Raw genomic sequence first — 57,671 nt, forward strand, 5'->3', positions numbered from 1 at the left:
GAGCGAGTGCTGATTACCACGCTCACCAAACGCATGGCAGAAGATTTGACCAGTTATCTAAAAGAATACAATATCAAAGTCGCTTATTTGCACTCGGATATTGACACGGTGGAGCGCATGAAAATCATCCATGAACTGCGTACAGGCGTGCATGATGTGCTGGTCGGTATCAACCTATTGCGTGAGGGCTTGGATATGCCTGAGGTGAGTTTGGTGGCGATTTTTGATGCGGATAAAGAAGGCTTTTTACGTTCGGAGCGTTCGCTCATTCAGACCATCGGTCGTGCCGCGCGTCATGTGAATGGTAAGGCGATTTTGTACGCTGACAGCATTACCCCAAGTATGCAAAAAGCGATTGAAGAAACCGAGCGTCGCCGTGCCAAACAGATGGCGTATAACGAGGAACATGGCATCACGCCGACGTCCGCTCGCCGTCAGATTACCGATAAAATCGACACCGGCGAGGCAGAAGCCCCGAATGATAACCAAGCGATTGCAGTCACCCATGCGTTCCCCGATGTGGATATTTCGATTTTGCGTTCGCCTGATTTGCTTGCCAAAGAGATTGCACGGCTAGAAAAAGAGATGAAATCCTTGTCGCGTGATTTGAAGTTTGAGGAAGCGGCAAAAGTGCGGGATAAAGTGGTAAGCCTAAGAGAATTTGTGTTGCAATGATGGTGGACGATGGGTGTTAAATGCGCGGTTTTACCCCAAGAAAAGTAACAGCTTTTCTTGGGGCAAGTTTAAGCTGTCATCCAACTTTTTATATTAAACATCATCATTATCCTTGCTAAGTTTTTGTTTTAACGGACTAACAAAATAAAAAATCCCTACCATAAACACACTAATCAATACCGCAATCTCTAGCCGCCCCATCGCCACTGCCACGCCCACACAGCCTGCCGACCAAATCGCAGCCGCTGTCGACGTCCCTTCAATCATGCCATCTTTTTTGAGAATTGCCCCACCGCCGATAAAGCCAATTCCCGTTACCACGCCGCTTACGATGCGCCCCATCGCACTGGGGTCTTCGCCTTGCACTTCAAACGCAAGCAGCGCAAAACTACAGCTTGCCAGGCTTACAAGCGGAAAAGTGCGCAGCCCAATGTTTTGGCGACTGCTCTCACGATTGTAGCCTACAGGTAATACCAATACAAATGCTATCACCATTTGAAACATGTGAACTACCATCAATTTCCAATCTAAATCAAATAAATTACCTACAAAATTATCCATCATGTCACCCACAAACGAGTCAAAAGAGTTAAAATTTTATCCGATAAAAATAAAAAAAATAGCATGAAAATGTAATAACAAAGTCATTATGGTTTATGACCAAAAAACGTCATTAATTATGGCATAATAGCCACATTGAATGAGAATAATTTTTAACAACACATTGCGAGCTAAAGAAATATATGACCAACGTCACCGAAACCAACCAAACCGAAAACCCACATTTATTAAACACCGAAATGCCTGATGTACCCGCTAATATACCCACGCCAGACCCCAGTTTAAATAGTCACCAATTAAGTAGTAATCAACCGCAAAAAATCTATCTAAAAGACTACACGCCGCCGGTCTTTAGCGTCAATCACATTGACCTTAACATTGAGTTGTTTGACGGTCCTGATAAAAAGCATGCAACCGTCACCGCCAATCTTGACATGACAAGAAACACAGCAGGCGATTTGGTACTCTTTGGACGAGAATTACAACTTGAGTCAATTACCTTAAACGGCAAAAATTTAAGCGAAAGCGAATACCAAGTAGACCAAGAAAGCCTAACGATTATTAACGCGCCAGACACTTGTCAGATTACCACCGTTGTCACCATCGTGCCGCAAACCAATACCAGTCTTGAAGGTTTATACCAAGCAGGGGAAGGGGCGGACAAAATGTTCTGTACCCAGTGTGAGCCAGAAGGGTTTCGTAAAATTACCTTTTATCCAGACCGTCCCGATGTGCTTGCTACCTTTACCACACGCATTGAAGCCGATAAAACTTACCCAACGCTATTGGCAAATGGTAATTTAATCGACCAAGGGGAGCTTGCGGGCACTCGTCATTTTGCGGTGTGGCAAGACCCCACCAAAAAACCGAGTTATCTATTCGCTTGCGTGATGGCAGATTTGGACGTATTGACCGATCAGTATGTCACCAGTGAAGGGCGTGAGGTGCTGCTTGAATTATACGCCAAGCATGAGAACATCGAGCAGTGCCATGTCGGCATGCAAGCGTTAAAAGACTCAATGAAATGGGACGAAGACAACTACGGACGGGCATATGACCTTGACCGCTATATGATTGTGGCAGTTAGCCAGTTTAATATGGGCGCGATGGAAAACAAGGGATTAAATATCTTTAACACCGCTTGCGTACTATCTAGCCCAGAGACCACCACCGATCGCCGTAACTTTAATGTTAAATCAGTGATTGCCCATGAATACTTCCATAACTGGACGGGCAACCGTATCACCTGCCGTGACTGGTTTCAGCTGTGCTTAAAAGAAGGCTTTACCGTATTTCGTGACCAGTCTTTTTCTGAAAGTCTGCATTCCCCTGCGGTACAGCGGATTGATGATGTGGCAACATTGCGAGCGGCGCAGTTTCCTGAAGATGCCAGCCCATTGGCGCACCCGCCACGCCCTGACCATTTTGTCGAGATTAATAATTTCTACACCGCCACAGTGTACGAGAAAGGCGCAGAAATCGTACGCATGATTGCCAATACGCTTGGCAAAGAAAAATTCCGCCAAGGCACGGACGAATATTTTCGCCGTTATGACGGGCAAGCGGTCACGGTAGAAGACTTGTTATCTGCACTGAGCGTTGCAGACCCAAGTATTGAAACATTTATTGATTGGTACACCCAACCAGGCACGCCGACGTTATCAGGGTATTTTGAAAAAACAGCTGACAAGCTTATCTTGACGCTAAGCCAACACACGCGCCCAGTGGCTGGCTATCCTGCGCCAAAAGCTTTGCCAATTCCTATCAAAATGGCGATTTTTAACCGTGCCAATGGGCAACTGGTACAGGAAGATTTGGTGTTACTGCGCGATGACCATCAGACGTTTAATTTTGACGGTTTGTTTACCACAGCGGATTTTGACCCTGTGGTGTCATTGCTTCGTGATTTTTCCGCACCTGTTCAGCTCAATTTTGAGTATAGCGATGATGATTTGGCGTTTTTGATGCAGTATGAGACCAATGGCTTTAACCGTTGGCAAGCGGCACAGTTGTTGGTCAATCGTATTTTATTGCAAAATGCCGATACCGATGCCTATATCACGGCATTAAAAGCCAGTCTGCCAGCGCTATCAGAAACCGATCCCATGCTAGCGGCGCGGTTACTAGATATACCAAGCGAGCGAGAGCTGGGCAGTGCGATTCAGACCGACTATGACCCTAGCCAAGTTCGTGCCCGTCATCAAGCGGTCAAAAAAGCCGTAGCGGTAGAGCTTAAAGACATTTGGCAGAGTGCGTATGCCAAACTGCCGATTACCGCATATGAAGATACAGCCGAAGCCATGGGCGTGCGGGCGTGGCGAAATGTGGTGCTGGATATGGCGTTATTGGCAGGCGTAAGTGATGCCAAACACTGGGCGATCACCCAATACCAACAAGCGTCTTGTATGACCGAGCGTTTAGGCGCGTTAAATGCCGCGGTGGAGCATGGTTTGCCCCAAAAAGCCGAATGGCTTGCCGATTTTTACCAACGCTTTCAGCATGATGCATTGGTGATGGATTTATGGTTTGGTGTCCAAGCCAATGACAGCCAGGCGAGCGTTACCGATATTTTTGCGTTAACGTCACATCAAGATTTTGATATCAATACCCCAAATCGTGTGCGGGCAGTGCTAGGTGGATTGCTTGCGCAGCCTACCAAAATTTGGACACAGCAGGGCGTTGAGCAGTATTTGAGCATGATGCAAGATTTGGATAAACGTAACCCACTGTTGGCGTCACGTTTGATTCAAGGTTTATCAAATTGGAATGCCTTGGTAGCAGACAAAAAGTCAATGGTTAACGACGCTTTGATATTAAGCCAAGCTAATATGTCGTCCAAAAATGTGAAGGAAACCTTGCAAAGTATGCTCAATAATCTTTAAAATGCAAGCTTAAACGCTGACAAGCCGTATCAATAAAATCAAGGGGTAATGCAAAATGTCACAATCTGACCGACAACAGATTATATTTTGCTTTATCTTAGCGACTACCTCGCTTGCCGTGGCAATGGGAATCGGGCGATTTGCCTTTACACCGATTTTGCCTTTAATGATACAAGAAGGCACGGTGCATCTTGCGCAAACGGCGTGGTTATCAAGTAGCAACTATATTGGCTATTTGGTCGGTGCGCTGTCATTGCTTAAAAGTAAGCGGCACTCGCTTTTTGTCGTGTTAGGTCTCACCTTGGTGACCCTTACTACTTGGCTGGCTTCGCTAGGCAGTTTTGGTTGGTTACTGGTGTTACGCTTTTTGGCGGGCGTTGCAAGCGCTTGGGTGCTGGTATCTATCAGTGCGTTTGCAATCAATTGGTTAAAATCAAGACAGGTAGCCAGCAGTGGCTTGATTTATACGGGTGTCGGTATCGGTATCACCCTTACAGGATTGATTTGTAGCTATTTTATTTTTCAATCAGCAACGGCGACTATCGCGGCCCAGTCATCATTCAGTCCATTATCGAGTCGATTATGGCAGTATTTAGGCGTGATTGCACTGCTCGCCACCCTGCTTGTCACCTTTCTGCTGGCGAAAATCAACTCACAGCCTGCCACAACAGCCGCTGCCTCAATAGCCGCTGCCAAAACCAACCCTAGCAAAGCTGCACATACCAAAGCCAGCCATACCAATCCTACCTCTTCTAGCATACCCCCACCTGCCAAGCTAAAATTAGCGAACGTATTAACCGCCTACGGCTTATTTGGATTTGGCTATATTTTACCTGCGACTTTTTTGCCACAAATCGCCAAGCAATGGTTATCGGGGCAAAGTTATTTGCTGATTTGGCCATTTTTTGGATTGGCGGCGGCTTTGTCGGTGGTGTTGTCGCAGGGGTTACAACGCCGTTATAACAACTTTTCTTTGCTCGGCGTTTGGCGAGTCTCGCAAATCATCATGGCGGTTGGTACGTTATTGCCTGCGCTTTGGCAGTCGTTAGCAGGTTTGATGTTGTCAGCGCTGATGGTGGGCGGCACTTTTATGGTGGTGACGATGGCAGGGCTGCAAGTGGCAGCAAGCCAAGTCACGCACTACCCTAAATACAACTTAAGTGCACTGATGACCGCAAGTTTTGCATTTGGGCAGCTTATCGGACCGCTAACTGCGCTAGTTGCAACAGGCAAAAATATTTGGCTTGCATTACTGCCCGTCTCTGCCATCGTTTTGCTTATTGGGGTGGCGCTACTTTGGCGACCGTATCAACATCAACAATCATCAAATCATGTTTAAATCACTTCTAACGGGGCAACCATGAATAATCAAACTGTGAGTAATCAAACCATTGAACTTTTACAAAATCATCGGGTGTATCGAGAATTTGACAGTAGCGCCACCGTGCCAGATTCGCAATTAAACGACATCATCAAATGCGCCCAGCAAGCGCCAAGTTGGCAAAACGGACAGCACTACAGCATTATCAACATCAGTGATAAGGCGTTACGTCAAAAAATCGTCGATTTGCAACCTCGCAACCCACAGATTGCCCAATGTAGTGTGTTTTTGGTATTTGTGATGGATGGTTATCGCTCCTATTTGAGCAGTCAAGCATATGACGGCAGCTTTGAGGGTTTTAAGGATAGTGATACATTAATTACCCTGGCTACCGATACGGCATTGGCGGCACAAAATGCCACGGTGGCGGCAGAGAGTTTGGGTTATGCCACTTGTCCGATTGGCGGTTTGCGTATAATTGCCAATGACTTAATCGAACTGCTTCAGCTACCAAAATATACCTATCCAATTTTTGGCTTATGTATCGGTAAACCTAGCGTAAAAATGCGCCTAAAACCGCGTTTACCAAAATCTGCGGTGTATTTTGACAATCAGTATCAAGTTGACGCGTTACCACAAATGCTCGCCGATTATGAGCAAACCATTTTGGACTTTAATGAAGCGCGTGAGCGTAAGCCATACCGTCAAAAATTTGCCGATTACTACAGTCAACCGTATGTCGCTGCTGCAGAAGATTGGCTCAAAGCGCAGGGTTTTTTGACAAAACAAAAATAACGTGTAAAATTCGCGCAGTTGACAGATGAGAGCAAAATTATGGCAAATTCGCAAAGACAACCAACCCATCAAAATACCGGCAATGATAGCGGCTGGTTCCCAAAATGGCAGCCTTACGATGGGCATTTAGATCATCATCCTGTCCGTATTCATGAGTATTTACCTGCTGATAAAAGTCTGTTACTTGGGTTGCAACATGCGTTTGCGATGTTCGGGGCAACTGTGCTTGCGCCGTTATTGATGGGATTTGATGCCAACCTTGCGATTTTGATGGCAGGGCTCAGTACGGTGCTGTTTTTCTTTTTGACGGGTGGGCGAGTACCCAGTTATTTAGGGTCAAGTTTTGCGTTTATCGCGCCAGTGATTACCGCGACGGCTTATACAGGCTCAGGCTTCAACGGTAATTTATCCGTGGCGCTCGGTGGTATTTTTGTCTGTGGTATTTTTTATGCCATGGTCGGATTACTTGTGATGAAAACAGGGGTTGGCTGGATTGAGAAACTCATGCCGCCTGTGGTAACCGGTGCGATTGTGATGATTATCGGGCTAAATTTGGCGCCAGTGACTATCAAAGGCGTGTCGGGGAACCAGTTTGATAGTTGGGTTGCGTTGATGACGGTGCTGTGTATCAGTGCGGTCGCTGTGTTTAGCCGCGGTATGCTACGTCGTTTGTTGCTACTGATTGGATTGGTATTGGCGTATATAGCATATTTTGTGCTCACCAATGTGCTTGGGTATGGCAAGCCGATTGATTTTACCCCAGTTGCCCAAGCAGCTTGGGTTGGATTACCCAATTTTTATCATCCGACGTTTGATATCAACGCAATGATTTTGATTGCCCCAGTTGCGTTTATTTTAATCGCTGAAAATTTAGGACATATCAAAGCGGTAGAAGCCATGACAGGACAAGCGGTATCGCCTTATATGGGACGGGCGTTTTTCGCCGATGGTCTATGTACGGCGATGTCATCGAGCATGGGCGGTACGGGCGTGACAACCTATGCAGAAAATATCGGCGTGATGGCAGTGACCAAAGTATACTCGACCACGGTTTTTGTGGTGGCAGGCTTGATTGCTGTGCTACTGGGGCTGTCACCAAAATTTGGCGCGATTATACATACCATCCCAGCGCCGTTACTGGGCGGTGCCTCTATCGTGGTGTTTGGGCTTATCACGGTAGCAGGGGTCAAAATTTGGCTGGATAATCACATTGATTTTAGCAAAAATGCTAATTTAATCATTGCTGCGGTGACCGTCATAATGGGGGCTGGGGATTTTAGCTTACATATTGGACAATTTAATTTGGGCGGTATCGGTACGGCGACAGTGGTCGCCATCGTGTTAAATTTACTGTTTAGCCGCAGTGAAAAAGCCAAATTGACGGTTTTAAAATAAACTAAAAAACGCCTTACTTTGGGTAGGGCGGCGTTATTTGATAAGCTGTTTGATAAGTTGTTTGCCAAAAAGAATATGTCACCAAAAATGGACGAAAAAGGATGTCGCATGAGCGAAAACAATGTAGCAAAACCCAAGGGATTGAGCGCAACCAGTTATTTGTTTGTACCCGCCATCAATATTGAGCGGGTGGAAAAAGCCTTTGCCCGTGGCGCAGATACGGTGATAATTGACTTAGAAGATGCGGTCAGTGATAGTGTCAAAATGCAATCGCGTGACAATGTGGTCAATTATCTAAGCGGCGCTGATGCCCAGCCTGTTTGGGTGCGTATCAATGCCGCAAGTAGCAACCACCAAGCGGGCGATATTGATTTGCTCAAATCTTTACCAGCGTCCGCAATGAACAACGTGATTGGGGTGGTGCTACCCAAAGTCGAGCACGCCATAGAGATTGACCGCGTCCGTCATGCGCTCGCCAAACCCATGATTGCCTTGATTGAGACGCCCAAAGGCATGGCAAATATACCCGACATCGCCGCTGCCGCAGGATTGACTGCGCTCAGTTTTGGCTTTTTGGATATCTGTGAAAAATTGGGCGTGCGCGCAGACAGCGAGGCAGGTCAGATGGTTGCCAACCAAATCCGTTATCAGCTAAGCTTGCATAGTGCTATCAATGCGCTCACCCCACCGATTGAATGCGTATATCCGCCTTTTAATGACGATGACGGTTTGACTCAGCGGGTAAATGGGTGGCGCGATTTGGGTTTTTCAGGGATGCTATGTATTCATCCAAACCAAGTCGCCATTGTCAATGCACTGGCTAGACCCAGCCAAGCACAGCTTGCCTTTGCCAAAAAAGTGGTTGACCATTATGCACAGACAGGGCTTGCGGCATTTGCCATGGATGGACAGATGGTCGATACCCCGGTGATTGTGCAAGCCCAAAAACTGATTGAAAAATACCACCCCTAAGGCTAATCAAACCCTAAGCCAACTTATAACAACACAAACCATAATAAGGCAAACCATGACAACACATAGTGAGAATAGTGACAGTAAACCCACCTTAGAGACGATACTCAATCATCGCTCAATTCGTAAATTCACCAATCAACCAATAGATGCAGCAACGTTTGAGCAGCTCATCGAAGCGGGGATGGCAGGCTCATCATCGGGATTTTTGCAGTCGGCGAGCATTATTCGGGTGACAGATGCAAAGCGGCGCTATGACATCCGCCGTATTTGTGCCGATGCCCAGCAAGCCAAAGACGGGGAAAAATACGGTCATCCCTACGTGGAGCACTGTGCCGAGCTACTAATTTTTTGTATGGACAACCACCGCCACAAAACCCTTGTACCCAATGCGCAAATTGATTGGACTGAAGTCACCATTGTTGGGGCGGTTGATGCAGCCATTATGGCGCAAAATCTGCTACTAGCAGCTGAGAGCATAGGATTGGGTGGTGTGTATTTGGGCAGTATCCGCAATGATATAAGACGTATGGGCGACATACTCAAACTGCCACAAGGCGTGGTGCCGCTATTTGGCATGGCATTGGGTTACCCTGACCAAAACCCTGCCATGCGTCCACGTTTGCCAAAGGCATTGGTGGTGTCAACCAACCAATATGAACCGGCTGAAAAATCCGAATTAGAGCAGTATAACCAAACCGTTGCAGATTATTATGCGGCGCGTGGTCAAGCAGGGTCAGATTGGGTGCAAACCATTGAAAGTTATTTGGATAAACCCGTACGTCCCGACGTGCTGCCTTATCTTAACCAACAAGGCTATGTCAAAAGATAACCCAAACCTCAATCAATAAATTCATCTAAAAAAATTTATGTAAAAAAATCGATGTAAAAAAAATTCTGTAAAAAAAGGACGCCTAAGCGTCCTTTTTTATTTTTGATGAGCGAACAAGTCTTATTTTAATAAATTTTTCAAGTTTTTGGCTTGCTGTGCTGCATTACCCGTGTAAGTGGCAGGGGTCAAATCAGCCAAACGTTGACGCTCAGCTTCTGGCACCGCTGCCAGCTCATCACCATGGACGAAGTTGACCATCATCTCACGGGTCATGGCTTGACCGCGGGTCAAGGCTTTTAGTTTCTCATAAGGTTTTTCAACATTGTAGCGACGCATCACGGTTTGGATTGGCTCTGCCAACACTTCTTGTGCAAGCTCTAGGTCTTCATTGAGACGATTGGCGTTGAGCTCTAATTTGCCAATACCTTTTAGGCAGGCGTCAAAGGCAATCAGACTTTGGGCAAAACCCACTCCCATATTGCGAAGGACTGTCGAGTCGGTCAAGTCGCGCTGCATACGAGAAATCGGCAATTTTTCACCCAAATGCGCTAACACGGCATTGGCAATACCCAGATTACCTTCTGAGTTTTCAAAGTCGATTGGGTTGACTTTGTGTGGCATGGTGGATGAGCCCACTTCACCATCTTTGAGTTTTTGTTTGAAATAACCCAAGGAGATATACGTCCATACGTCACGGTTAAAATCAATCAAAATGGTATTGTAACGGCGCAGCGCGTCAAACAATTCGGCGATATAGTCGTGTGGCTCAATTTGGGTGGTATACGGATTAAAGGTTAACCCAAGACTGGTGACATAGTTTTCGGCATTTTTTGCCCAGTCGATTTGTGGGTAGGCTGACAGGTGCGCGTTGTAGTTGCCCACTGCACCATTGATTTTACCTAGCAATTCTACATTATTAAACTGCTTGAGCTGGCGATGCAGACGGTATGCCACGTTTGCCATTTCTTTACCCAAAGTCGTTGGGCTCGCGGTTTGCCCATGCGTGCGTGACAGCATGGGTTGGTCGGCATGGGTTTCGGCGAGTGCTGCAATCTCATCAATGATTTTTTGCATCGTTTGCGCCAGTACGTCGCGACCTGATTTTAGCATCAATGCGTGTGATAAGTTATTGATGTCTTCAGAGGTACAGGCAAAATGGATAAATTCACCCGCATCTTTTAGCGCATCGATATCGGCAATTTTTTCTTTTAAAAAGTATTCAACGGCTTTGACATCATGGTTGGTGGTGCGTTCGATGTCTTTGATACGCATCGCGTCTGCTTCGCTAAAATTGGCTACAATCGCATCCAAGCGCTCATTGGTCGCTGCCGAAAAAGGCTGAATTTCATGAATATCTGCATGATTGGCAAGGGTCTGCAACCAGCGCACTTCCACCGTCACACGGGCATGAATCAAGCCAAATTCTGACAGGTAAGGACGTAAACTATCCACTTTACTGGCATAGCGACCATCAATAGGTGAAAGAGCGGTCAAAGTATTCATCAAATAATCCTAATCGGTTAAATAAAGGGTTAACGTAAAAGTGCCTGCATTATAGCAAACTATGACAACGTGGACTACCGCTAGCGTTGCTTGGCAAACAGCACAAGCCCAATAATCACCAACGCAATCCCCACAAAACTTAAGCCTGATGGCATGGGCGTGTGCAGCAGCAACATACCGCCTAACAACGCAAAAATAATTTCACTGCCTTGTGTGGCATCGACGGCGGCCAGTTGTTGTGGCTGTTTGGCAAGACTACGCGCATGTAAAAAAGTGGTGGTACCTAGCACACCTGCCATCAAGGCAACTAAAAAACTAATGGTCATTTGTGAGACACTAGGCGCGGGCGGTTGTACCATAAAACCTAATAGCAACCACATCGGCAATGACCCTAGCGACATCAGCCAGACTTTATGCAAGGGATTTGATAGCAGTGGGGAAGTTACTTGCGGCACTTTTTGCAACAATTTGCTCGTTGTCAATTCGCTCGTTAATTTGCGCGTTTCATTGCCCGCTGCCTTGCTTATTTCATGGGTATGATGGGTAGAGTCCCCTTTGGGTTGTGCTGCTTGCCAAATTAATTGATTACCTAAGGGGAAACAAAAACTGGCAATAAAGGCAGGCAGCGCACCAAATAGCAACAAAGCATGCCAATCAGTGCCTTGGCTCGTGCTATGCCTTAACCCTTCACCCACATTGGCAAGTACCACACCGATAAATACAATCACCGAATAGACAATGACTTTTTTTTGAAATGATTGCCCAAAAAAACTCAGCACCACCAAACTTGCTACGACAGTGAATAAATAGGTCGCGGCAATCACCCATCCTTCTGCATAATCTGCCGCAAACGCCAGCAGTCCATACGTGCCAAGTCCAATGCCACCGGTCACACACCAAAACTGCCAATGACTGGCAAATAGTTTACATAGCGCTAGTAGCTTGGACGGATTGAGTTTGTTTTGCAGTAAAATAAAAACCGATAACAACAGCCACATAAAAAAACAGCGAAAACTTGCTGACCAAAACCAATGTCCGCCTTGTACACTCATCAATTGATACAGTACAAAGGACGTGCTAAAAAAAGCCGACGCAATCAGCCCCCAAACAATCATTTTTCCCATTGGCTTGATATTTCCCTAAGTTGTGTTTTAACGATTTGGCAGTGGCTATTTGCCTTTGGCATCTGCCCAAATGATTTTATGCAGTTGCAGTTGAAAACGCACCGGCAGTGCATCGGCAAGTATCCATTCAGCCAAGTCAGTGGCAAGGGTAGGTACATTTGCTTGACGTTCTTCCACATTAAACATCGGGGAAAACCATACCGTTGCGACTTTTTTATCCAGTTGGTAGTCTGCGAGGATTTGTTTTGACCAGTCATAATCGTCGCGATTCATAATGACAAATTTGATTTGGTCATGGGCAGTTAAGTAGGGGAGGTTTTGCCACAGATTTTTATCGGCTTCTTGAGAGCTTGGGGTTTTGATATCCATGACCTTAGAGACTGCCGTTGGCACCTCTGCCACGGACAGTGCGCCCGAAGTTTCGAGCGAAATCTCGTAGCCATGCGCCAGTAGCAAGTTCATCAGAGCGATTGCATTGGGCTGGGCTAAAGGTTCGCCACCTGTCAAACAAATACGCTGGCACGGAAAACTCTGACACACTGCCAAAATCCCTTCCAAACTCATGCGCTCGCCGCCGACAAAGGCATATTCGGTATCACAATACACGCAGCGCAGCGGGCAGCCCGTCAAGCGAATAAAAATCGTCGGCAATCCTGCGGTCAAGGCTTCACCTTGCAGCGAGTAAAAAATCTCAGTGACTTTAAGTCCTGCTTCGGGGTCAGTGGTGGGAATGTCGATACGTCTTAAAGAATGGTTCACAATTATTACCTAAATCAACCGTAAAAATATCGCACTATTGCATATTTTATACAAATGCATATTTTATACAAAGCTGACCGTTTGGGGAAAATAAAATGTTATATAATAATAAAAAACTGGGTGCTAGCCCCTTGTTCCCCTTGTAAACTTGCTGTTAATTTGCGTCTTATGAAAAAGTAAGGGGCGCAATATATAAATAACACGAAAAATAATAGGAAACCATTATGAAACAATTGATGACCGCTGCATTGATAGCAGGTTTGACCATCACCAGTACTGCAAGCATGGCAGCGGCGGATAAACCTGCTAAAGCCGTGGCAGTAAAATTTAAAGTAGGTGCGTCAGGTGCCACCTACCATGGTAAAATCAAAGGCTATGGCTATGACCAATACAGTTTTTATGCCAAAAAAGGTCAAAGATTAAAAGCGGTCACCACAGGCAATGTTGACAGTTATTTATTTAATAACCGCTTAGCTGATTCGGTAAATTTGGGGGAATATTCAAGTGACTTAGATAGTCATGGTGATTATATCTTGCCTTATACAGGCACTTACCAAGTCAGAGTGATGCAAACTCGTAACGATGCGCGCAAAGGTAAAACACCCAACTATACCCTGCAGTTAACGATTCGCCAATAGCCTAATCAATAGCCTTATTAATAAGAAAGCCTAATAAGGGCGCTTGTGCGATAGGTTACCTAGAGCTGTCTGCGCCCATGATTAAGGTAATTTCCAATCAGCCTCCATTGCTCAGAGCTTAAATGCCGCTCAAAGCTAAAATGGGGGCTTTTTTTATATGGGCTTTTTTGCTAAAAACGTGTAACAGTCAGTCACGAGGCAGGGGTAATTAAGTTAAGCTCGGTGAGTATCTCTAGCGCTGCCCGGAACGCTTCTTGAGCCGCTGGTGCACCGCAGTAAGGTAGGCTATGTAGTAGCACTTCTTGAATTTCTGCCACGCTTGCGCCGTTATTAATCGCCCCGCGAATATGACCTTTTAGTTCTGTCGGTGATTTTTGCGCGATTAAAAATGCCATGGTGACCAGCGAGCGGGTTTTACGGTCAATGCCTTTTCCATCAGTGTCGTCGCGTTGCCATGTTGAGCCCCAAGCGTGTTCGTTAATCCAGTCTTGTAGCGGTGCGGTGAATTCGGTAACTTGTGACATTGCGCGCTCAACGTGCGCATCGCCCATCACTTGTTTGCGTACCGCAATGCCGTTGTCATACAAGGTGTTTTGTTGTGACGACATACTGTTTCCTTTAATAAAGGCTATAAAATTTGCTGAAGGCTATAAAAAAAGCAAACCACGGCTGATTTGCTTTAAATAATTTACTGTTATCTTGACTAAAAATCTAGTCCATTCTGAGCAAATCGTTGATAGAGGTTTTAGAGCGGGTTTGCGCGTCCACTTTTTTCACGATTACCGCACAGTATAGGCTGTGTGAGCCGTCTTTGCTTGGCAAACTGCCCGACACGACCACCGAACCTGCAGGAATACGGCCGTAACTGATTTCGCCTGTTTCACGGTCTAGGATTTTGGTTGATTGACCGATATACACACCCATCGAAATCACCGAGCCTTCCTCAACAATCACACCTTCAACGATTTCTGAGCGCGCACCGATAAAGCAGTTGTCTTCAATGATGGTTGGGTTGGCTTGTAGTGGCTCAAGGACGCCGCCAATGCCTACACCGCCTGATAGATGCACGTTTTTACCGATTTGGGCGCATGACCCCACCGTTGCCCACGTATCGACCATCGTGCCTTCATCGACATAGGCGCCAATATTGACGTAAGATGGCATTAAGATAGCGCCTTTGGCAATGTATGAGCCTTTACGCGCGACGGCAGGTGGCACCACGCGCACGCCCGCTTTGGCAAATTGTTCATCGCCCCAGTCTGAAAATTTGGTTTCGACTTTATCAAAGAATTGCAGGTCACGACCGCCATTCATGATGCGGTTGTCGTTCAGACGAAAGGATAATAATACCGCTTTTTTGACCCATTGGTTGACGATCCATTCACCGTCTTTTTTCTCTGCCACGCGCAAGGTACCGGCATCGAGCTGAGCGAGCACATCATTGACGGCGGCACGCACATCGTCGGTGGCGTCATTGGGGTTGAAGTTGGCACGGTTTTCAAACGCATCTTCAATAATCTGTTGTAATGACATAATTTTTTCCTACAATCCAAAAAAAGGTAGGTCATTGTCGCTAATTTTATTTTGTTTGGCAAATATTAATACGTCATTTTGGCAAGTTTTCATGAGTAGATAGCTTTGAGGTGTTGTAAAATCACAGCAGGTATTAAAAGGCGTGTGTTAAATAGCTTAAAAAGCATGGGTTAAATAGCTGTCATTATATGAATCAGCGCAGGACCAAAAAATACCATAAATAACCCTGCCAATACCATCGTCAGACTGGCAATCACGCCTTCGCTTTCATGGCGCTGACTGGCTCTTGCGGTACCAAAACCATGTGATGCATTACCAAATGCCACGCCGTGGGCAAAATGGAAACGGATTTTTGACCATGCCAGTACCATATCACCAATCACCATGCCGACCACCCCAGTAATTAAAGTAAATAGCGATACGAGCGCCGCTGAACCATGAATCTGCTTAGCCAAATCAATCGCAAATGGGGTAGAAATTGACCGTGCCATCAAGCTGTAGGTGAGGGTGGCGTCAAATTTAAACACGCTAGCAAACACCATAATGCTAGCAATACCCACCAACATGCCCATCACAATCGACACCGCAAGCACGGCAGCATAGCGATAAATCAATTGACGATACTGATAAATCGGTATGGCAAACGCCACGGTGGCAGGGCCCAACAACTCAACAATCCAAGCGGTATCGGCAAAATAGGTTTGGTAAGAAATCCCAAGCACAATCATCAAAACAATCGTTACCGTCGCCACCGTGATGGCAGGATTGAGCCAAAATTTTGGGAAACGGGCATACACCCGCTTTGCTAAAACATACGCCAAGATAGTCCAAAGTAAACAGCCGATAGAGATAATATTCATAGTAAATTACGATTGGTATGATTAATGGTATGTGATTATTGATGTGTATGGTGCTTGCGGCGATACAACGCGCGCTTAACACGATTGCCTAGCATAAAAGTGATGGCAGAGCTCAGCATCACCAGTGCCGTACTCACGACAATGGTAATCATCAACTGCCAACCTTTAGCGAAAAATAACTGCTGATATTGGGTAATCGACATCATCAGCGGAATAAATAACAGCACCAACTCGCCCAAGATAAACTTCGCGCCGACATTGACCCAATTGAGTTTGATGACCCCAGTTAATAGCAATGCCAGCATCAAAAACAGCCCCACAATGCCAGATGACATAGGGAGGTTGAATAATTTTTTGAGGATGTCAGCCGCGCCCCATACCACACCAATGAGGGTAATTTGCAGTAAAATTTTGACCAGTGACTGTTGTAACATAGGGTCTATTTTTTTGGGCACCAGTTTATGGGGGAAAATCTGCTGAAAAGTTGAAAGATTCATAGCGCGTTTCATGGTAAACAAGTCATCAACAATTGAGATATCTAGTATAAAAAACCCATTAACAAAAAATATGAATAATATTTTTTATATTATGCGTAAAATCTATAAAGCTACAAAACAAGGCTATAACACTATAAAGCTATTTTGGGCAGTTCAGAAATATGATGACCTTAAAACAACTTCAATGCTTTATCACTGTGGTAAAGACGGGCGGATTTTCTCATGCTGCCGATACATTGAATTTGACGCAGCCGACAGTCACCAAAGCCATTTCTAATTTGGAAGATACGCTGGGCGTGGCGCTCTTTGATAAGCAACTGATGAGCCGCAAGCGGGATATTGCGCTGACCGAAATTGGTGCATTAGTGTATGAGCAGGCGCAGACGGTGTTACAACAAGTCGGCTACCTCGAGCAGACGGTGACACAATATCAGCACATGGATCGCGGGCAGCTGCGGCTGGGGTTGTCACCGCTCGGGGGTGAGTTGTTGAGCGATGCGATTTTTGAGTTTTATCAAACCCATCGCCATATTGAGCTGTCGTTGCTAGAAGATGGCGCAGAGTCGTTAAAACAAGCCTTGCTCGATGATACGCTTGATGTGTGTACTTTGATGCTACCGATTGATGAGGACTTTGATTGTATCCCGGTATGCGATTATCCCATTATGATGGTGGCACACCGGCAGCATATGGGCAATACCATCAAACAAGTGACTTTAAAATCTTTAAAAAATGCGTCGTTGATGTTGTTTGCGTCCCATTCGTCATTTACCTCAATGATTGTAGAAGAGTGCCAAAAACTTGGCTTTGAACCCAATATCGTTTGCCACACCAACCAATGGCAACTACTGACGACATTGTTGAAAAAAAATATGGGGGTGACGCTACTGCCCAAATATTACACTGATAAAATCGATGACAAACAGCTGGTTTGCCTACCGCTTGTCCAGCCCAATTTGACTTGGCAAATGGTGATGGCATGGCGAAAACACCGACCACTGACTCCAGCGATGCAAGCTTGGTTAAACGTAGTAAAGCGCCAAGCTAATAATAGAGTTTAATAGGAAAGTTTAATCGACAGGCGATAAACAGTTGATAGACATTGTTATCGCACCGTGTTAGGGCTTTGTGTTACAGCCTTGTATTATAGACATGTGTGTTAATGCTTTTTGATATATGGAATTTACCAAATGGCGTTAGACACCGCAAAATCACTGCCGTAAAATCATTCAACAATACCTCAAAAAAAAGGGAATACCTATGCTACAACAACCTGATGATCACTACACCGCACCCGCCAACCTTGGTACCGCGGTATATGCCAACAATGCCGATGCTATTGGTAACACGCCGCTGGTGCGTCTTAATCATATCATGCCACAGGGGGTGACCGTGCTTGCCAAAATCGAAAGCCGTAACCCGGCGTTTTCGGTCAAATGCCGAATCGGTGCGGGCATGGTGCAAGCCGCCGAGCAAGCAGGGTTATTAAAGCCAGGTATGCAAATCATCGAGCCCACCAGCGGTAACACGGGGATTGCGCTGGCGTTTGTGGCAGCAGCCAAAGGCTATAAAATCACGCTGACCATGCCAGCTTCGATGAGTATGGAGCGCCGTAAAGTGCTGGCTGCGTTGGGCGCACACTTGGTGCTCACAGAGCCTTCGCTAGGTATGAAAGGCGCGGTGGAAGCTGCGCAAGAAATCCATGACAACCATCCTGGCGAATACTTTTTGCCGCAACAATTTGATAACCCTGCCAACCCTGACACCCATGTCAAAACCACCGCACCTGAGATTTTTAATGCCACAGCGGGCAAGGTCGATGCGCTAGTCGCAGGCGTGGGTACAGGCGGGACGATTTCGGGTATCGCGCGTTATTTTAAACAACTCAAAAATCAGCCGCTTTATACCGTCGCGGTTGAGCCTGCGGAATCACCGATTATTACCCAGACGCGTGAAGGAAAGCCCATCACTCCCGGTCCCCATAAAATCCAAGGGATTGGCGCCAACTTTATCCCAAAAAATCTTGCGCTTGATTTGCTCGATGAAGTCATCACAGTAACTGGCGATGATGCGATTGCATGGGCAAGACGGGCGATGACCCAAGAAGGTATTTTATGTGGTATCTCTTGTGGTGCAGCGCTGCAAGCGACGTATCAACTAGCAAGTCGCCCTGAGATGCAAGGCAAAACCATTGTGGTTATTTTGCCAGACAGTGGTGAGCGTTATTTAACCAGTGTGTTATTTGATGGTATCTTCACTGGCGAAAACTTTAATTAACAAACCTTCATGAATGATAAAAAAGGGCTTTAATTAGCCCTTTTTTAATTTATCTTTTAATTTAAAATATCTATAAAATCATGGGTTGAATAACCCAAATATTGTCATCAAACCATGACCTATAGCGAATAACCCACAATAAATAGCCTAAGCGAATTTGCTAATCATTGCCACTCATTTTTTTTTCAAGTCGTTTTTATTGCTGACTTATTTTCATTGCCAAGCCATTTTTAAGCGTTTTTGCTGACGTAATAAACGCGTCCCTAACAGTAGTGACGCCAATCCGAGCGCTGCAACCAGCGCGATCCAAAATCCTTTAGCCCCCATATCGGTATGGCGCACCAAATAGGTACCCAGCGGAATCGCCACCACCCAATAGCAAAACAAGGTGATAAACATCGGCACTGTGGTATCTTGCATACCGCGCAAAATCCCCGCAAAATTGACCTGCCAAGCATCAAACAACTGATACACGGTGGCAAACCATAACAACAGCGCAGCTTGCTGAATCACTTGCGGGTTTTCACTAAAGAAAGTTGGCAGGGTTTGCCGAAAAATGGCAGTTAACAACATGCTAATCACCGCAAATGACGTGGCTACGGCAATGCCGATGAGCTTGATGCGTTTAAGTTCTCGGTAATCTTTGGCGCCATAGCGATTTGACACCATGATTGTCAATGCCATCGCGACTGAAAACGGGAACATGAATAACTGCGATGAAATCGTCAACGCTACTTGGTGGCTTGCCACCGCGATTTCACCCAATGGGCTGATGATAATGGAGGCTAGACTAAACGCGCTCACTTCAAAAAAAATCGACATGCCAATGGGAATACCAATCGATAATTGCTGACGCAACTGAGCAAAATCCATGCCGGAAAAATTGGCAAAAAAGCGCTGGTTGGCAAAATCTGACTGAGGGCTTAGAGTCAAATAGCTTACCAACATCAATAAATTTATCCATAACGCAATCCCAGAGGCAAAACCACAGCCTGCGCCGCCCATGGCAGGAATTAGCACAGTTTCACCGAGGGTGACGCCATGAATAAACGCATAGCTGAGCGGCACATTTAAAATCAAACCAATGAGGCTAATCACCATGACCACGGTGGGATGTTTTAAGCTTTCGGTGTAGCAGCGCAGCGAGGTGTATAGACAGACTGCAGGAAACCCAAAAGAGATACCAAACAAGAATTTTTGCGCGATATGCTGAATATCCTTCGGTACCTTCATCCAATCAAACAAATAATGCAGCTGATTGACCGCTACAAACCCTATAATACCGATGATAAGCGCTAGCCACAGCGATTGTTGGGTGATAAACGGTACTTTTTGTAGTTGCTGCTGACCAATTGCTTCCCCAATCAATGGCGTGGTGGCAAGCAAAATACCAACCGCTAGCAAAAACGTGGGCATCCAAATACCCGCGCCGATTGCCACGCCCGATAAATCTAGTGCAGAGACTTGCCCAGCGAGTAAAGTATCGACCAAGGCGAGCCCTGACTGGCAAATCTGGGTGATTAAAATAGGTAAGGTCAAGACAAATAATTGTTTTAAGTCTTGACGAGCAATAGCTGACAGCATGTAATGACCAAATATTCGTTGATAAGTTCAATAAAGGCGGCAGTTTAACAGATTTTGTGGCATGATTTTTTATTGTTTAATTTATTGTTTAACAGGTCAGCAAATTAACAGGTCAAAAAAGTTAGCGTTTGATTGTGATAGCATCAACATAAAAAAGCCTTTATCAAATTGTGGCAACATTTGATAAAGGCTTTTTTTTAACAATAGCTTTTAAAGCGCTTTAATCATGGCTTGATAGCCTGTCAGTTTATTGGTCGCATCAAAGGTTTGTACCACAAACGCGTAATTGGCTTTGGTGGCATCCACAAACGGTGTAAAAGTAGTGCCGTAGGTTAATTGGTTAGTGCGTACAAAACCCATACCGCGGTCAGTGGCTTTATTTAAGTTGATTTGGGTGACAAGCGTGCGAGCGGTGTTGGCAGGCGCAGTCCAATTGAGGTTTAGGGTACTACCTGTTCCCGTGAGATTAACGCCTAAATTGCCGACACTAGCAGTGAGTGGGAATACTTTAAAATCGCCATCGCCGCCTAAGGTATAGTTGACATCACAGCTGTCTTTATTGTCAGATAATTGTTTGCCAAAATCGACACCCACCTGATAACTATATTGACCATCCCAATAATCGCGATTGCTATCATAATCGCCATTAAATGGCATGCCCGCCACGGAGGTTTTTAATTCGTCAAACTGTAAAAATTTAAGAACCGTATTATCAAATTTTGCCGCTGGGTCGAGTGTGCCAGACAACACACCACCGATCGCTTCGTCAGTTTTAATAGAGATTTTTTCTGTGGTTAAGGTGTTTGGGTCTTGGCAAGTTTTTTGTTGATAGCTCATTTGACCATACACCGAGGCAGCATAATCATTGCCAATATCAAAATACACCACACCCAGGTCGCTATCATTGGGCTCCTTGTCGTTGTCTTCTACAAAATAGCCAACATACAATCCCCCTTTACCGCCTTCTGGGGTGATTTTGTCCAAAAAATTATCTAAGCTGTCTTCGGGCAAAAAGATACTTTGTAAAATCTCTGCCATGCTTTTTTCTTTATTGGTTAATTTATCCTCGACTTTTTTGTAGGCAGCGCGGACATCCGATGCAATGTTTTTATAACTATCGTTGGCATCGTTTAGGGCATTGTCGACAGTGTCACTACCTGAGCCGCCACACGCAGATAGAACGATGGTGAGCGCAGTTAGCATGCTTATTTTATAAGCCGCTTTTTTACAAGGCACCTTTTTACATGGCGCTTTTTTATCAGGCGCTTGGGTATATGACATGATGACAATCCTTCCTTGATAATAGATGAAATAGCAATAACAAATAGCGATAAATTATTAAATAAAATCAAAATAAAAGTTTGGGGCTATGCTACCATTGTTATTTTTTAAAGTATAGCCAAATAGTAGCGATTATCATCAAAAAATTATTGGCTATAGCATGTTAAATTATCAATCAAATGAATTAGTTACTGATTAATGCCAAATCCAAACCTTATCCCTTTATCGCTTTATATCCATATTCCTTGGTGTGTTAAAAAATGCCCGTATTGTGATTTTAATTCACATGAAAGCCGTACACCGATTGATTTTGTAGGCTATGTCGATGCCTTGTTAGACGATTTAAAAACCCAGCTAAGCTTTGTACAAGGGCGCAAGATTTCCACCATTTTTATTGGGGGCGGCACGCCATCGCTACTGCCGCTTGCGCAATATCAGCAGCTTTTTGCGGGCATCAATGCTCAGTTAACACTCACTCACGACTGTGAAATCACCATGGAAGCCAATCCTGCCACCGTGGAGCATGCGCCATTTCATGAGTATTTAGCGGTCGGTATCAATCGGTTGTCGCTCGGTGTGCAAAGTTTTCAAACCCAAAAACTTGCTGCCTTGGGGCGGATTCATAACCCGCAGCAAGCACTTTTTGCCATTGCCAATGCCCAGCAAGCAGGGTTTAAAAAGTTAAATGTCGACTTGATGCATGGCTTGCCCAACCAGACATTGGCAGACGCCCTGAGCGATTTGCAGCAAGCGATTGATTTGGGCGTTTCGCATATTTCGTGGTATCAGCTCACCATTGAGCCCAATACCGTGTTTTATCGCAATACGCCGATTTTGCCCGATGACGAGATATTGGTGGATATTTTTGAGCAAGGCGCTCAGCTTTTGCAAGCCAATGGGTATGTGCAATATGAAGTGTCCGCATGGTCAAGGCAGGCGGATTTTCAGCCCAGTCAGCATAATCTCAACTATTGGCAGTTTGGCGATTATTTGGCGATTGGGGCAGGCGCGCATGGTAAAGTCACCCGGCCTGATGGCATTTACCGGTTTAGCAAATCCCGCTTACCAAAAGATTATAGGGTTAATCAGTCGGCAATAGGCTGGCAAGCCATCGAGCCGTCTGATTTACCGTTTGAATTTATGATGAATGGGCTGCGGCTAAAAAATGGCGTGCCCAAACAGTTTTGGACACAGAGAACAGGCTTGGCATGGTCAGTCATTGAGCCACAATTGATACAACTACACAAGCGTGGTTTGGTTGAGTTAAGCGGTGACCATATCCAGTGCACAGCGCAAGGGTTTTTATTTTTAAACCAAGTGCTGCAAGAGTTTTTACCCGATGACTAACGCTTTGACGGCGCATTTGATTGAATTTATGCGCCGCAGCCTTATTTAAGCGTCAATCAATTAAAAAAAGAGAGTGATATGTTTACCGATACCCATGCGCATTTAAATCGTTTGGACTTAGAAAAATATCAAGGTGATATCCGTCAAGCCTTACAAGCCGCCAAGGATGCCAATGTGCAGCGGATTATGGCGATTATGTGTGAGCTGGATGAATACGATGCTATTTATGAGATTATCAATACGAAAATTGATGGGCTGACGTTGGGGATGAGTGTGGGCGTGCATCCCTGCGAAGACATTGCCATGCTACAAAGTGCAACGGTTGAGTCACTCGTTGAAATGGCAAATCAGCCGCATGTTTGGGCGATTGGTGAGACGGGGCTTGATTATTATTGGTCAACAGAAAACAGCATAGAGCAAAAAGCGAGTTTTGCCCGCCATATCCATGCCAGTCAGCACCTAAAAAAACCCATTATCGTCCATACCCGTGAGGCGAAACACGATACATTGGATTTATTAAAAGCAGAAAAAGCCGAGCATGGCATTATTCATTGCTTTACGGAAGATTATGCGACCGCCAAAAAAGCCTTGGACTTGGGTTTTTATATTTCTTTATCAGGGATTGTGACCTTTAAAAACGCCACTGAATTACAAGCAGTGGCGAAAAAACTGCCTAAAGATCGCATTTTGATTGAAACGGATAGCCCTTACCTTGCGCCAGTGCCCAAACGCGGTAAATCTAACGAGCCTGCTTTTGTACCCTATGTGGCGGATTTTCTCGCCAAGCATTATGATATGCCAGTGGATGAGTTCGCGCACTTAACCCACCAAAATTTTGACACATTATTACATCAGTATTATTAAAAATAGTTAAACAAATCTTTATACTTTATTAAGTAGGTAATAAAATTTATGTGATAAAACATTTGGCAATGACTCATCAGTCATGTATCATACGTAGCAACCTTGCTCTTATGTTACTAAGCGAGGTTATTAAGCTAAGTTACTATGCAAGCATTTTTTTATCATTTAACAGTTGTGCGTAGATGGGTTGATGTAACGGGTCTCGTCAACAATAGGGGCTACTAGAACAGACTGATGGAGTAATCAATGAGTCGTCAACAACAATTCAAAAATCGTGAAGAAGTTATATTGGCAGTTGCTGAGCAGTTGCTATTAGAGTCTGGTGAAGGCGATATCACCCTAGATAGTTTAGCCGAGCAGCTAGACCTAGCCAAAGGTACGCTATACAAGCACTTTACCAGCAAAGATGAATTGTTTTTACGCATCATTATCCGTCATGAGCAACAACTACTTGCGCTAAGCGAAGTCGGCGATTGCCCTGCCGCAGGCGTGGCACGTCTTACGCTGTTTCAACTGATTAATCCGCAAAAAGCCATATTACTCAACCAAATCGAAGAACGCTTAGCCAATTCTGCCGTAGGGCTCAATAAGCTTTTTTCGCAGTTGTATGAAATTCGTCGTGAACGCATGAAGCGATTAATCAATACCACGGCTGAATACCTGCAATCGCTACACAGTACCATGAGTACCCGAGACTATCTGTCAACCATTTGGGCGATGGGGCAAGGCGGTGCGGGACTGCTGAATTCTAGTTTTTACCAACGCTATCTCGGTCGCCGCGATACCTTACGCTTTGCCTTGGTTCAGCATATTTTAGATATTCCCAAGCAATATCCCGCGGTTGTACAATCAGTGGATGCGCCTACTGGGGCGAACCCACCCAGCAATGCTACTGATACGGCAAATTCACAGACTGAGTCAAACCTGACGCCGCGCAATGTCAAATAGTAGATGTCAAAGAATACTAGTTAACTATCATCACCCCCGGTTAAGCTTTATAAACTATCCCTGTTTTGTCTGAGTGCATGACGATGCGATTGCTGTTTAGTCGGTCTTGTAAAACTTTCACTCCCGCACCCAGTGCGAGGGGTGGGCAACAAGGTTTTACTTTAATCGAAATCATGGTGGTCATCGTCATTTTGTCTATTTTTGCTGGGATGATGAGTTTATCGGTGGGGGGGAGTGAAAATCGTAGAAACACAGCGTTTTATGAGCGTCTGAGCAGTAATCTTGATTATGTACGCTTGTTATCAACAGAACGCATGCAGCCTTATGGGCTGGCAATCAAACTGCCGCAAAATGACGCGCCCAATCAGCTGGTGGTGGTTAAATTAGAAAACGCCTTTTCCTATTCTCAAAGTGCTGTTCGCAATGCCAATGCCGCAACAACCTCGCAACCTGCGCCCCCACAATGGGTGATAGAAAAACAAATCGCACCGCTGGATGTGCCAGACAACCTTGACGTCAAAATCCGTCCACTCGATAACCTATTTAATACCACCGCCACCCAAAATACCCAACCCACCGCCAACTGGTTAAGCGGCAGCGAGGCACCGCCTGTGGTATGGTTTGGGACAGGCGAGGCGACACCCGTGCAAATCAGCATCCAAAAAACCAATGCCGACAAACAAACCTTTGCGGTTGGCAATCCCATCATCGTCAACCAAGCTGGGGCAATCGAGGTGGCGAAATGACTATTGCCACCTCAAATAGACTGGCTACCTCAAATAGACTGGCTATCAGGCAGCATCAGCAAGGATTTACGTTACTTGAAGTCATGGTGGCGCTAGCGATTTTGGCGGTGGTCGCGATATCAGCCAGCCAAGCCAGTCGCAGTTATGTGCAATCCGTGGATAACATGAAAACACGAACCTTTGGCTATTATGTGGCGCAAAACACGCTGGCAGAATTACGAGTACAAAAAACTTGGCTCGCGGCGTCTGATACTCGGCAAATTACTTCGCAAGGCCGTCAATGGCAAGTGGTTATCTCACCGCAAACCATACAAAACAGTCAAGGCTTTGTCCAACCCATTCATATTCGCGTGGCACCTATTGTCGATGGCAGCGCAAAAAAAGACGTGGTGGATATTGATGCGGTGCTGGTAAAGGATATGGGGACAACGCCGTGAGCCCTTTTTATCTTTATTGCTCTGCTGCAACCGCAAAGCATAAAACATCCCAGCAAGGCTTTACCTTAATCGAATTAATGATTGCATTGGTAATTTTTGCGATGCTGGCATTGGCGGGATGGCAGATTATGGATAGTCTGACCAAAAGTCGTGAGCGCGGCTACCAACATCAAAAATCATTATCACAGCTTGATTATGCTTATTTACAGCTGTCGCAAGATTTGGCACAAACCAGCAATTATGTGGCGGTGCCAATCCTATCAGCGACTGACAATAATACGGCATCGACCAATAGTGCCGCTATGACACCAACCTTTGTATTAAATGCGTCACAAATGAGTTTTATCCGTTTTGCCGCGCCCGATCCGCGTTATCAGTCGTCACCTATGCTAGCAAAAATACAATATTCGTTGGCAGGGGAAACACTGACTAAACAGCGTTTTTACCAGTTAGACGACAATAACGAAAACCCTGCAACCAGTGTGTTATTGACAGGTATCAAGGACGCCAGTTGGCGAGCATTGACGCCTGATGCCGTGAGTGTGTTTCCAGATGAAGCCACGCTGCAAAAAGTTCAGCAAATACAAGCGCAAAAAAAGACCAATCAAACGGCCAATGCTTCAACCAACCCGCTCCCTAACGCGCCTGATAACGCAACAGATCAAAATGGCAATTTGCAAAACAGTATAGATTTAACGCCTTATCAGCAGTTACCACGCGGCATCGAGCTTAGTTTTAGTTACCAAGGCGAGCCGATTACTTGGCGATTTGCGTTACCCAGTACACCGCCAAACGCGCCGAACCCATAATTCAATCAAATTCTGCCAATTAAACCATGCCAATAAACTCCAATCCGTCTAAAATTTTTGCAAATGTTGTCATAGCAAGCCCGCCATATCGGCATGGGCAACAAGGGATGGCACTGCTGACTATTTTGTTGGTGGTGGTGGCGATTACCATTGTGGCAGGCAGTATGCTTGCCAATCAAAAAGTGATGATTCGAGAATTTGAGCTGACCAAAGGTCAAGGGCAGCTTAAAGAATATGCCTTGGCAGGGGAAGCTATGGCGACCAATTTGATCGCGCAAGACAGCCAAGTCAACCAAGTCGATAGTTTAGCAGACGCTTGGGCAAAACCGCTGGCAGAACAAACCCTGAATCAAGCCAAAGTCAGTATTAAAATCGACGATGATGCTAGCCGTTTTAATGTTAACAACCTGTATCACGATGGCAAAGTGGATGATACGGCACTGGCTTTTTTTCAAGCGTTGTTACAAGCCAATGGCTTATCGCCCAATATTGCGATGGCGGTGCTCGATTGGCAAGACCCAGACAGTGATACCCGTGCCGACGGCGGTGCAGAAGCAGGGTACTATCAAAGTACGGGCAAAAAAATGGCGATGGGTATCGCCAACCAGCCTTTTATCTCAGTCAATGAATTGCAACATGTGCGTGGTATGGATAGCGAAGCATTGCAAAAATTAGCGCCGTATCTGACCGCAGTGCCATATTATCTGCCCATGAATATCAATACGTTACAGCCCGAACTATTAAGCGTACTGGTGAATTTACCCGCCGCAACCAGTGGCAACCATCCGCAAGGCTCAAACCGTTCGGACAGTGATGACGCCCCACAATCTGGACAAGACACTAGGGCAGCTTCAAATGTGGCGGCTACCCAACAAATCGACGATACGGCAATCATCAATTGGGCAAATGCCCGAGAAAACAATCTACCGGTGCAAAACTTGAGTCAATTGTGGGCAGTGCCAAGTCTTGCCAACATTGACGAGCGCAACAAAGCACGCATCGCTAAGCTGTTATCCACCCAAAGTCAAAGTTTTCGCATCGTTGTCAGCGTCAAAAGTGACGACAAGCAGCTTTTTTTGCACAGCCAAATCGCTAAGATTTTACCCAAAGCTGACAATGACCCAGCGCCTGCCTCCGGTGTGCCAGCGACACCCATCCCAGCACCAGTCAATACGCAAAATGGCACGCAAAATAACACGTCGCCGCAACTTACCACTTACAACCGCCAATTTTTACCCTTTGCACAATAACGCAGCAGCGCAATAAATTGGCTTCAAAATTCTCAGTTATTTTATGTTTATTTTAATCAGTTATTTGTTGCTGGCGTATTCTAGGGTAAAATAAGGGGTTTTTCTTGGGCGTTGTTGAATGGCGATGGGGCAGAAAACGGGCACAAAAGCGCTGTCAACACAACGGATACACATGCAACCTAGACGCATAAATTGGATGAATAAATTGGGTGAATATAGATGAATGTAATCGAGCGCTATTTTGGCATAGATGGCCGCAATACAACGATAAAAACTGAAATTCTGGCAGGTCTGACAACCTTTTTGACAATGGCTTATATTATCTTTGTCAATCCCGACATGCTGGCAAAAGCCGGGATGGATAAAGGGGCGGTATTTGTGGCGACATGTCTAGCCTCAGCGCTGGGCTGTTTTTTGATGGGATTGATTGCGCGTTTGCCCGTGGCATTGGCACCTGGCATGGGTCTAAATGCGTTTTTTACTTTTACCGTCGTCTTGGGGATGGGTAAAAGCTGGCAAGTGGCGTTGGGGGCGGTATTTATTTCAGGCTTGCTCTTTGTGCTGATTAGTGCCTTTAAACTGCGTGAATGGATTATCAACGCCATTCCCTATACCCTTAAACAAGGTATCGTGGCAGGGATTGGGGCGTTTTTAGCATTTATTGCCCTTAAAAGCTCAGGCATCATTGTGGCGAGTCCCGCCACGTTTGTGACGATGGGCAAACTCACCGATTTTGGTCCTGCGATGGCGATTTTAAGCTTTTTTCTGATTGTCGTATTTGTGCAGCGTAAAGTCCCTGCGGCAGTGATGTTGTCAATTTTAATTGTGACGGTGATTAGCTTGTTGGCAGGGGAAACCCATTACTCAGGGATTGTGTCAATGCCGCCATCGATTGCACCGACCTTTATGCAGTTAGATATTGCAGGCGCGCTTGATGTGAGTATGGTTAGCGTGATTTTTGCCTTTTTATTTGTGGTGTTATTTGATACATCAGGCACATTAATTGGCGTGACCAAAAAAGCCGGGTTAATGTCTACCGATGGTCAAATCCCGAATCTAGGTAAAGCCTTGTTTGCTGACTCAACGGCGGCTGTGGCAGGCTCATTGCTAGGGACTTCATCAGTAACGAGTTATGTAGAAAGCACCGCTGGGGTGGCAGCAGGTGGACGCACGGGTTTGACTGCGATTGTAGTGGGTGTGTTATTTTTATTGGCGTTATTTTTTGCGCCATTGGCTGGGATGATTCCTGCGTATGCGACGGCAGGGGCGATTTTTTATGTCGCGGTATTGATGTTATTTACGCTGCGTGAGATTGATTGGGATGACTTGACCGAAGCATCACCTGTCGCGGTAGTGCTGCTGTTGACGCCGCTTACTTTCTCAATAGCGGATGGGATTGCGTTAGGTTTTATCACCTATACCATTGCCAAATTGGTGAGTGGGCGTTATAAAGAAGTTAGTCCTGCGGTTTGGGTATTAACGGTGATTTTATTGGCAAAATTGATTTTTTTAAGTTAATCAATGGCTGAGCAAAAAAAACCATCTAACTGAATTGGGTTAGATGGTTTTTTTATTAAATTTTGGTCCAGAGTACCGCTGTCTATGTGAACCCATGAACTGTAACGTTCAGGGTGGGTATGGCAACCACTCTTAAGGCTTCCTGAATCATCGCAGCGTAGCTGGATGCAGGCTTGCACAACAAGTGAAAAGAACGCATACCCTTATATAAATTATCAGCTCAGGTAAAACCATAAACTGGCGAATACCCCAGATGCACTCATTGTAGCAGATTACCTAAGATGATGCAAAAGCTCGCTCGTTAATTCAATGATTGATTAAATTAATCAAAGTTGACTGTCAAAATACCATTGAAACCTTCAAAACACATCACAAGGTTCTTTGTTCTCATCATCTCGCTTAATATCGCCTATCAGTTAACAGGCTTTGCAGTTAACAGAATGACGCAAAATCAGGGTTAAAGAGATTGAGCGAGCTATGCTATAATTTTCAAAATTTTTTTAATACTAGTTTTGTATTTTCCTTATTTTAGCTTTTCTAGAGGCAACAATGAATCAAGCGTCTAACTCGGTTACCCATCAATCGACGGTTAAAAAAATCCCCCATGTGTTGATGATTTTAGATGGTTTTGGATATCGCGAAGATCAGCGTGATAATGCGATTGCCGCCGCACACACCCCAAACCTTGATTATTTGTATCAGCATTATCCCCATGGTTTGATTTCAGGGTCAGGTGAAGACGTGGGTTTACCCGCAGGGCAGTTTGGTAACTCTGAAGTCGGGCATATGAATTTGGGTGCAGGTCGTATTTTGTATCAAGATTCTACCCGTATTCACAAAGAAATCCGCGAACAGCAATTTTTTAGCAACCCTGCACTAACCCAAGCAGTAAAGCTTGCCAATGACCGACAAGCCAATGTGCATATCATGGGATTGTTATCCGACGGGGGAGTGCATTCACATCAAGATCATATTGTCGCGATGGTGGAGCTAGCATTGCAGCAGGGTGCAAAGCAGGTCTTTATCCATACATTTTTGGACGGTCGTGATACGCCGCCTAAAAGTGCTGACAGTTATGTCGCACAATTAGAAAAAGCGCTTGCCACGCTTAATCAGCGATATGAGGGCACGGCTTATTTGGTTAGTCTTATTGGTCGCTACTTTGCGATGGATCGGGATAAACGTTGGGACCGGGTACAGCAAGCGTATGATTTGCTGACCCAAGCCAAAGCAGAACGGGTGGTGCAATCAGGTGCTGAAGCGATTAGCGCAGCGTATGGCGCAGGTGAAAGTGACGAGTTCGTCAAACCGACTTGGGTGCGTTATGCTGACCAAAACGCTGACTTTGGTACTATCCAAGACAATGACAGCGTGATTTTTATGAATTTTCGTGCCGATCGCGCTCGCGAAATCAGCCAAGCACTGGTATCAGCTGATTTTGATGGCTTTACGCGTGAAAAACTGCCAACACTGTCAAAATTTGTGATGCTGACCAAATACTCAGATGAATTACAAAACAATGGCGTGACCAGTATCGCTTTTGAACCGACATCGCTAACCAACACCTTAGGAGAGTATTTGCAAGCGCAAGGCAAAACCCAACTGCGCATTGCTGAAACAGAAAAATACGCGCACGTGACTTTCTTTTTTAGTGGTGGGCGCGAAGCAGAATTTGAAGGGGAGCAGCGGATTTTGGTCAACTCGCCTTCGGTTGCTACTTATGATTTACAACCTGAAATGAGTGCGCCAGAAGTCACTGAAAAATTGACCAATGCCATTAATTCCGGTGCGTATGATGTACTGATTGTGAATTATGCCAATGGCGATATGGTAGGGCACACAGGTGTGTTTGATGCCGCTGTCAAAGCCGTCGAAACGTTAGATAACTGTGTGAAAACCATTGCCGATTGTGTGATTGCCAATCATGGGCATTTACTGATTACCGCTGACCATGGCAATGTTGAACAAATGCAGGATTATGATAGCGGACAGGTGCACACCCAGCACACCACAGAGCTAGTGCCATTTATTTACGTCAATGAGCAAGCGCCTGATACCGTGCACATTCGCACAGGTGGTAAGCTATCGGATGTGGCGCCAACACTATTGGACTTAATGCACCTTGCCAAACCTGCCGAAATGACAGGTGAAAGCTTAATCGTAGCAAACTAACAGTTAATGGGTGCAACTATCGTATGGTAACGCAGCGTCTCAAAACACTATCTAACCCTACTTTCAAAAGACACGTTATCGTGCTGGCATTGTGGGGGATAGGTTCATTGAGTTATGCTGCTAACCGACCGAATGTCAGTGCGCCTGTTAAACCACCGGTTAAATCTGCTGCCTCAGTTGCGGCAAAAACCAATAAAACGGCATTAACACCTGCAATCACTCAGGCGATTGCGGGTGTCAATCCTAATGCCGTACCTGTTAGTGGGGTGAATGCACCTGATGGTATACCCGATGGCGCTGATAACGACAATTTGACGGATGACGGCGCTGACGATGGCGGGGAAGTGGATATTACGTCAACCACGCCTATGGTGACTAATCCCGCCAATCAGCCCAACCTAGACACTCAGCCCATCGCGCCAGCCTCTGAGCAAATCCAGCAAGTGGCGTTAGGGGCAGTATCACCCGTCACAGTCGAAAAATTTGTCAAAATGATTGATATCATCCGTCAAAATTATGTGACGAATGTCGATGATGAATCCCTGTTTGCCAATGCGATGGCAGGCACTTTAGCTGCGCTCGATCCTTATTCTGAATATCTGGATGCGAATGCGTTTGAAAACTTAAGGTTATTTACCGAAGGCGATATTGGTAGTATTGGCGTGAGTGTGAGTTTTCATGCCGATGTAGATAGCTGGGTGTTTGATGACGTGCTGCCCAACTCGCCTGCCGCAAAAGCGGGTATTCAGCGCGGCAATTATTTGCATCAAATCAATGATAATAAGCTGGACAGCACCCGAACCTCGCAAGATGTCGATCAGCTGCTGACAGGCATCGCAGGGACAACGGCTCGCTTGTTAGTCTCGGATAAAGGTCGTCGTAAACATCTGGTGGTCGTGCAAAGAACCTTGTTACAACAACAAGCCATGAGTACCAACATCATTAATGGTGTTGCGGTGGTGCAAATCCCCGTGTTTCAAAACAATACCCAGCAGCAATTTTTAATGGCACTCACCAACTTAAATCAGCCCTTTAGCGTGCTAGTACTTGATTTGCGCAATAACCCAGGTGGCGTGTTGTCAGCTGCCAATGATATCGCAAGCTTATTTATGAACGATAAAGTGGTGGTGCAGATTAAAAATCGGCAAGGCATACAAGAGGTGATGCGCACGCACGGCAAAGCCCAGTTTGCCGACTTACCGCTGGTAGTATTGCAAAATCGTTATTCCGCTTCGGCGGCTGAAGTATTAGCCAGTGCGCTACAAAACAACCAACGCGCTAAGGTATATGGCGAAACCAGCTATGGTAAAGGCTCTATCCAAAGCATTGTACCCATCAATGATAACGAAGCGGTAAAGCTAACGGTCGCTCATTATTACTCAAGTAAAGGTGACAAAATTGATGGCGTAGGCGTCAAACCCGATGTGACTTTGACGGGTGCCGAAACGAGTTGGCTAGATAAGGTATTAGCGGATTTGCAAACCACCAAACGAAGCAACCAATTTTTACTTAAACCTACGCCAACGCCCCAGTCTTTCTAAGCTAACCACCTAAGCAGTCACACAATAATATCTAATATCAGGTGGAATTTATTTTACAATTCATCTTCCATAAAAAATTGTGGATCGACGGCATCCAAATCGCGTACATCAAGTTTGGTATATTGTTTTTTGCAGAAATTTGGATCCAATTTGCACATTGCACTTTGCAATTCATCGAGGCGCGCTTCAGACTGGCGAATGTGCTCGAGCATTTTGATAAAAGTCATTGCCACAGGATCTTGGGTGTTTGGGTCAATCCCATATTGATGAAAAACGCCCGCTTGCTCTAGCTTAATTTTATTGTAATCTTCCTCATTAGTAGCAGACCTATTGGTAACAGAGGTTTGTTGAACCGCTTTCATCTGCTCAGCATCGGTTGTTTTTTCGATGATGGTTTTTTCGATATAGTCGTCAGCTGGGGTTACCCCATTATTTGCCAAGCTATCAAGCCCCATTTGCTCCGCTTTTGCTTTATCATGAATCAAACGCGCGGCACCGCCTACCATGGTCGCACCGGCAGGCACTTCTTTGACAACGACAGCATTGGAGCCGATTTTGGCATATTTACCCACGGTAAAGCCGCCTAATACTTTGGCACCTGCACCGACAACCACGCCATCTTCCAGCGTGGGATGGCGTTTGCCTTCATTTAATGATACCCCACCAAGCGTGACGCCGTGATACAAGGTGACATCATCACCGATTTCAGCAGTTTCACCAATGACCACGCCCATGCCATGGTCAATAAAGAATCGACGCCCAATTTTTGCTGCAGGGTGAATCTCAATCCCGGTCAAAAATCGATTGCCAAAGGATACAAACCGTGCCAAGCCTTTGTTATTGTGTTGCCACATACTGTGGGCGACGCGGTGAATCAATAGCGCATGCACGCCAGGATAAGTCAACAGCACTTCAAGCGTGTTACGTGCCGCAGGGTCACGGTCAAACACCGCTTGGATGTCCTCTTGTAATTCTGCTTTGATGGTCTGGGTTTTTTTGGATAAATTTTGGATGACGGACAACATACTGACTACCGATTTTAAAAATTTTAAGTGATTATGATATCACGAACTCATTAAGCTACGCTATGATTGGCTATGATTGCAATACTGTTGTCGCATCACGGCGAGAGTTAGGTCGATGCATCAAAGGTTTTTCAATATAGTTGTAGCCTATAACAGCAAACATAACAACGAATACCAATACCAGCGGGTACGTCCACACATAAGCGGTCATCGATTGGCTAAAGTCATGCAAGTGTAATAAGTTAAACCATACATACATGACCAAACCATGGGTCAGATACAAGCTATAACTTAATTCACCCAAGACCTTTAGACCTTGTTGGTATAACACGCCAAAATACGTAAAACCGTTGGCGATAAAACAAAACAGTAATCCACAAAGTAGCATTTGCCCATAAGAATACGCCGATGTTTCAAATAAAATAAACAGGGTTAGTAGGCATAAAGCGATGGAAATAAACGTAGGAAATTTTGCCAATAAATTTTTAAAAAAATCTTCCAGCCAAACTGCAAAAAAAGCCAACAAAAATAACCAATATAGCTTGATAATAGTATATGTGAAAACATAATACAACACAGGCAAACTTATTATCAGCATCGCGATATTTTGCCAATAGCTTAGTTGTTTGGGATGAACCAATAAAAACAGTAACGGTAGGCTAAAATAAAAACCCCACTCATAAAGCAATGTCCAAGCCGCGCCTGCGATTAGCGGCCAAGCGTAAAAATCTTTAAGCGATTGATTGTTAAAGCTTAACCAGCGTAGCGTCCATTGCTGCCACTCAGACAGGGGTAACGGCGGGTGTTGCTGGGTGAAATAGATAGCGACGATACAAATGCCCAAAAATAAATACAGCGGCACAATACGCTGCAGCCGAGAGCGATAAAGGTATTGCCAATCCATCCGCGGCTGTCTGAGCTTACCAAAAAATAAATAGCCAGTGATTAAAAAAAACAGCGATACCGGCACACTACCCAAGTTGGTAAAAAAATCAATATTGGGTGACTGCCAGCGCCCCGTCGTTTGAAAGAAATAATTTTTAAAAAAGTGATGAGTAAATACCGATAACGCTAAAATGCCACGGATACCATCTAATGGGGAATGGCGATGGCTGGCATCAAAACCCACAATCATCCGTTGGGGGAGTTGATTGAGTAGCCAAGTGACAAGCGTTAAGCTCAGCACAAACACAACAGCAAGCAAAACAGTGGCAGACATAAACTTTGAGCGCTTAACGGGTTAATAATTTATCGTTTGAGTAATGCTTTATCGTTTCAGTAATTTTGCGATAGTGGCTTGCAGTAACTGATATTCTTTGATATCAAGCTGTAATCTACTAAGGAGTCGATTAATACGCTGAGGCATCACTTTAGATTGGGCGGGATTGTAGATATCTAAATTCTCCAGCAATGCCAACAGCCTATTTTCTAGCTGTAAACGCTGCTCATTTGAGATAGGCGGCTCATCCCATTGTTGGCGAAAAGTCAAATCAATGGATTTTTCAGCCGCTGTTTTTGCTGTCAATGCCAATTCGGCAGTTTCGTAAAAAACGCTGGCAATCACTTGAACCGCAGCCGCCACATTTAACACCCCATACTCAGCATTGGCAGGAATTTGAATATGGTAGTCAGCCAATTGCAGCTCTTCATTGGTTAAACCGCGATCTTCACGACCAAACACAATGGCAATTTGCCAATTGCGATGCGCAGAATCTGTCATTAAATCGTCAAGGTTTTGAAAATTAGTGACCATCAATTCGGCCGCTTGTCGGGGCGATAGCACGGGTCTTGGAATATGGCGTTGGCGACTACTGGTAGCTATTACCCAGTGGCAATCTTGCAGTGCTTGCTCCAGGGTGTCACAAATGGTCACAGCATCTAAAATTGCTTTGGCACCTGCGGCATGGGCATAGGAATCTTCGTTAATCGGTAGTTTGGGCGCCACTACCGTGAGCTGCGTTAGACCCATGGTGTGCATGGCGCGGGCGGCAGAGCCAATATTGGCAGGCAAGGTGGTATTTACCATCACAATGCGAATACCGGCTAAAAATGCCGCAAGGCTTGAGAAGGGTTGCTGGGAAGCGTTAGTGTCAGTCGTTACCATGGGTTGTCAAATTTTAGTCAGTCGTTACGCAATAAGCGATTGTATTTGGTCATTCACTGCTTGGCATTCCGCTTTGATTTCTTCAATCAATTGTTGGTGTTGGTGGATATGACCCGTGCGGCAGATTTCTTGCAGTTTATAACAAAGTTCGGTCAGCTCGGTGGCACCAAGGTTAGAGCTAGCGCCTTTTAAGCCGTGCGCTGCATTATACCCCAAACGATTGTCTAAGTTGGCATAAGCTGTCTCCATTTCCGATAAACGTTGTATGCTATCTTGCATATAAGTATGCATCAAATCGACAAAATCTTCGTCAAGTAACGCTCTTAATTCTTCAAACTGGGGCAGGCTAATATGGGATGGCTGAGTCATATGAGTTTCCTGTTGATGGGGCATTGAATAAAACATCATTGATTAAATTTGATTGGCTTATTTTAGCCCATATCTCATTGAATTTTATCAAAACTTTGATGAAAGTCAGTTTAAGGGATACAAACGTTTATCGCATGATGGGTTTATCGGCCAAATTTACCAAAATCAGGCACTAACTAAAATGTAAATGCAAATCTTCTTCATTGACCAAGCTTTTGAGTTTGCCAAAATTCTCTTCTGTCGGCACAATTTGCCAATGCGTTGGCATATTAAGATGGGCAATCGCATAGTCGTTATACACACATAGGTTAATCGGTACCCCTAATTGACCCGATGCATTGGCGGGCTGACTGTCCATAAATTGGGCATTATCGGCCGGGTGATTCAACTGATGCGATAAGTAATGAATTGTTGAGTTATTGGCGGTCGCTAACAATTGCTGTATCTGTTCAAACAGTGCCATATCATGACCTGCAATTTTGATGCTGATTTTTTTGAGCCAGCGTTTGCGCGCATCGGTTAAAGTCATTACCTCTTGTAGGCTGGCATAAAACGTGCCATCGCGTTCACGAATAGAGCCGTCGATAATCACCACGGTTTCCACTTTAAGCTTGTCTTTCACGCGGGCAAAGCGCTCGGCATAACAACTTACTTCGATACGACCTGTACCGTCATCTAAAGTAATCACTGAGCGATTACCAAAGTTTGCGACATCGAGTATCAAGCCTGCAAAAAATACGGTTTCGCCATAGCTGGTTTCGCTTAAATCGCCCAATGTCTTTGGCGTATAGCGTTTTAACTCATCGCGATAACTATCAATCGGGTGACCGGTGAGATAAAGTCCTAGCGTGTCTTTTTCACCTTTTAAGCGTTCAGCATCTGTCCAGACAGGCTCACGGGGCAATGGGGGTGGCGCAGTGACTTCTTGTATATCGCTAAATAAATCAATCATCCCTAGGCTGTCATTGCTGCGCTGTTGCTCGGCTGCTTGTACCGCTTTTGGCAATTCGGCAAGTAACGCGCCACGAATGTGATAAGCTTCATCCGCAGGCAAATCAGGTCGTAATTTTGGCGCAAAACTATCAAAACAGCCTGCTTTAACCAATGCTTCAAGGGTGCGCTTATTGACTTTTCGTGTGTCAACACGGCGGCAAAAATCATACAAATCGGTAAACTCACCGCCCGCGTTTCGCGCTTCCACGATAGACTCTACGGCACCTTCACCGACACCTTTGATACCGCCTAACCCATACACAATGGTCGTCGGGTTAATCGGCACAAACGCCCAATTGGAGTGGTTAACACTGGGGTTTTCTACTTTTAAAGCAAAATTTTCGCGGCAATCATTGATAAAAAACACCACACCATCGGTATTATTCATGTCTGAGGTGATGACCGCCGCCATAAATTCGGCAGGGTAGTAGTGTTTTAAATAGGCGGTTTGATAGGCTAACACGCCGTATGCGGCTGAGTGTGATTTGTTAAACCCGTAGCCGGCAAATTTTTCCATCAAATCAAACACGCCACCTGCAAGTTTATCATCGATGCCCTGATCAATTGCTCCTTCCACAAAAATACTGCGCTGTTTTGCCATTTCTTCGGGTTTTTTCTTACCCATCGCGCGGCGTAGCATATCGGCACCGCCTAGACTATAGCCTGCCATCGCTTGCGAGATTTGCATTACCTGTTCTTGATAGACAATCACCCCATAGGTATTTTCCAGTATCGGCTCAAGTCGGTCATGGTCATAGATGACCTCTTCGCGGCCGTGTTTACGGTCAATGTACATATCGACCATCCCGGCATCTAGTGGACCTGGGCGGTACAGCGCACACATGGCGATGACGTCTTCAATATTGGTCGGTTTAAGCTTGGCCAAATATTTTTTCATGCCGGTACTTTCAAGCTGGAACACAGCGGTGGTATGGGCATCTTGTAGCAGCGTATAGGTGGGCTTATCGTCTAAGGGTAAAGTCTCAAGATCAAGCGGTGGCTGTTGCTCTTTAGCGCGGCGTGCATTGATATTTTTAACCGCCGCATTAATTACCGTTAAATTGCGCAGCCCCAAAAAGTCAAATTTTACCAAGCCAACTGCTTCCACGTCGTCTTTATCAAACTGACTGACGGGATGACCCTCTTCATCACAATAGATTGCGCTATAATCGGTGATTTTGGTCGGCGCGATAAGTACGCCCCCGGCATGTTTACCAACGCCCCGGGTAATCCCTTCGAGCCGTACCGCCATTTCCCAAATCTCATTGGCATCTTCATAATCCATGTTGTCAGGATTGTTAAGCAAATCTTTGAGCTGCGGTTCGGCTTCAACCGCTTCAGCCAGCGAAATACCTGGGGTTTTGGGGATAAGTTTGGAGATTTTATCAGCAAGACCGTACGATTTACCTTGAACGCGCGCGACATCACGCACCACCGCTTTTGCCGCCATCGTACCAAAGGTGATGATTTGGGATACCGCTTCTCGTCCGTATTTTTGCGCCACATAATCAATGACGCGGTCGCGCCCTTCGATACAAAAATCGACGTCAAAGTCAGGCATGGATACCCGCTCAGGGTTTAAAAACCGTTCAAACAGTAGGTCATATTCCAGCGGATCTAAGTCGGTGATATTGAGCGAATACGCCACTAATGACCCCGCGCCTGAGCCACGACCAGGACCTACCGGCACATCATTGGCTTTTGACCAGCGGATAAAGTCCATAACGATTAAGAAATAACCGGGGAAACCCATATTCAAAATCGTCGTGAGTTCAAACTCCAAACGCGCATCATACGGCTTGCGTTTTTCTTCCCAACTGTCGTCGCGTTTTTCGATGGGATAGAGTTTTTCAAGGCGTTTTTCTAGACCTTCTCGGGCGGTGCGCCGGAAAAAGGTTTCAATGGTATCGCCTTCGGGAATGGGGAATTCGGGTAAATCATGATGACCCATAGGAATAATGACATTACAGCGTTTTGCCAAATCCAAGGTGTTGTCAATCACCGCTGGCATGTCACTAAACAGGGCAGTCATCTGATCTTGGGTTTTTAAATACTGCTCAGAGGAATAATCACGTGGGCGATTGGGGTCGGCAAGCACTTGCGAATTGGCGATACACACCCGTGCTTCATGCGCTTCAAAATCATCTTCTGTTAAAAAACGCACGTCATTATGGGCAATGATAGGCACATCAAAGGCATTGGACATGCGAATGGCTTGCTCGATAAAACGGTCTTCGTTGGCACGCTGGGTGCGTTTAATGGCAAAATAGACACGATCGGCAAATGTGGTTTGCCATTGTTGTAGTAGGCTATCGGCTTTTTCTGGGTGACCTGATAACATGGCTTGACCGACGTCTGATTTTTCGGTGAACAGCACAATCACGCCTTCACTTCGCTCAAAAATCCAGTCACGCTGAATAATCGGTTTGCCCATTACTTGACCATCGACAAAGCCTTTTGACACGATATTGGTCAAATTCTTGTAGCCGACTTGGTTGCTGGCAAGTAGCGTTACTGTCGTACTATCATTTTCAAGCCATACTTCAGAGCCAATAATCGGCTTGATACCGGCATCCAAGCAAGCTTTATAGAATTTGACCGTGGCATACAGGTTAGATAAATCGCTAATGGCAAGCGCCAGTTGGTTATCGGCTTTGGCAGCTTTGACCAGCGCTTTGATGCGTACAATCGAGTCAGTGATAGAAAATTCGGTGTGAATACCAAAGTGTACAAATGCCATGGATTGCCTTTATCGCGGTTCGTTTTTAGCCCACTATTATACTATGAATTGCAAAACTGCGAACCTACAAAATCAGCAACAAAATGTCTAAAAATATCAGCGCATGCTAAGCATTTAAGATTTAATATGATAAAATAGTAGCCCTTTACGCCTATAGCTTAACTGGATAGAGCAGTTGCCTCCTAAGCGACCGACGTGGGTTCAAGTCCCGCTGGGCGTACCAGTTTTTTGACATCAAAAACCTATAAAAATAAAAAAACCCAATAAAAAATTATTGGGTTTGGTTGCAAAAAGTAAAACTTAGCTTAAACGTTTGGCATTGGCGGCAACGCGGCTATAGATAGGGTGCATCCCTTTTTCCAATACATGCAGCGCTTCTTGGTTAACAGCATAAAAGAAGTTTTCCAATGAAACTGGTTGACCCAAGCTTAATTTCATACAGTTTGAAAACATTAATTGCCCAATATTTTGCTGCGCAACGAGCGCTTGCCAAGCCATTTGCGTCCAAGATTCAAAAAATGCGATGGGTTTTTCAGTCACCATACGTTCCATTTCTTTCATTTCTTTGGCATTGTTGAGGGGGTTTTGTTTCGCTATCATATAGATGCGGCGCTGCATGACTTGTGGTACGCGAACTGAAAAATCTTCAGATTGCTGACACATTTTTTCAACTTTTTGGTTAATATGTTCGTAGGTAGCCATAGGGACTCCATTGATAACAACAATAAAATACAGGATTGACAGTAAAGTGTAGTGCTATTATACACTGATTTAAATTAAGTTAATAATAGCAAACTCATTGGGTATACAATACTTACTTAACATTACGCAAATAATCAGATTTCATTTAATCAAACCATTGGTAATCGCTAACAATCATCCGCGTAATCAAAGTTTTAGTTGACGTCATGAGGATGAAACTTTTTTATCAAGTTAATAATGCGCCCCATTATTGTTAATGAATTCAAAAATTACTAAACCGAATCGTTTTATCAGTGTTTATCAAAAGGTATAAAAATGACCATTCAAAGTCTTCCCTTAGTGATTACTTCGGGCGAACCTGCGGGTATTGGCATGGATATCATATTGATGCTTGCCGACAAACAGCAATTAAATCTGCCCAATCGCGATGTCATTGTGTTGGCAGATATCAACGCGCTACAAGAAAGGTATCTGGAGCTCAAACAAAAAGGTGCTGTAACACAGGGGTTGGTGATTCAACAGTTAGCGATGGATGAGTTAAAAGATTTACCGAAAACTGCTCAACCATCATCCGATAACATTATTTTGGTGGTGGATGTGCCGACGGCAGAGCCTGTGGTAGCAGGGCAGCTAAATCCGCATAACGCGCCGATGGTTATCGCACAGCTGCAACTGGCGCATAAGCTCGCCATCAGCAAACAAGTCGCTGCAATTGTCACCGCGCCACTGCAAAAATCGGTGATTATGACTGTGTTGCCAGATTTTATGGGGCATACCGAATTTTTTATGCAGCAGTCGGGTCTGGATAAAGTGGTGATGATGCTCGCCAATAACCTGATGAAAGTGGCGTTAGTCACCACCCATTTGCCCCTGCGTGCGGTCGCCGATGCGATTTCCCACGAAGAAGTGGCAAAAACCGTCGATATTGTCATTCATGATTGTCAGCAAAAATTTGGTCTCACTCACCCAAAAATATTGGTCTGTGGACTCAATCCTCATGCCGGGGAAAGCGGCTATCTAGGCAGAGAGGAAATTGACATCATCAATCCTGTGTTACAGCACTATCGCGATCAAGGTGTCGATATTAGTTTGGCGATGCCAGCCGATACCTTGTTTACCCAAAAACATATCGTCACTGCCGATGCTATTATCGCCATGTATCATGATCAAGGACTGGCGCCGCTCAAATCACATGGGTTTGGCGAAACCGTGAATATCACTTTAGGCTTGCCTTATATTCGCACCTCAGTCGATCATGGCACGGCACTGGATTTGGCAGGGACAGGCAAAGCGAGTACTGATAGCCTGTATCATGCGATTGATTATGCCAATAACATGGCGACCGCGATTGTTCTATAGTCATCCTCACTGATAATTACGCTCACAAAAAAAGCCAATCGTCATAGATTGGCTTTTTTATTGCGATTATTTTATATAGCTGCTTGATTATTTTAAATAACTGGCAGGATTGACTGGCGTGCCCCGATAACGGATTTGGAACTCTACAGCAGGTTGATTCAAATTATTGTCCGTTCCAACGGTACCGATAGTTTGACCCGCTTGCACAGTTTGGCGCTCTTGTACAGCAAAATTTCCCAAATGCGCGTAGGCACTAATGTAGTCGCTGTTGTGCTGAATCAGTATCAATTTGCCATATTCTGGCAAATCACTACCGACATACAGCACCGTACCTGGCTGGCTGGCGACAACATTTGCGCCGGCTTGTCCGCCAAACCACATACCTAGCGTACCTGTTTGCTGGTTAAACGGTCGCAATAGATTGCCAGTGGTAGGACGTAACCAACCTTGTGACAGGCTGCTGGTTGGCACGATGACTTGGTTTGGCATCGGTAACGGGGTTGATGAATTATTGGCTTGTCTAGGTGGGTAATAAGTCGGGTTAGACGGGCGGGATGATTGATTGACCGTCACAGGGCGAATGGTTGTTGGGCGATAAGAAGTGGGATTGCTTGCTGAGGTTAAAATCAAGCGTTGCCCTGGATAAATAGTATAGTTGCTATCGAGCCCATTGAGCGCGCCAACACGACGATAATCTAGACCATAAGTGGTGGCGATTTTGCTTAAAGTATCGCCGTTTCTGACAATATAATAGTTGGGCACACCCCGTACATACACAGGTCGCTTATCCACGGTCGCGATCTTCTGTGAAGCACAAGCGGTCATCAACACCGCAGTACAGGCTATCGCACTGAGTTTTACCAGTTTGGGCGTGCACAGTGTTTTATAAGTGGCAAACATAACAGTCATTCCTAGCAAGTGATACAAAAAAATTACAACAAGTCAGGGTATAGTAACTAACTTTTAACCACTTACAAAGTAACTGGAGTTAACAACAACGTTTCTTTGCCAAACGATAACAAATAGCAACATTTTGGACTCAAATGAAAAAATGGCGCAAAAATCCTTATTTATCCATTGTTTGCCATCCATCCGTTGCCTAGCATTTCTAGCTATTTGTGCTAACTAGCTAACCTAACGGAGTGATTAAATAGGGTAATAGTGTGTATCCCTAAGTCATAATGGGCTTGGCAGGGCTATATTTTTTTAGTTTTAAAAATAGCCAAATGCCCATGACTAGATTTATCACCCCGACAATCGCAAATAGCATCGGCAGGCTCACGTTAACTAGGGTCAAACAAACAATCGAAAAAATCGCTGAACCTACCATAAATACGGCATTTAAAATATTGTTGGCACCGATAATGCGAGCACGGCTTGTTTCCGGTGAATAAGCTTGCATATAGGCGTATAAAGGTACGATATAAATACCGCCTGAGAAACCCAATAAAAACAAATCGACAAACACACGCATAGCACCCTGCGTGGCAAAAATCATACCGATATTATAGTGGGCGTTGTTGGCGAGTGGCGGCAAATGCATCGCTGAAAGCGTGAAATACAAGTCAATCGCAAAAATCGTTAATCCTGCAATCCCAAAAGGCAACAGCTTTAAACTCACTTGGTTTTTGGTTAACGTTTTGCATAACAGTGAGCCAAGCGCCGTACCGACAGAAAACAGCGTTAATAAAAATATCACGACGCTTTCATCGCCTAGCAAAATAGACTTGCTAAATTCAGGTACTTGGGTCAAAAACGTGGCACCATAAAACCAAAACCAACTATTACCCAAAATGGTAAACCACATAATCGGTAAGCGATATAGATTGGCAATGGTTTGCCAGCTAGTACGAAAGATATTCCAGTCAATGGTCAAGTCAGGCTGCGGCGCAGTCATAACGGGAATAAACCGAGAAGCCAAGTAGCCAATAATCGCCACAAAAACCGTCACCCCAGATATCCAAAACAGCGGACTGTCTAACTTCATCAATACGCCAGCCAGCATCATCCCTGTCAAGATAGCCAGTGACGTGCCCATTTGAAACAGCCCATTGGCACCCACTAACTCATCGGTGGTCATGGCTTGGGGTAGATAAGCATATTTGATAGGACCAAAAAACGTCGAATGGGTACCCATCAAGAATAACGCAACAAATAATAGCGGATAAATCTCAAACACAAACCCAAATGCGGCAACTACCATGATGACGATTTCAAGGATTTTAATCAGCCTTGTCAGCCAAGATTTTTCATATTTATCAGCGATTTGCCCCGCCAAAGCGGAAAACAAAAAAAACGGCAATACAAACAGCATCGCCGCCAGATTGTTGAGCAAACTGACACGCATCCCCAATTTTGCCGCTGCCATAAAGGTCAGTACTAAAATCAAACCTTGCTTAAATACATTGTCATTAAATGCCCCTAAAAACTGGGTGGCAAACATGGCGCTAAACCGTTTGTATTTAAAAAGCGCAAATTGGGTACTCATGAGCAATCCTAGAAATGTCTGATGATGACTATCTTAACAAATATTTTACAAAGGGTTGCGAAAATGTTTGGTTAGTAAAGTGTTTATGCTAAAATCGCCTAGTGCTCGCTCAAGGATTTGATTTTTATCATGAAACCAATAAATTTGCTACCCTATCGTCCGCCAACCGCATTGGCCGATAACCCGTTTAGTTTTTTTTATGCCATCTCTCCACTATCGTCAAATCCTCATCAGAGCCCCGCCCAGTCTAGCGTATCAAACCATTCGCTGTTTCGCTTGACCCCCATACGTTTGGCAATTACCTTGGTTAGTGTCAGTGTGGTGCCTGCTTGGGGGGCACAAACGCCAACAATAACAATGCCAGCTACTGTTAGTAGTTCAGCTAATACTTTAGCTAACAACACAGTTAATACTTTGGCTAACAGCTCAGCAACCACTAGCACGCTAACCACTAGCAGCGCAGCGCAGACGACCGCCAATGACAGCAAGGGTACCACGGCAACGCAAAATACCATCCCTGCTGCAACTGAGCAAGATAGCATTACTACCGATGCCAACACCGCTCAGCCTTATCTTTATCAACTCAATCAGCAGCGCGTTGAAGATAAAATTGGTCAACAAATCGATAATCAGACCTTGGCAGACTTTAATAATTTTAACCAACCTGTGGCGACGTTGAAACAAAACCAACCTAGTGTCGGCTACAGTAAGGCATTAGATCAAGCCACGCCGCAGTCGGTTGCCAATCAAATCAACAATAGCAAGCCTGCAACCGTGAATACCCAATCACAAGCACAAGTCACTGAGCAGCTAACAACCGAAAAACAGAATTTCGACGCGATTAATCAAAAGGTGAGCGAGCAAACCAATTTATCTAACCAAAATATTGCCAATCAGAATCTAGCTAATCAGAATCTTAGTAATCAAGGCGTCGCCAATGATGCCAGCAATATCAAATCCACCGACACCATCAATCCCAATGATTACTTGCCCGCCTATCAACAGCAAACAACGGCATTGACCACCCCACAAGCCAACTCAACCGTGACCGCAGAGTCGCAAGGCATTGTGGCGCGTTTGAAGAACAAAATCATTGGTCGCGGGGAAGGGCTAAACTATATTGATATCAGCTTTGCCAATGCAGATGCCAAACTTGAGCCTGCGCGCAATATCAAAGCGGCATTGGAAAAAGTGACCGTCGAATCGGTGTCGGATTTTAATGCCAGTGTGAACAAATTACGCCAAATTGCCAAAGATGCGGCAGAGGCGGTGGGTTTTTATGACACTAAAATCGCTTTTAAACATTTAGGCAAAGACAATATCCAAGTCAGCTTAGAGGTCGGTAAACCCGTCATCGTGCAAAATCGCATCATTGATATCCGTGGTGAAGGCGGAGAAGGCGATAACGCGCTGCCGGTGTATCCTGTGATTGAAAAAGAAATCCCGCCTAAAGAAGGGGATGTGTTCAGTCATGGCATCTATAAAGCCGCAAAGGCCACGATTGAAGGCGTCGCGCAGACCAATGGTTACTTCGATGCCAAATGGCTCAATAGTTCGGTGGATATTATTTTGCCGGACAATACCGCCGATGTTGACCTAATTTATGACACAAAAACCCGCTATCACTTTGATGATGTAAAGATATATAGCATTGATAAGCAAGGCAATTTGACCGATGACCCCGATAAACTGCCTTTAAAGCCAAAGCTGCTCAAAGCCTTAATGACGTACCAAAAAGGCGATGCCTACTATCAACCTTTTGTCAGCGAATTTACCAACAACTTGACTGCCACCCGTTATTTTAATGGGGTGGATGTGGATGTCATTATGCCATCCGACGAAGCGGCAAGCGATATCGCATTTGAACAATCGGGCTCGGCGACGCTCAGCAATGCCAATAGCAGTAATACCACAGCCGACAATACCGCTGACACTTCTGATACATCCGCCGGTATTTTACCTACCAATTCAACCGATCAAAGTCTCGCATCTCAAAGTAATTCAGCTCAAAGCAACTCCGCTCAAAGTAACTCATCCGAACTTCAATCCGCCGGTACTGTGGATAGCACGACGCAAAAAACCGTCAATCAGGTGCAAGACCCCAATGACATCGCACCGATTCAATTTGAAGTCGATGATTCGACCGAACAACGTCTCAATGCCATTAGCCGAAAAGCCAAAAACTTATTGGCCGCACCCGAAGATATGGAGTTATCACCCGAGGCTGAAAATAAAAGTAAAAATCCGCTGGTGGTCATTGCCAATGCGGTCAGTAAAACGGCAAAAAAACTCGATAAAGACAAAGACTTACCCATCAAACCACGAGAAGACCAAGTTATACCAAAGCTCACGCCACAACAAGTGTATGAAAGAAAGCAAATCCCAACCTATGTGGTACTCAATGCTACCAAGCCCCATGAGGCACAGGTGGGTTTAGGTTATGAAACGGATGTGGGCGTGCGCTTGACCGGTAAATATCAAAACAACTTGGTTAACCGAAGTGGTCTGCAGACTGGGGCATCAGTGGCGTTATCCAAAGTCGATCAAGCGGTTGAATTTAATGCCAGCTTGCCCTACAAGCATCCCCTCAACGATAAGCTGACAGGCACAGTCGGCTATCAGCACAAAGAAGTTGATGACCTAGTCAACACCTTTGAAGCGGACACGGTCTATGCCAGTATCGCTCGCAATATTTATCATGATAGTGGTTGGAATCGCACCTATTCACTGCGCTACCGCGGCGATAAATTGACCGTCGACCCTGAAAAATATAGCACCGATAGTTTGCCTTATCCTTTTAACAACTACGCATCGGACTATACCCAACAAGCCTTGTTAGCGGGTTATGCAATCAATAAAACGGTAGCAGACAATATGCTGACACCAACGTGGGGTTATAGCCAACGTTATTCGCTTGAAGTCGGTGCTAAAGGGGCACTGAGTGACACCAATATGGCCATTTTACGTGCGGGTGGTACGGGGATGTATACTTTTGGCAAAGATAAAAAACAACAAGTGATTGGGCGGTTGGATTTGGGTTATCTATATAGCGGTGATTTTTATGATGTGCCTTATCGTTCACGCTTTTTTGCAGGCGGTGATTCTAGTATCCGCGGCTACAACACCGATAGCTTAGGGCCGACCTATGGCGGCGAAAATTTCTTAGTCGGCGGTGATGCCTTAGCGGTAGGCTCGGTAGAGTATAACTATGAGTTTAGACCGAGCTTTCGTGGCGCTGTGTTTACTGACTTTGGTAATGCGTATGATACGACTGGCGAATATGATAACGCAACGGCGGTCAGTATTGGTACAGGTATCCGCTGGCAATCACCGATAGGCTTGGTACGGCTCGATGTGGCAAAAGGTCTGACAGGGGATAACAACGATGTCCGTTTACATTTCTTTATCGGTTCACCCCTATAATAGTTTGGCTAAAAATTATTGCATTATTTTGTGCAAGGTTTTTAGTTAAGATTTTTGGATAAAACTTTGCTAGTATGTAAGGTTTATCCAATATACAGCGCATAGAACCTGTGTTTTTGTAGTTAGCCAACGATTGATTTGCGATATTAATGAAAGACGATAATAACAACGACTCATTGCCCGAAGATGGCACCAAGCCTGACGATAAATCGTTGGTAGATAATGACCTAGACGCTAAAAATCTAGACCCTAAAAGTCCAGACGGTAAAGATTTAGACGCTAACCATGCGGATACGGCAACTAGTGATGATTTAGACCCAGCAAAAGAAGATACGGGTTGGCTTCGGCACTGGTATCGACAGGGTCTTGTCACCAAGATTGTGATGGTGTTAGCCGTTATTTTGATTGCAATTTTATTAGGGGCTTATTATGCCGTCGGCACGCCATGGGGTACACGGTTACTTATCAATGCCATCGTTCAAGAAACAGGTATCAGCCTAAAATATGGTAAAGGCAATCTTCGCGATGGCATTTGGGTTTACGATCTTAAAATTCCTGATAAACCGCCAAAAAATTATGTCGAAGTCACCGTTGATAAAGCCTATGTCAAAATTGGCTGGCGCGCCCTCATCCATAAACAAGTGCATTTGCGTGAAGCCAACATCAATCGCATGGTCATCACCTACAAAAAACCCCCTTCCAATAAACCCTTTGATTACTCACGCATCGCACTGCCTGTTAACTTAATCTTAGATGACGTAAAAGCGAATTTAGTACGCTATCAGCAAGTGACCCGCGACCCCATCGATTTTAAACAAGCCCATATCCAAGACTTTACTTGGTATGATACTAAAATCACGGTTGGCGAAGGCAAATTGGCATATAACAATTTATTAAGCGTTGATAAAATCAAAGGAAAAATTGATCTGCAGCATGATTATCCGCTGGATGTGACAGGACTGGTTATTGTCAATTCATTGTCAAAAGTATATGTCGATGCGCTTGATACACATGCCACAGGCAGTTTGAAATTTTTGACCGCGGATATAAAAAGTAAATACAATAAATCGGATGTTACTGGGCACGTAACGGCGCAGCCGATGGATAAAAACGCGCCATTTAATGCCAAGCTTGAATGGAAAGATGTGTTATTACCCTATGCCACCAGTCAAAACATCCACCTAAAAAATGGGCTAGCGACCGCGACAGGGGTGACCAATAATATCCAGCTGCGTATCAATGCTGATTTGACTGCCAAAGATATCCCCGATGGGCATTATCAAGGTCGCGGCGTGATTGCCAATCAAAAACTCAGTATCGAATACCTCACGGCTAAAGTCGCGCAAGGCACATTGACGAGTCAAGGCACGATTGATTGGCATGACCGCACCCGTATTGCCCTGATGAATACGGGGAATGGCTTTAAGATTCGTCAGTTGTTGTCAAAAGACATCGCCCCCTATGCGCCAGAGACTTTAACAGGCAAATTAGGCATTGTCTATGATGTGGCAACCGATAAATTGCCGATGCAAGTACGGGCAAATCTGCGCCAAGATGACGGTGAAATTATCAATGCCGATATCCGACAAGCCAAAGGCAACCATAAACCTTATACTATCGATGCCAATTGGCAACAGCTGATACGTCACAATCTACCGAGTATTGGCGAGCTTAACAGTCCCAACGGCAAAGCGCACGTGATTTTTCAGCCGGCAGACGGCAAGCGACCCAGCAGTGTACAAGCGCAAGTCAATGCCAATATACTAAAGCTCAATCAAGCCCCAAGCGGTAATTACCAAGTCAATGTCAACAAAACAGGTCAGCTGGTTGACATCACTCAATTGGTGTACCAAGGCGTGGCAGGTAATTTGGCAGGCAATGGTAAAATCAAACTAGCCAGCGGCAATCAGCCGTTAGCTTGGCAAATCAATGCCAAAACCAATCATTTAAATGCCCACAGCATTTTAAATAGCATCCCGCTGCAAGACTTGTCGGGCAATGTGGTTGCCAGCGGCACCCTGCAACAGATCCGTCAAGCCAATCGAGCGGTGTTGAACCGTCATGATGTCACTATCAACCAAATTGACATGACAGGGGATTTATTGGGCGCCAACAATAGCAAAAAACACTTAGCATTAAAAGGCACGGGCAAAGTACGTGCCGATGTACTCGGTAATAAATTATCTTATATCGCCGCCAAATTTGATGGTAGCCTCAATGCGCCAAACGTACCCGCAGGCTCATTTAAATTTGATATCGCAGGCACGCCACAACAGCTAAAAATTAATCAATTTAGTCATCAAGGTAAAGAAGGCTATATCAATGCTAACGGTAGCATTGATATGACCAATGGTGCCGGCTGGAATATCAATGCCGACATGAAAAATTTTGATGCCAGCTATTTTGTGCCAAGTCTGCCAAGCCAAATCACCGGTACCATCAATACCGATGGCTATTGGCGGGCAGGCGCTCAGTACATTCATATCGCCAATATGAACCTCAAAGGGAGACTAAAAAATCAACCCTTGATGGCAACGGGTCAATTGACCGCAAAACTGAATTTGCCAAAAGATCTAAGTAGTCTGCGTCAAGTCATTGAAAATAGTGCCAATAGTCAAAAATACGGACAAATTCGCCGTCTTATTGACAGTCTGCAAGCCAATAATCTGCTGGTACAATGGGGTAGCAATCGCATCACCGCCAATGGCAACCAAAACCAACTGGTGACCAGTGTCGATATCAGCACACTCAATCAGCTGATGCCACAGCTAAAAGGGATCGTTAAAGGCGGTATTGTCTTAACCCAAGATAACAACCAAGCCCTGCCTAATATCTATGTGGATTTAGTCGGGCGTAACATTTCACTGCCAAACTTTGTGGTACTCGATGCCAAAGTCACCGGCAAATTGGTCAACCTTGCCAAATCACCCAGTCAGTTGCAATTGACTGCAACGGGTATCAACATCGCTAATCAACCGCTGCGCTCTTTGCAACTGTATTTTAACGGTACCCAAGACAATCACACCTTGGATGTCAAAGCAGATAGTACCAAAGGACAAGTACAAGCGACGCTCAAAGGTCGTATCGATCTTGCCAAAAAACAGTGGTCGGGTATGCTCGGCAATGGACAAATTGGTACCAAATATGCCAAGTTGCAACAGCTACAACCCGCCCAAATGCTATTTGGCTGGCAAAATCTGAATGTACAAATGGCGGCACACTGCTGGCAAATGGTGGGTCAAAACGGCAGTCTGTGTCTAAAAAATAACCTTGTGGTCAGTAATGGGCAAGGCAATGTCGATGTCAGCGTGCAACAAATTGATAGCCAAATTTTCTCTGTGGTGATGCCGCGTGATATCGCTTGGTCAGGAAAACTCAACGGCACTGCACTCGTTCATTGGCAGAAGAACCAACGACCCAGTATCAATGCCAGCTTCTTTACCGATAATGGGGTATTTGGTACTGCCGCACAAACTCCTGAAGAAAATCCAACGACTATTGCTTATGAGCGTATCAGTGTCATTGCGCGTTCAACCGCAGAAGGGCTAAAACTTCGTGCAGATATCAAAACCGCCAATGGCGCGGGCAATGGTTATTTGGACGCCACCGTCAATCCCTACATACAGTCAAAACCGATTTCAGGCACCGTTGTTTTTCAAGATATTGACTTGGCGGTATTTAAACCTTTCTTCCCATCGTTTGAACGCTTGACCGGTAACGGTCTAGTGGCAGGTAAAATCAGTGGTTCATTAATGCAGCCCAAATTTGTTGGCGATATTGAGCTACAAGATGCCGGTCTTAGCATCACAGGTGTGCCGATGCGCTTTGACAAGATTAATGTATTATCACACGTGACAGGCAATCAAGCCTCTATTGATGGGTCTTTTGCCAGTGCAGGCGATGGTCAAGGCACCATTACCGGTACAGTTGACTGGACACGTGAGCTGCAAGCCAAGCTGAAGCTGCAAGGTAAAGCGCTGCAAGTGAGCCAGCCGCCGGCGATTACTGCCATTATTAATCCAATTTTTGATGTGATTGTCAAACCTAGCCAGCGCTACGTGAATATCGTCGGCGTGATTGATGTGCCTCGCGCCACCATTCGCCCCCCTGAAACCACAGGCAATGTGGTCAGCAAATCCCCAGATGTTAACGTGATTGATAGACGCTTGATGGGTCAGATTGATGATGTACTAAAAGTCACCCAACCTTGGAATATCAACGCGGATGTGGGTGTAGATCTCGGCGATCGCATAAGCTTCCAAGGTTTTGGGGCACGCTTACCATTGGCGGGTGCGCTGCATATCACCCAGCGCGGTCAAGGCACCATGAAAGCAGAAGGGGTGGTGCAAGTATCACGCCGCTCAAAAGTCGAAGTGTTTGGTCAAAGCTTGAATCTAAACTTTGCGCAAGTTCGGTTCAATGGTGAAGTGATGAAACCACTGCTAAACGTAGAGGCAGTAAAAGACGTGCAAGGCGTACAAGTGGGTGTCAAAGTCAAAGGCAGTGCCAGTGCGCCAAGTATCACCGTGTTCAATAATGGCGGACTCAGTGAACAACAGGCGATGAATGCGTTGGTGACGGGTAGCCTAAATAACAATTCAGGTCAAAATACCAACGAACAAGACTTTAGAAACCGCGTCAACAATACCATTGCCGCAGCAGGGTTAAGTTATGGCTTAAGCGGGACGCGCAAATTTACCAACCAAATTGGTCGGGCGTTTGGGTTGCAGCGTTTAACGTTAGACGCCAATGGCTCGGGCAATGACACTTTGGTTAGTCTAACAGGGTATATCACGCCAGACTTGTTTATACGGTATGGGGTAGGCGTGTTCACCTCGCAGCCTGAGCTTAGTATGCGTTATCAATTAACAAGGCGCTTATACATTGAGGCTAAATCTGCCATCAATAACTCTGTCGATTTGATTTATAACTGGCGCTATTAACGGGTTAATAAATAGTAATAACAAAGGCTGAGCATTAACTCAGCCTTTTTTTGGTTTCACTGTCTGTTGGTTTAACTGTTTTTTAGCTTAATTTTTTATTAAGGGCACCAATTACGGACGCCATAAAACAGCACTTGCGCCTGTTTGATACAGCGATTGAGATAATCTTGCTTACTTTGTAACTCTGTAGGGTCAAATTTGAGCCATTTATACACCCAAGAAAAATACATATTCACGCCCATATCCGCAATCAATAGGCGCACTTCTTGATTTAAATGACCAAAGGCAGGCTGCATCGCCAAATCATCGGTCATGATTTGCGCGAACAAGCTGATTTGCTCATCGAGTGCGTTTTGCACAGCTTGGTTACCACCATAGCGCTCAGAGACAATAAAGTGCCAGTGCAATGACGCGTGCTCCACACTTTCCAAAAAGAAACGCACGCTTGAGGCAATTTGCCCTTCATGCGTTCGGGTACGACCCAGCTGCAAATGATCGCGCAGACTTTGCAGCGTGTGACCGAGTTCTTCATTGACTAAGCAGGTGCCAAGCTCATCGATATCCTGAAAATGTCGATAAAAAGCCGTTGGCACTACGCCCACTTCGCGGCTAATCTGGCGAAGTGAAATCGACGAAAACGCATGCCCTGACCTCGATAACTGAAGCACCGATTGAAAAAAGGCTTGACGGGTTTGGCGTTTTTGCAAGTCACGGCTAGTCATTAGGTATCCAATCAGCGGGTTAAATAAGGAAAAATATTCTAAGCCGAAAACGCCAAATATACAATCGTTGACGATTGATGCTCAGCGATGATGTTTAAATATTCACCGACCAATTGCCCTTCAACGCTTGCGCGAGCCGATAGGCTTCATGATCATTCATGCCAGTCAGCATGTCTAAAATACACAAGATATTTTGATAAACATCATCCCCTAATTGCCGACTAACATTGCTTAAATGGGCATTTAATAGATTAAGCAGTCGTAATTGCTCAAACTGAGAAATACTGTCTGCTGAATTACCCGTCAACGCCAGCGGCATAAACGCATCAAGTAGCGTATGTAAACAGCGGTTTGACATGATTTCAACGCGTACTTTGCTCGGATGTTGAAAAATACGGGTATTGGCTAGGCTTTTGGCTTCACTGATACTACTGCGTACGTTATTGGGGCAGTAGTCAAACAAGCTGCCCGTCAGCTCACCTGCCAATAAGGCGGCTTGGTTGGCAACAAAGGCATCAGTAACTTTGTCCACCAATCGCCGCATTGCTCGTCCTCTTAGCGCGGCTAATTTTTGGGTGATAGGCGCATTGGTCGTCACTTCAGATGGTACGCCAAGCCGTTTACCGACGAGTTTGAGCAGCAGTGGCTCAACTTCATGATAGTCTAACATACCTAGTAAAATCCCATCTTCCAAATCAATCAGCGCATAACAAATATCATCGGCGGCTTCTAGCAAATAAGCCAATGGATGACGCGCGTAACCTCTTGGGGTCTTGGGTAGTCGCAGCTGCTCCGCCAAATCATGCAAATACGGCGCTTCACTTTCAAAACAACCAAATTTCTTGAGCGTCAGCGGTGAGGGCAGTGAGTCACTGTCGCTGACTGGGTTGATAGGGGTGGAAAGATAAGGGTATTTCATAAAAGCCCCAAGCGTCGCCGCGGTCAGACGCATGCCGCCTTCATCGGGATGATGCTCGTTACGGGTCAGCAGTCGAAAGCCTTGCGCATTGCCTTCATACGCTAATAAATCTATTTGCTGGCGCGTGGTAAGCCGCCTTAGATATTGGCGCTGTGCAGGCTGAAAAAACCAATCTCGAATCGCCTGCTCACCTGCATGCCCAAATGGGGGGTTACCGATGTCATGCGCCAAACAAGCTGCTTGTACAATGACCCCCATATCCGACATGGTAAAGCTGCTTGGCAGGTCATTACCGAGTTTCTCCGCGCTCATCATCCCTAGCGAGCGACCAATACAAGATACTTCAAGCGAATGGGTTAAGCGGGTATGAATACCCATCTCATGGGTTAACGGATGCACTTGGGTTTTTTGATTCAATTGGCGAAAAGATTGCGAAAAAACCAGCCTGTCATAGTCCTTATGAAATGCCGTCCTTGACGTCTTGGATTGGGTGAACTGATTGCCATGATAGATAGGTTTGGCAGATAACAGCGCTTGCCATTGCTTGTGTGTATTTTTTTTCATTGTTATTTTCAGTCATAAAGATAAAAAGCGGATTCTTGGAATTAGCTAACTAGCTAATTGAGCTTAGCTAGATAATTGATTATTAACCAGTTTAGATAAAAATTTTTTCAAGTGTTTGATGACACTATACCATTAATCGAAAAAAATGACCAAATAGGAATTTTTCTGATAAAACAATTGTGTAATTTTTTATTATTGTTATAATTTAGTAACAAATACATTGTATAATGTAATCACTATAAGATAAATGTAATGTTTGATTACCTTTGTAAATTGCTTTTGTAGCACTACCACGCATAGATCATGGTCTATGTCATATATGGATAGTTGCTAAGTAACACGATGAAATTTAAACAGTTAAATTTCAAATTTTTTAGGATACAAGTTATGATTCATCAAGTGAACGATACTAAAGACACTGATGATAGTGTGGAAATGACACGCCATCACTCCAAAGTCAACATTCATAGTGTTGTGCTGGTGATTATGTTATCGCTCGTGGTGACATTTTTGATGGTGGTTGGGGTCAGCTATCTGTATGAAGCCAACAACTTAAAAGGACAGTCATCAAAATATTTTTGTCCGTCCGCTGCTGCCGTACAAGTGGGTATATGCGTTAAGAGCTAATAGTAGATTTGCTATAGGGCTGTGATGGTTATTATATTTGCCGACTGGGTTAATCCAGTCGGTTTTTTAATGCATTAATTCAAGGGCTTTGAATTAAAATGCTTTTAATTGAAACGCTTCGAATTAAAGCGCTTTGAGTTGATAAATGCCGGCAAAAATTTGACCCATTTTTTTATATTTGAGTGGCTCAAGTGATGCGGTGAATGATGCTAACAACTGTGTGTGATCTTGATCGCTTTCGATATACAGTAATGTCTGCGGATGAATTAACTGATGGTTTATTAAGCCATGCAAAATTGTATCCCACAACGCTAGTTGATAAGGTGGGTCGATAAATACCACATCAAACGGCTCGGTGTTTGCCAGTTGTGGTAAGGCATGTTGTATCGTAGCTTCCATTGTCACAATTTTTGTATCAGCAATACCTAACAGGGCTTGGGTGGCTTTAATTTGCCTAAATTGCTCATGGTTAGGCTCGATAGAAGTTAACTGCTTGGCACCCCGCGACAAGGCTTCAAAACCGAGCACCCCACTACCAGCACAGCAATCTAGTACCTTGGCATTGACTAAATCATCAGTAAGCCAGTTAAATACTGTCTCTCGGACACGGTCGGGGGTCGGCCTCAATCCATCGGCATCGATAAACGCTACCAAACGCCGCCGATACTCGCCGCCGATAATACGCACGTGAGAAACTGGCGGGGATTTGGTAGCTTTATTGGGTCGTTTGCTAATTTTGGACATCATACATTACGTCAGTCAGCGCCACCCACTGCAGTGAGTTTGGCGGTATTGGGTTTTGCGATAATAGGTTTACCCGACAAAACTAACGCTTCACGTTGTAATTTGGCGGCTTGTTTTTCGGCATTGATTTTGACAAGTTCTTCAGGCGACGGTGGCACAATCGGTTTTCTGATTTTATCAATGAGCCAATAATCCATCATTTTACGCACAATCGGCGCTACCCAGCCACCATGACGCCCATTCTCTACGATAACAGCAATGGCAATTTGCGGGTTTTCTACTGGGGCAAAGCCAACAAACCAGCCATGATCCCAGTGACGCGAGTCAAGCGCGGCTTCGTTATAGCGTTTACCTTGTGCGATAGATTTGACCTGCGCTGTGCCTGTTTTGCCAGCGATGCGATAAGTTGGCGTATAAATACTATGCGCTGTGCCTTTTTTGACCACATCTTCCATGGCTAGGTGCATACGCTGCCAATCATTGGGATTACCGTTGTATTGAATTTTCCCATCGGGCTTTTCAATGGGGGTGACATGTTCGGCACCGGTGGATTTTTTGAGCAGATGGGGGGTTAAATGCTGTCCATCGCTGGCTAACATGGCGATACCGTTGGCAATCTGTAAAGGGGTCGCCAAAAAATACCCTTGCCCGATACTCACAGAAATGGTTTCCCCAGGCAACCAGGCTTTTTTGTAGGTTTTCATTTTCCACTCAGTAGAAGGGTAGACGCCGGTTTTTTCTCCCGGCAAATCAATCCCTGTTTTACTACCAAAATTAAAACGCGTCATCCAATCATGAAGCCGGTCAATACCCAGTTGATAAGACAGC

Annotated in this window: 46 protein-coding genes, 1 tRNA gene and 1 other RNA gene (2 of these 48 running past the window's edge); 25 read left to right on the plus strand and 23 right to left on the minus strand. The window is 45.1% G+C overall.

Annotated elements, in window-relative coordinates:
* On the plus strand, nucleotides 1–675 hold the final stretch of the coding sequence (gene uvrB / locus RTJ53_RS01050) for an excinuclease ABC subunit UvrB (protein ID WP_312275461.1). Its footprint begins 1,443 nt before the window's first position; 675 of the gene's 2,118 nt are visible here — the last part of the coding sequence; its start codon lies off the left edge, out of view; the stop codon is at nucleotides 673–675.
* A 93-nt stretch (nucleotides 676–768) separates the two neighbouring features.
* Here the strand turns inward: uvrB and RTJ53_RS01055 are convergent, their stop codons facing one another.
* A complete protein-coding gene (locus tag RTJ53_RS01055) occupies nucleotides 769–1,236 on the minus strand; it encodes an MgtC/SapB family protein (protein ID WP_312275462.1) in 468 nt (155 codons plus the stop codon).
* 239 nt (nucleotides 1,237–1,475) lie between these two features.
* Between RTJ53_RS01055 and pepN the strand changes: the two genes are divergently transcribed.
* The 6 genes from pepN to nfsA all read left to right on the plus strand — a co-directional run bounded on the left by pepN (nucleotide 1,476) and on the right by nfsA (nucleotide 9,433).
* Nucleotides 1,476–4,118, plus strand: coding sequence for an aminopeptidase N (gene pepN, locus RTJ53_RS01060; RefSeq protein ID WP_312275909.1), 2,643 nt, complete (start codon nucleotides 1,476–1,478; stop codon nucleotides 4,116–4,118).
* Between the two features lie 55 nt (nucleotides 4,119–4,173).
* Nucleotides 4,174–5,457, plus strand: coding sequence for a YbfB/YjiJ family MFS transporter (locus RTJ53_RS01065; RefSeq protein ID WP_312275463.1), 1,284 nt, complete (start codon nucleotides 4,174–4,176; stop codon nucleotides 5,455–5,457).
* A gap of 21 nt (nucleotides 5,458–5,478) precedes the next feature.
* Complete coding sequence (locus tag RTJ53_RS01070; RefSeq protein WP_312275464.1) at nucleotides 5,479–6,234, plus strand: nitroreductase family protein; 756 nt, start codon at nucleotides 5,479–5,481, stop codon at nucleotides 6,232–6,234.
* Between the two features lie 39 nt (nucleotides 6,235–6,273).
* Complete coding sequence (locus RTJ53_RS01075) at nucleotides 6,274–7,629, plus strand: solute carrier family 23 protein (RefSeq protein ID WP_312275465.1); 1,356 nt, start codon at nucleotides 6,274–6,276, stop codon at nucleotides 7,627–7,629.
* Between the two features lie 108 nt (nucleotides 7,630–7,737).
* Entirely contained in the window at nucleotides 7,738–8,601 is an 864-nt protein-coding gene (locus RTJ53_RS01080) for an HpcH/HpaI aldolase/citrate lyase family protein (RefSeq protein ID WP_312275466.1), read from the plus strand.
* A 55-nt stretch (nucleotides 8,602–8,656) separates the two neighbouring features.
* Nucleotides 8,657–9,433, plus strand: coding sequence for an oxygen-insensitive NADPH nitroreductase (gene nfsA, locus RTJ53_RS01085; protein WP_312275467.1), 777 nt, complete (start codon nucleotides 8,657–8,659; stop codon nucleotides 9,431–9,433).
* A 120-nt stretch (nucleotides 9,434–9,553) separates the two neighbouring features.
* Here the strand turns inward: nfsA and purB are convergent, their stop codons facing one another.
* The 3 genes from purB to queE form a co-directional block, all read right to left on the minus strand.
* Nucleotides 9,554–10,936, minus strand: a complete 1,383-nt coding sequence (gene purB, locus RTJ53_RS01090; protein ID WP_312275468.1) for an adenylosuccinate lyase — start codon at nucleotides 10,934–10,936, stop codon at nucleotides 9,554–9,556.
* Between the two features lie 80 nt (nucleotides 10,937–11,016).
* A complete protein-coding gene (locus RTJ53_RS01095; RefSeq protein WP_312275469.1) occupies nucleotides 11,017–12,060 on the minus strand; it encodes a multidrug resistance efflux transporter family protein in 1,044 nt (347 codons plus the stop codon).
* 45 nt (nucleotides 12,061–12,105) lie between these two features.
* On the minus strand, nucleotides 12,106–12,819 hold the full coding sequence (queE, locus tag RTJ53_RS01100) for a 7-carboxy-7-deazaguanine synthase QueE (RefSeq protein ID WP_312275470.1): 714 nt from the start codon (nucleotides 12,817–12,819) through the stop codon (nucleotides 12,106–12,108).
* A 224-nt stretch (nucleotides 12,820–13,043) separates the two neighbouring features.
* On the opposite strand from queE, the gene RTJ53_RS01105 reads away from it, so the two are divergent.
* On the plus strand, nucleotides 13,044–13,457 hold the full coding sequence (locus tag RTJ53_RS01105) for a PPC domain-containing protein (protein ID WP_312275471.1): 414 nt from the start codon (nucleotides 13,044–13,046) through the stop codon (nucleotides 13,455–13,457).
* 191 nt (nucleotides 13,458–13,648) lie between these two features.
* Here the strand turns inward: RTJ53_RS01105 and RTJ53_RS01110 are convergent, their stop codons facing one another.
* The 4 genes from RTJ53_RS01110 to RTJ53_RS01125 form a co-directional block, all read right to left on the minus strand.
* Nucleotides 13,649–14,065, minus strand: coding sequence for a carboxymuconolactone decarboxylase family protein (locus RTJ53_RS01110; protein ID WP_312275472.1), 417 nt, complete (start codon nucleotides 14,063–14,065; stop codon nucleotides 13,649–13,651).
* A gap of 103 nt (nucleotides 14,066–14,168) precedes the next feature.
* Nucleotides 14,169–14,990 (minus strand): 2,3,4,5-tetrahydropyridine-2,6-dicarboxylate N-succinyltransferase, encoded by an 822-nt coding sequence (dapD, locus tag RTJ53_RS01115; protein WP_065252815.1) that lies wholly within the window; start codon nucleotides 14,988–14,990, stop codon nucleotides 14,169–14,171.
* A 170-nt stretch (nucleotides 14,991–15,160) separates the two neighbouring features.
* Nucleotides 15,161–15,850 carry an LrgB family protein gene (locus RTJ53_RS01120; RefSeq protein WP_312275473.1) on the minus strand — a complete coding sequence of 230 codons (690 nt, stop codon included), beginning with the start codon at nucleotides 15,848–15,850 and terminating at the stop codon, nucleotides 15,161–15,163.
* 35 nt (nucleotides 15,851–15,885) lie between these two features.
* Nucleotides 15,886–16,347, minus strand: coding sequence for a CidA/LrgA family protein (locus RTJ53_RS01125; RefSeq protein WP_312275474.1), 462 nt, complete (start codon nucleotides 16,345–16,347; stop codon nucleotides 15,886–15,888).
* 161 nt (nucleotides 16,348–16,508) lie between these two features.
* Between RTJ53_RS01125 and RTJ53_RS01130 the strand changes: the two genes are divergently transcribed.
* Both RTJ53_RS01130 and cysK read left to right on the plus strand, forming a co-directional pair.
* A complete protein-coding gene (locus RTJ53_RS01130) occupies nucleotides 16,509–17,408 on the plus strand; it encodes a LysR family transcriptional regulator (protein ID WP_312275475.1) in 900 nt (299 codons plus the stop codon).
* A gap of 199 nt (nucleotides 17,409–17,607) precedes the next feature.
* Nucleotides 17,608–18,624 (plus strand): cysteine synthase A, encoded by a 1,017-nt coding sequence (gene cysK / locus RTJ53_RS01135; RefSeq protein WP_282841224.1) that lies wholly within the window; start codon nucleotides 17,608–17,610, stop codon nucleotides 18,622–18,624.
* Between the two features lie 213 nt (nucleotides 18,625–18,837).
* Here the strand turns inward: cysK and RTJ53_RS01140 are convergent, their stop codons facing one another.
* Entirely contained in the window at nucleotides 18,838–20,208 is a 1,371-nt protein-coding gene (locus tag RTJ53_RS01140) for an MATE family efflux transporter (RefSeq protein ID WP_312275476.1), read from the minus strand.
* Nucleotides 20,209–20,418: 210 nt separating this feature from the next.
* Entirely contained in the window at nucleotides 20,419–21,489 is a 1,071-nt protein-coding gene (locus RTJ53_RS01145) for a hypothetical protein (protein ID WP_312275477.1), read from the minus strand.
* 198 nt (nucleotides 21,490–21,687) lie between these two features.
* Between RTJ53_RS01145 and hemW the strand changes: the two genes are divergently transcribed.
* From hemW to RTJ53_RS01185, 8 genes are all read left to right on the plus strand, one after another.
* On the plus strand, nucleotides 21,688–22,836 hold the full coding sequence (gene hemW / locus RTJ53_RS01150) for a radical SAM family heme chaperone HemW (protein ID WP_312275478.1): 1,149 nt from the start codon (nucleotides 21,688–21,690) through the stop codon (nucleotides 22,834–22,836).
* Between the two features lie 78 nt (nucleotides 22,837–22,914).
* A complete protein-coding gene (locus tag RTJ53_RS01155; protein WP_312275479.1) occupies nucleotides 22,915–23,700 on the plus strand; it encodes a TatD family hydrolase in 786 nt (261 codons plus the stop codon).
* A 246-nt stretch (nucleotides 23,701–23,946) separates the two neighbouring features.
* Nucleotides 23,947–24,648 (plus strand): TetR/AcrR family transcriptional regulator, encoded by a 702-nt coding sequence (locus tag RTJ53_RS01160; RefSeq protein ID WP_312275480.1) that lies wholly within the window; start codon nucleotides 23,947–23,949, stop codon nucleotides 24,646–24,648.
* Nucleotides 24,649–24,731: 83 nt separating this feature from the next.
* Nucleotides 24,732–25,394 carry a type II secretion system protein gene (locus tag RTJ53_RS01165; RefSeq protein WP_312275481.1) on the plus strand — a complete coding sequence of 221 codons (663 nt, stop codon included), beginning with the start codon at nucleotides 24,732–24,734 and terminating at the stop codon, nucleotides 25,392–25,394.
* Nucleotides 25,391–25,831, plus strand: a complete 441-nt coding sequence (gene gspI, locus RTJ53_RS01170; protein ID WP_312275482.1) for a type II secretion system minor pseudopilin GspI — start codon at nucleotides 25,391–25,393, stop codon at nucleotides 25,829–25,831. The genes RTJ53_RS01165 and gspI overlap by 4 nt, the downstream gene beginning before the upstream one ends.
* Nucleotides 25,828–26,640 carry a type II secretion system minor pseudopilin GspJ gene (gspJ, locus tag RTJ53_RS01175; RefSeq protein ID WP_312275483.1) on the plus strand — a complete coding sequence of 271 codons (813 nt, stop codon included), beginning with the start codon at nucleotides 25,828–25,830 and terminating at the stop codon, nucleotides 26,638–26,640. The genes gspI and gspJ overlap by 4 nt, the downstream gene beginning before the upstream one ends.
* Before the next feature lie 107 nt (nucleotides 26,641–26,747).
* The gene (gspK, locus tag RTJ53_RS01180) at nucleotides 26,748–27,890 is read left to right on the plus strand and encodes a type II secretion system minor pseudopilin GspK (RefSeq protein WP_312275484.1); all 1,143 of its coding nucleotides are present in this window, start codon (nucleotides 26,748–26,750) and stop codon (nucleotides 27,888–27,890) included.
* A 219-nt stretch (nucleotides 27,891–28,109) separates the two neighbouring features.
* Entirely contained in the window at nucleotides 28,110–29,408 is a 1,299-nt protein-coding gene (locus RTJ53_RS01185) for an NCS2 family permease (protein ID WP_060995436.1), read from the plus strand.
* 60 nt (nucleotides 29,409–29,468) lie between these two features.
* Here the strand turns inward: RTJ53_RS01185 and ssrS are convergent.
* A non-coding RNA gene (ssrS, locus tag RTJ53_RS01190) (6S RNA) lies at nucleotides 29,469–29,667 on the minus strand.
* Between the two features lie 290 nt (nucleotides 29,668–29,957).
* Here ssrS and gpmI point away from each other — a divergent pair.
* Nucleotides 29,958–31,580: a 2,3-bisphosphoglycerate-independent phosphoglycerate mutase gene (gene gpmI / locus RTJ53_RS01195; RefSeq protein WP_312275485.1), complete on the plus strand. Its 1,623-nt coding sequence runs from the start codon at nucleotides 29,958–29,960 to the stop codon at nucleotides 31,578–31,580.
* A gap of 23 nt (nucleotides 31,581–31,603) precedes the next feature.
* Complete coding sequence (locus RTJ53_RS01200; protein WP_312275486.1) at nucleotides 31,604–33,121, plus strand: S41 family peptidase; 1,518 nt, start codon at nucleotides 31,604–31,606, stop codon at nucleotides 33,119–33,121.
* 53 nt (nucleotides 33,122–33,174) lie between these two features.
* Here RTJ53_RS01200 and cysE read toward each other — a convergent pair whose 3' ends face one another.
* From cysE to dnaE, 5 genes are all read right to left on the minus strand, one after another.
* A complete protein-coding gene (cysE, locus tag RTJ53_RS01205; protein WP_409418132.1) occupies nucleotides 33,175–34,104 on the minus strand; it encodes a serine O-acetyltransferase in 930 nt (309 codons plus the stop codon).
* A 112-nt stretch (nucleotides 34,105–34,216) separates the two neighbouring features.
* Nucleotides 34,217–35,365, minus strand: coding sequence for an acyltransferase family protein (locus RTJ53_RS01210; protein WP_312275488.1), 1,149 nt, complete (start codon nucleotides 35,363–35,365; stop codon nucleotides 34,217–34,219).
* Between the two features lie 48 nt (nucleotides 35,366–35,413).
* Nucleotides 35,414–36,250 carry an RNA methyltransferase gene (locus RTJ53_RS01215; protein ID WP_312275489.1) on the minus strand — a complete coding sequence of 279 codons (837 nt, stop codon included), beginning with the start codon at nucleotides 36,248–36,250 and terminating at the stop codon, nucleotides 35,414–35,416.
* A 24-nt stretch (nucleotides 36,251–36,274) separates the two neighbouring features.
* On the minus strand, nucleotides 36,275–36,619 hold the full coding sequence (locus tag RTJ53_RS01220) for an Hpt domain-containing protein (protein WP_312275490.1): 345 nt from the start codon (nucleotides 36,617–36,619) through the stop codon (nucleotides 36,275–36,277).
* 172 nt (nucleotides 36,620–36,791) lie between these two features.
* A complete protein-coding gene (dnaE, locus tag RTJ53_RS01225) occupies nucleotides 36,792–40,352 on the minus strand; it encodes a DNA polymerase III subunit alpha (protein WP_312275491.1) in 3,561 nt (1,186 codons plus the stop codon).
* A gap of 147 nt (nucleotides 40,353–40,499) precedes the next feature.
* Here dnaE and RTJ53_RS01230 point away from each other — a divergent pair.
* A tRNA-Arg gene (locus RTJ53_RS01230) sits at nucleotides 40,500–40,575 on the plus strand.
* Between the two features lie 77 nt (nucleotides 40,576–40,652).
* Here RTJ53_RS01230 and RTJ53_RS01235 read toward each other — a convergent pair.
* Nucleotides 40,653–41,054: a hypothetical protein gene (locus RTJ53_RS01235; protein ID WP_219299226.1), complete on the minus strand. Its 402-nt coding sequence runs from the start codon at nucleotides 41,052–41,054 to the stop codon at nucleotides 40,653–40,655.
* Between the two features lie 315 nt (nucleotides 41,055–41,369).
* Between RTJ53_RS01235 and pdxA the strand changes: the two genes are divergently transcribed.
* Nucleotides 41,370–42,413 carry a 4-hydroxythreonine-4-phosphate dehydrogenase PdxA gene (pdxA, locus tag RTJ53_RS01240; RefSeq protein ID WP_312275492.1) on the plus strand — a complete coding sequence of 348 codons (1,044 nt, stop codon included), beginning with the start codon at nucleotides 41,370–41,372 and terminating at the stop codon, nucleotides 42,411–42,413.
* A gap of 87 nt (nucleotides 42,414–42,500) precedes the next feature.
* On the opposite strand, the gene RTJ53_RS01245 is transcribed toward pdxA, so the two are convergent.
* Nucleotides 42,501–43,313: a M23 family metallopeptidase gene (locus RTJ53_RS01245; protein WP_312275493.1), complete on the minus strand. Its 813-nt coding sequence runs from the start codon at nucleotides 43,311–43,313 to the stop codon at nucleotides 42,501–42,503.
* 271 nt (nucleotides 43,314–43,584) lie between these two features.
* Nucleotides 43,585–44,901, minus strand: coding sequence for an MFS transporter (locus tag RTJ53_RS01250; protein WP_312275494.1), 1,317 nt, complete (start codon nucleotides 44,899–44,901; stop codon nucleotides 43,585–43,587).
* A gap of 129 nt (nucleotides 44,902–45,030) precedes the next feature.
* Here RTJ53_RS01250 and RTJ53_RS01255 point away from each other — a divergent pair, with 129 nt between their 5' ends.
* Nucleotides 45,031–48,324: a BamA/TamA family outer membrane protein gene (locus RTJ53_RS01255; protein WP_312275495.1), complete on the plus strand. Its 3,294-nt coding sequence runs from the start codon at nucleotides 45,031–45,033 to the stop codon at nucleotides 48,322–48,324.
* A gap of 149 nt (nucleotides 48,325–48,473) precedes the next feature.
* The gene (locus RTJ53_RS01260) at nucleotides 48,474–53,267 is read left to right on the plus strand and encodes a translocation/assembly module TamB domain-containing protein (RefSeq protein ID WP_312275496.1); all 4,794 of its coding nucleotides are present in this window, start codon (nucleotides 48,474–48,476) and stop codon (nucleotides 53,265–53,267) included.
* 98 nt (nucleotides 53,268–53,365) lie between these two features.
* On the opposite strand, the gene RTJ53_RS01265 is transcribed toward RTJ53_RS01260, so the two are convergent.
* Together RTJ53_RS01265 and RTJ53_RS01270 are read right to left on the minus strand one after the other, a co-directional pair.
* Nucleotides 53,366–53,989 carry a TetR family transcriptional regulator gene (locus tag RTJ53_RS01265; RefSeq protein ID WP_312275497.1) on the minus strand — a complete coding sequence of 208 codons (624 nt, stop codon included), beginning with the start codon at nucleotides 53,987–53,989 and terminating at the stop codon, nucleotides 53,366–53,368.
* 94 nt (nucleotides 53,990–54,083) lie between these two features.
* Nucleotides 54,084–55,472, minus strand: a complete 1,389-nt coding sequence (locus RTJ53_RS01270) for a deoxyguanosinetriphosphate triphosphohydrolase (protein ID WP_312275498.1) — start codon at nucleotides 55,470–55,472, stop codon at nucleotides 54,084–54,086.
* 387 nt (nucleotides 55,473–55,859) lie between these two features.
* Between RTJ53_RS01270 and RTJ53_RS01275 the strand changes: the two genes are divergently transcribed.
* On the plus strand, nucleotides 55,860–56,099 hold the full coding sequence (locus RTJ53_RS01275; protein ID WP_312275499.1) for a hypothetical protein: 240 nt from the start codon (nucleotides 55,860–55,862) through the stop codon (nucleotides 56,097–56,099).
* 123 nt (nucleotides 56,100–56,222) lie between these two features.
* On the opposite strand, the gene rsmD is transcribed toward RTJ53_RS01275, so the two are convergent.
* Both rsmD and mrdA read right to left on the minus strand, forming a co-directional pair.
* Nucleotides 56,223–56,846 carry a 16S rRNA (guanine(966)-N(2))-methyltransferase RsmD gene (rsmD, locus tag RTJ53_RS01280; RefSeq protein ID WP_312275500.1) on the minus strand — a complete coding sequence of 208 codons (624 nt, stop codon included), beginning with the start codon at nucleotides 56,844–56,846 and terminating at the stop codon, nucleotides 56,223–56,225.
* Nucleotides 56,847–56,854: 8 nt separating this feature from the next.
* Nucleotides 56,855–57,671: the 3' end of a penicillin-binding protein 2 gene (mrdA, locus tag RTJ53_RS01285; protein WP_312275501.1), read on the minus strand. Its footprint extends 1,163 nt past the window's final position; the window shows 817 of its 1,980 coding nt (coding positions 1,164–1,980); its start codon lies off the right edge, out of view; its stop codon occupies nucleotides 56,855–56,857.

Origin of the sequence: Moraxella sp. CTOTU46711 (assembly GCF_031975715.1) — a bacterium.
Classification (GTDB): domain Bacteria; phylum Pseudomonadota; class Gammaproteobacteria; order Pseudomonadales; family Moraxellaceae; genus Faucicola.

What these genes read in the sequence shown, in the direction of transcription:
- RTJ53_RS01055 (WP_312275462.1), bottom strand. Translation starts at nt 1,236, where the DNA reads ATGGATAATTTTGTAGGTAATTTATTTGATTTAGATTGGAAATTGATG.
- pepN (WP_312275909.1), top strand. Translation starts at nt 1,476, where the DNA reads ATGCCTGATGTACCCGCTAATATACCCACGCCAGACCCCAGTTTAAAT.
- RTJ53_RS01065 (WP_312275463.1), top strand. Translation starts at nt 4,174, where the DNA reads ATGTCACAATCTGACCGACAACAGATTATATTTTGCTTTATCTTAGCG.
- RTJ53_RS01070 (WP_312275464.1), top strand. Translation starts at nt 5,479, where the DNA reads ATGAATAATCAAACTGTGAGTAATCAAACCATTGAACTTTTACAAAAT.
- RTJ53_RS01075 (WP_312275465.1), top strand. Translation starts at nt 6,274, where the DNA reads ATGGCAAATTCGCAAAGACAACCAACCCATCAAAATACCGGCAATGAT.
- RTJ53_RS01080 (WP_312275466.1), top strand. Translation starts at nt 7,738, where the DNA reads ATGAGCGAAAACAATGTAGCAAAACCCAAGGGATTGAGCGCAACCAGT.
- nfsA (WP_312275467.1), top strand. Translation starts at nt 8,657, where the DNA reads ATGACAACACATAGTGAGAATAGTGACAGTAAACCCACCTTAGAGACG.
- purB (WP_312275468.1), bottom strand. Translation starts at nt 10,936, where the DNA reads ATGAATACTTTGACCGCTCTTTCACCTATTGATGGTCGCTATGCCAGT.
- RTJ53_RS01095 (WP_312275469.1), bottom strand. Translation starts at nt 12,060, where the DNA reads ATGGGAAAAATGATTGTTTGGGGGCTGATTGCGTCGGCTTTTTTTAGC.
- RTJ53_RS01105 (WP_312275471.1), top strand. Translation starts at nt 13,044, where the DNA reads ATGAAACAATTGATGACCGCTGCATTGATAGCAGGTTTGACCATCACC.
- RTJ53_RS01110 (WP_312275472.1), bottom strand. Translation starts at nt 14,065, where the DNA reads ATGTCGTCACAACAAAACACCTTGTATGACAACGGCATTGCGGTACGC.
- dapD (WP_065252815.1), bottom strand. Translation starts at nt 14,990, where the DNA reads ATGTCATTACAACAGATTATTGAAGATGCGTTTGAAAACCGTGCCAAC.
- RTJ53_RS01120 (WP_312275473.1), bottom strand. Translation starts at nt 15,850, where the DNA reads ATGAATATTATCTCTATCGGCTGTTTACTTTGGACTATCTTGGCGTAT.
- RTJ53_RS01125 (WP_312275474.1), bottom strand. Translation starts at nt 16,347, where the DNA reads ATGAATCTTTCAACTTTTCAGCAGATTTTCCCCCATAAACTGGTGCCC.
- RTJ53_RS01130 (WP_312275475.1), top strand. Translation starts at nt 16,509, where the DNA reads ATGATGACCTTAAAACAACTTCAATGCTTTATCACTGTGGTAAAGACG.
- cysK (WP_282841224.1), top strand. Translation starts at nt 17,608, where the DNA reads ATGCTACAACAACCTGATGATCACTACACCGCACCCGCCAACCTTGGT.
- RTJ53_RS01140 (WP_312275476.1), bottom strand. Translation starts at nt 20,208, where the DNA reads ATGCTGTCAGCTATTGCTCGTCAAGACTTAAAACAATTATTTGTCTTG.
- RTJ53_RS01145 (WP_312275477.1), bottom strand. Translation starts at nt 21,489, where the DNA reads ATGTCATATACCCAAGCGCCTGATAAAAAAGCGCCATGTAAAAAGGTG.
- hemW (WP_312275478.1), top strand. Translation starts at nt 21,688, where the DNA reads ATGCCAAATCCAAACCTTATCCCTTTATCGCTTTATATCCATATTCCT.
- RTJ53_RS01155 (WP_312275479.1), top strand. Translation starts at nt 22,915, where the DNA reads ATGTTTACCGATACCCATGCGCATTTAAATCGTTTGGACTTAGAAAAA.
- RTJ53_RS01160 (WP_312275480.1), top strand. Translation starts at nt 23,947, where the DNA reads ATGAGTCGTCAACAACAATTCAAAAATCGTGAAGAAGTTATATTGGCA.
- RTJ53_RS01165 (WP_312275481.1), top strand. Translation starts at nt 24,732, where the DNA reads ATGCGATTGCTGTTTAGTCGGTCTTGTAAAACTTTCACTCCCGCACCC.
- gspI (WP_312275482.1), top strand. Translation starts at nt 25,391, where the DNA reads ATGACTATTGCCACCTCAAATAGACTGGCTACCTCAAATAGACTGGCT.
- gspK (WP_312275484.1), top strand. Translation starts at nt 26,748, where the DNA reads ATGGCACTGCTGACTATTTTGTTGGTGGTGGTGGCGATTACCATTGTG.
- RTJ53_RS01185 (WP_060995436.1), top strand. Translation starts at nt 28,110, where the DNA reads ATGAATGTAATCGAGCGCTATTTTGGCATAGATGGCCGCAATACAACG.
- gpmI (WP_312275485.1), top strand. Translation starts at nt 29,958, where the DNA reads ATGAATCAAGCGTCTAACTCGGTTACCCATCAATCGACGGTTAAAAAA.
- RTJ53_RS01200 (WP_312275486.1), top strand. Translation starts at nt 31,604, where the DNA reads ATGGTAACGCAGCGTCTCAAAACACTATCTAACCCTACTTTCAAAAGA.
- RTJ53_RS01210 (WP_312275488.1), bottom strand. Translation starts at nt 35,365, where the DNA reads ATGTCTGCCACTGTTTTGCTTGCTGTTGTGTTTGTGCTGAGCTTAACG.
- RTJ53_RS01215 (WP_312275489.1), bottom strand. Translation starts at nt 36,250, where the DNA reads ATGGTAACGACTGACACTAACGCTTCCCAGCAACCCTTCTCAAGCCTT.
- RTJ53_RS01220 (WP_312275490.1), bottom strand. Translation starts at nt 36,619, where the DNA reads ATGACTCAGCCATCCCATATTAGCCTGCCCCAGTTTGAAGAATTAAGA.
- dnaE (WP_312275491.1), bottom strand. Translation starts at nt 40,352, where the DNA reads ATGGCATTTGTACACTTTGGTATTCACACCGAATTTTCTATCACTGAC.
- RTJ53_RS01235 (WP_219299226.1), bottom strand. Translation starts at nt 41,054, where the DNA reads ATGGCTACCTACGAACATATTAACCAAAAAGTTGAAAAAATGTGTCAG.
- pdxA (WP_312275492.1), top strand. Translation starts at nt 41,370, where the DNA reads ATGACCATTCAAAGTCTTCCCTTAGTGATTACTTCGGGCGAACCTGCG.
- RTJ53_RS01245 (WP_312275493.1), bottom strand. Translation starts at nt 43,313, where the DNA reads ATGTTTGCCACTTATAAAACACTGTGCACGCCCAAACTGGTAAAACTC.
- RTJ53_RS01250 (WP_312275494.1), bottom strand. Translation starts at nt 44,901, where the DNA reads ATGAGTACCCAATTTGCGCTTTTTAAATACAAACGGTTTAGCGCCATG.
- RTJ53_RS01255 (WP_312275495.1), top strand. Translation starts at nt 45,031, where the DNA reads ATGAAACCAATAAATTTGCTACCCTATCGTCCGCCAACCGCATTGGCC.
- RTJ53_RS01260 (WP_312275496.1), top strand. Translation starts at nt 48,474, where the DNA reads ATGAAAGACGATAATAACAACGACTCATTGCCCGAAGATGGCACCAAG.
- RTJ53_RS01265 (WP_312275497.1), bottom strand. Translation starts at nt 53,989, where the DNA reads ATGACTAGCCGTGACTTGCAAAAACGCCAAACCCGTCAAGCCTTTTTT.
- RTJ53_RS01270 (WP_312275498.1), bottom strand. Translation starts at nt 55,472, where the DNA reads ATGAAAAAAAATACACACAAGCAATGGCAAGCGCTGTTATCTGCCAAA.
- RTJ53_RS01275 (WP_312275499.1), top strand. Translation starts at nt 55,860, where the DNA reads ATGATTCATCAAGTGAACGATACTAAAGACACTGATGATAGTGTGGAA.
- rsmD (WP_312275500.1), bottom strand. Translation starts at nt 56,846, where the DNA reads ATGATGTCCAAAATTAGCAAACGACCCAATAAAGCTACCAAATCCCCG.